The organism is Janthinobacterium salmonicoloratum, from assembly GCF_051380845.1.
Classification (GTDB): Bacteria; Pseudomonadota; Gammaproteobacteria; order Burkholderiales; family Burkholderiaceae_D; genus Janthinobacterium; species Janthinobacterium lividum_F.
The window spans coordinates 2441115-2496974 of record NZ_JBNYXV010000001.1 but is presented as its reverse complement, the minus strand read 5'-3'; the positions used below and the strand labels follow the sequence as shown (position 1 = coordinate 2496974).

At 62.5% G+C, this 55860-nt stretch carries 56 protein-coding genes (2 of these 56 running past the window's edge); 41 read left to right on the top strand and 15 right to left on the bottom strand.

Annotated elements, in window-relative coordinates; genetic code table 11:
- The 14 genes from ada to ACQ4WY_RS11485 all read left to right on the top strand — a co-directional run.
- Positions 1–1010: the 3' portion of a bifunctional DNA-binding transcriptional regulator/O6-methylguanine-DNA methyltransferase Ada gene (gene ada, locus ACQ4WY_RS11550; protein ID WP_436504099.1), read on the top strand. Its footprint begins 46 nt before the window's first position; the window shows 1010 of its 1056 coding nt (coding positions 47–1056); its start codon lies off the left edge, out of view; the stop codon is at positions 1008–1010.
- On the top strand, positions 1007–1696 hold the full coding sequence (locus tag ACQ4WY_RS11545; RefSeq protein ID WP_436504098.1) for a 2OG-Fe(II) oxygenase: 690 nt from the start codon (positions 1007–1009) through the stop codon (positions 1694–1696). The genes ada and ACQ4WY_RS11545 overlap by 4 nt, the downstream gene beginning before the upstream one ends.
- 75 nt (positions 1697–1771) lie before the next feature.
- A complete protein-coding gene (locus tag ACQ4WY_RS11540; protein WP_436504097.1) occupies positions 1772–3448 on the top strand; it encodes a mechanosensitive ion channel family protein in 1677 nt (558 codons plus the stop codon).
- A 292-nt stretch (positions 3449–3740) separates the two neighbouring features.
- Positions 3741–4127, top strand: a complete 387-nt coding sequence (locus tag ACQ4WY_RS11535; protein ID WP_436504096.1) for a hypothetical protein — start codon at positions 3741–3743, stop codon at positions 4125–4127.
- A 58-nt stretch (positions 4128–4185) separates the two neighbouring features.
- Positions 4186–4863: a DUF2971 domain-containing protein gene (locus ACQ4WY_RS11530; protein WP_436504095.1), complete on the top strand. Its 678-nt coding sequence runs from the start codon at positions 4186–4188 to the stop codon at positions 4861–4863.
- Positions 4864–5017: 154 nt separating this feature from the next.
- The gene (locus tag ACQ4WY_RS11525) at positions 5018–5422 is read left to right on the top strand and encodes a GNAT family N-acetyltransferase (RefSeq protein ID WP_436504094.1); all 405 of its coding nucleotides are present in this window, start codon (positions 5018–5020) and stop codon (positions 5420–5422) included.
- A 68-nt stretch (positions 5423–5490) separates the two neighbouring features.
- Positions 5491–7164 (top strand): amidohydrolase, encoded by a 1674-nt coding sequence (locus ACQ4WY_RS11520; protein ID WP_436504093.1) that lies wholly within the window; start codon positions 5491–5493, stop codon positions 7162–7164.
- Positions 7165–7270: 106 nt separating this feature from the next.
- Entirely contained in the window at positions 7271–8974 is a 1704-nt protein-coding gene (hutU, locus tag ACQ4WY_RS11515; protein WP_034780490.1) for a urocanate hydratase, read from the top strand.
- A 19-nt stretch (positions 8975–8993) separates the two neighbouring features.
- The gene (gene hutH / locus ACQ4WY_RS11510; protein ID WP_436504092.1) at positions 8994–10553 is read left to right on the top strand and encodes a histidine ammonia-lyase; all 1560 of its coding nucleotides are present in this window, start codon (positions 8994–8996) and stop codon (positions 10551–10553) included.
- 20 nt (positions 10554–10573) lie between these two features.
- A complete protein-coding gene (gene hutG / locus ACQ4WY_RS11505; RefSeq protein ID WP_436504091.1) occupies positions 10574–11362 on the top strand; it encodes an N-formylglutamate deformylase in 789 nt (262 codons plus the stop codon).
- Positions 11359–12735, top strand: coding sequence for a formimidoylglutamate deiminase (locus tag ACQ4WY_RS11500; protein WP_436504090.1), 1377 nt, complete (start codon positions 11359–11361; stop codon positions 12733–12735). Before hutG ends, ACQ4WY_RS11500 begins: the two co-directional genes overlap by 4 nt.
- The gene (locus tag ACQ4WY_RS11495) at positions 12735–13310 is read left to right on the top strand and encodes a HutD/Ves family protein (RefSeq protein WP_436504089.1); all 576 of its coding nucleotides are present in this window, start codon (positions 12735–12737) and stop codon (positions 13308–13310) included. The genes ACQ4WY_RS11500 and ACQ4WY_RS11495 overlap by 1 nt, the downstream gene beginning before the upstream one ends.
- A gap of 12 nt (positions 13311–13322) precedes the next feature.
- Complete coding sequence (gene hutI / locus ACQ4WY_RS11490) at positions 13323–14549, top strand: imidazolonepropionase (RefSeq protein ID WP_436504088.1); 1227 nt, start codon at positions 13323–13325, stop codon at positions 14547–14549.
- 93 nt (positions 14550–14642) lie between these two features.
- Entirely contained in the window at positions 14643–16088 is a 1446-nt protein-coding gene (locus tag ACQ4WY_RS11485; protein WP_436504438.1) for a glycine betaine ABC transporter substrate-binding protein, read from the top strand.
- 11 nt (positions 16089–16099) lie between these two features.
- On the opposite strand, the gene ACQ4WY_RS11480 is transcribed toward ACQ4WY_RS11485, so the two are convergent.
- Positions 16100–16279, bottom strand: coding sequence for a hypothetical protein (locus ACQ4WY_RS11480; protein ID WP_034746290.1), 180 nt, complete (start codon positions 16277–16279; stop codon positions 16100–16102).
- A gap of 220 nt (positions 16280–16499) precedes the next feature.
- Here ACQ4WY_RS11480 and ACQ4WY_RS11475 point away from each other — a divergent pair, with 220 nt between their 5' ends.
- On the top strand, positions 16500–16637 hold the full coding sequence (locus tag ACQ4WY_RS11475; RefSeq protein ID WP_353659895.1) for a hypothetical protein: 138 nt from the start codon (positions 16500–16502) through the stop codon (positions 16635–16637).
- A 295-nt stretch (positions 16638–16932) separates the two neighbouring features.
- Here the strand turns inward: ACQ4WY_RS11475 and ACQ4WY_RS11470 are convergent, their stop codons facing one another.
- From ACQ4WY_RS11470 to ACQ4WY_RS11455, 4 genes are all read right to left on the bottom strand, one after another.
- Positions 16933–17439 (bottom strand): GNAT family N-acetyltransferase, encoded by a 507-nt coding sequence (locus tag ACQ4WY_RS11470; RefSeq protein ID WP_436504087.1) that lies wholly within the window; start codon positions 17437–17439, stop codon positions 16933–16935.
- Positions 17436–18380: a DMT family transporter gene (locus tag ACQ4WY_RS11465; RefSeq protein ID WP_436504086.1), complete on the bottom strand. Its 945-nt coding sequence runs from the start codon at positions 18378–18380 to the stop codon at positions 17436–17438. The genes ACQ4WY_RS11470 and ACQ4WY_RS11465 overlap by 4 nt, the downstream gene beginning before the upstream one ends.
- A 324-nt stretch (positions 18381–18704) precedes the next feature.
- The gene (locus ACQ4WY_RS11460; RefSeq protein ID WP_353659898.1) at positions 18705–19154 is read right to left on the bottom strand and encodes an outer membrane lipoprotein; all 450 of its coding nucleotides are present in this window, start codon (positions 19152–19154) and stop codon (positions 18705–18707) included.
- Between the two features lie 137 nt (positions 19155–19291).
- Positions 19292–19720 carry an Mpo1 family 2-hydroxy fatty acid dioxygenase gene (locus ACQ4WY_RS11455; protein WP_353659899.1) on the bottom strand — a complete coding sequence of 143 codons (429 nt, stop codon included), beginning with the start codon at positions 19718–19720 and terminating at the stop codon, positions 19292–19294.
- A gap of 95 nt (positions 19721–19815) precedes the next feature.
- On the opposite strand from ACQ4WY_RS11455, the gene ACQ4WY_RS11450 reads away from it, so the two are divergent.
- Positions 19816–20340, top strand: a complete 525-nt coding sequence (locus ACQ4WY_RS11450) for a DNA-deoxyinosine glycosylase (RefSeq protein ID WP_436504085.1) — start codon at positions 19816–19818, stop codon at positions 20338–20340.
- A 17-nt stretch (positions 20341–20357) separates the two neighbouring features.
- Here ACQ4WY_RS11450 and ACQ4WY_RS11445 read toward each other — a convergent pair whose 3' ends face one another.
- A complete protein-coding gene (locus tag ACQ4WY_RS11445; protein WP_436504084.1) occupies positions 20358–21566 on the bottom strand; it encodes a hypothetical protein in 1209 nt (402 codons plus the stop codon).
- Between the two features lie 106 nt (positions 21567–21672).
- On the bottom strand, positions 21673–22539 hold the full coding sequence (locus tag ACQ4WY_RS11440) for an HDOD domain-containing protein (protein ID WP_152250838.1): 867 nt from the start codon (positions 22537–22539) through the stop codon (positions 21673–21675).
- Positions 22540–22829: 290 nt separating this feature from the next.
- On the opposite strand from ACQ4WY_RS11440, the gene ACQ4WY_RS11435 reads away from it, so the two are divergent.
- The gene (locus ACQ4WY_RS11435) at positions 22830–23408 is read left to right on the top strand and encodes a DNA-3-methyladenine glycosylase (RefSeq protein ID WP_436504083.1); all 579 of its coding nucleotides are present in this window, start codon (positions 22830–22832) and stop codon (positions 23406–23408) included.
- Here ACQ4WY_RS11435 and ACQ4WY_RS11430 read toward each other — a convergent pair.
- Together ACQ4WY_RS11430 and ACQ4WY_RS11425 are read right to left on the bottom strand one after the other, a co-directional pair.
- Positions 23405–25102 carry a methyl-accepting chemotaxis protein gene (locus tag ACQ4WY_RS11430; protein ID WP_436504082.1) on the bottom strand — a complete coding sequence of 566 codons (1698 nt, stop codon included), beginning with the start codon at positions 25100–25102 and terminating at the stop codon, positions 23405–23407. The genes ACQ4WY_RS11435 and ACQ4WY_RS11430 overlap by 4 nt on opposite strands.
- Before the next feature lie 66 nt (positions 25103–25168).
- Positions 25169–25627, bottom strand: coding sequence for a cache domain-containing protein (locus tag ACQ4WY_RS11425; RefSeq protein ID WP_100874540.1), 459 nt, complete (start codon positions 25625–25627; stop codon positions 25169–25171).
- Positions 25628–25908: 281 nt separating this feature from the next.
- Here ACQ4WY_RS11425 and ACQ4WY_RS11420 point away from each other — a divergent pair, with 281 nt between their 5' ends.
- The 5 genes from ACQ4WY_RS11420 to ACQ4WY_RS11400 all read left to right on the top strand — a co-directional run bounded on the left by ACQ4WY_RS11420 (position 25909) and on the right by ACQ4WY_RS11400 (position 31637).
- Positions 25909–27273: a KamA family radical SAM protein gene (locus tag ACQ4WY_RS11420; RefSeq protein ID WP_436504081.1), complete on the top strand. Its 1365-nt coding sequence runs from the start codon at positions 25909–25911 to the stop codon at positions 27271–27273.
- A gap of 2 nt (positions 27274–27275) precedes the next feature.
- Complete coding sequence (locus tag ACQ4WY_RS11415) at positions 27276–28622, top strand: MFS transporter (RefSeq protein WP_436504080.1); 1347 nt, start codon at positions 27276–27278, stop codon at positions 28620–28622.
- Positions 28567–29415, top strand: a complete 849-nt coding sequence (locus ACQ4WY_RS11410; RefSeq protein ID WP_289913062.1) for a fumarylacetoacetate hydrolase family protein — start codon at positions 28567–28569, stop codon at positions 29413–29415. The genes ACQ4WY_RS11415 and ACQ4WY_RS11410 overlap by 56 nt, the downstream gene beginning before the upstream one ends.
- The gene (locus ACQ4WY_RS11405) at positions 29415–29981 is read left to right on the top strand and encodes a carboxymuconolactone decarboxylase family protein (RefSeq protein WP_436504079.1); all 567 of its coding nucleotides are present in this window, start codon (positions 29415–29417) and stop codon (positions 29979–29981) included. Before ACQ4WY_RS11410 ends, ACQ4WY_RS11405 begins: the two co-directional genes overlap by 1 nt.
- A 96-nt stretch (positions 29982–30077) precedes the next feature.
- Positions 30078–31637 (top strand): S1C family serine protease, encoded by a 1560-nt coding sequence (locus ACQ4WY_RS11400; protein WP_436504078.1) that lies wholly within the window; start codon positions 30078–30080, stop codon positions 31635–31637.
- Positions 31638–31694: 57 nt separating this feature from the next.
- Here the strand turns inward: ACQ4WY_RS11400 and ACQ4WY_RS11395 are convergent, their stop codons facing one another.
- The 3 genes from ACQ4WY_RS11395 to yjgA form a co-directional block, all read right to left on the bottom strand.
- Entirely contained in the window at positions 31695–32363 is a 669-nt protein-coding gene (locus ACQ4WY_RS11395) for an alpha/beta hydrolase (RefSeq protein ID WP_436504077.1), read from the bottom strand.
- Entirely contained in the window at positions 32360–32992 is a 633-nt protein-coding gene (gene mog / locus ACQ4WY_RS11390) for a molybdopterin adenylyltransferase (RefSeq protein ID WP_353659910.1), read from the bottom strand. The genes ACQ4WY_RS11395 and mog overlap by 4 nt, the downstream gene beginning before the upstream one ends.
- Before the next feature lie 91 nt (positions 32993–33083).
- Positions 33084–33683 carry a ribosome biogenesis factor YjgA gene (gene yjgA, locus ACQ4WY_RS11385; protein ID WP_353659911.1) on the bottom strand — a complete coding sequence of 200 codons (600 nt, stop codon included), beginning with the start codon at positions 33681–33683 and terminating at the stop codon, positions 33084–33086.
- Between the two features lie 92 nt (positions 33684–33775).
- Between yjgA and pmbA the strand changes: the two genes are divergently transcribed.
- From pmbA to ACQ4WY_RS11370, 3 genes are all read left to right on the top strand, one after another.
- Positions 33776–35128, top strand: a complete 1353-nt coding sequence (gene pmbA / locus ACQ4WY_RS11380; RefSeq protein ID WP_436504076.1) for a metalloprotease PmbA — start codon at positions 33776–33778, stop codon at positions 35126–35128.
- Between the two features lie 245 nt (positions 35129–35373).
- Positions 35374–37785 carry a TonB-dependent receptor plug domain-containing protein gene (locus ACQ4WY_RS11375; RefSeq protein ID WP_436504075.1) on the top strand — a complete coding sequence of 804 codons (2412 nt, stop codon included), beginning with the start codon at positions 35374–35376 and terminating at the stop codon, positions 37783–37785.
- 12 nt (positions 37786–37797) lie between these two features.
- A complete protein-coding gene (locus ACQ4WY_RS11370; RefSeq protein ID WP_436504074.1) occupies positions 37798–39120 on the top strand; it encodes an aminotransferase class V-fold PLP-dependent enzyme in 1323 nt (440 codons plus the stop codon).
- A 163-nt stretch (positions 39121–39283) separates the two neighbouring features.
- Here ACQ4WY_RS11370 and ACQ4WY_RS11365 read toward each other — a convergent pair whose 3' ends face one another.
- Complete coding sequence (locus ACQ4WY_RS11365; RefSeq protein ID WP_436504073.1) at positions 39284–39706, bottom strand: cytochrome c peroxidase; 423 nt, start codon at positions 39704–39706, stop codon at positions 39284–39286.
- Between the two features lie 258 nt (positions 39707–39964).
- On the bottom strand, positions 39965–41095 hold the full coding sequence (locus ACQ4WY_RS11360) for a M14 family metallopeptidase (RefSeq protein WP_436504072.1): 1131 nt from the start codon (positions 41093–41095) through the stop codon (positions 39965–39967).
- A gap of 124 nt (positions 41096–41219) precedes the next feature.
- Between ACQ4WY_RS11360 and ACQ4WY_RS11355 the strand changes: the two genes are divergently transcribed.
- Positions 41220–41408 carry a hypothetical protein gene (locus ACQ4WY_RS11355; RefSeq protein WP_436504071.1) on the top strand — a complete coding sequence of 63 codons (189 nt, stop codon included), beginning with the start codon at positions 41220–41222 and terminating at the stop codon, positions 41406–41408.
- 32 nt (positions 41409–41440) lie between these two features.
- On the opposite strand, the gene paaX is transcribed toward ACQ4WY_RS11355, so the two are convergent.
- The gene (gene paaX / locus ACQ4WY_RS11350) at positions 41441–42370 is read right to left on the bottom strand and encodes a phenylacetic acid degradation operon negative regulatory protein PaaX (protein WP_436504070.1); all 930 of its coding nucleotides are present in this window, start codon (positions 42368–42370) and stop codon (positions 41441–41443) included.
- Positions 42371–42635: 265 nt separating this feature from the next.
- On the opposite strand from paaX, the gene paaA reads away from it, so the two are divergent.
- From paaA to ACQ4WY_RS11275, 15 genes are all read left to right on the top strand, one after another.
- The gene (gene paaA, locus ACQ4WY_RS11345) at positions 42636–43625 is read left to right on the top strand and encodes a 1,2-phenylacetyl-CoA epoxidase subunit PaaA (RefSeq protein WP_436504068.1); all 990 of its coding nucleotides are present in this window, start codon (positions 42636–42638) and stop codon (positions 43623–43625) included.
- A 30-nt stretch (positions 43626–43655) separates the two neighbouring features.
- Positions 43656–43940: a 1,2-phenylacetyl-CoA epoxidase subunit PaaB gene (gene paaB, locus ACQ4WY_RS11340; RefSeq protein WP_034746356.1), complete on the top strand. Its 285-nt coding sequence runs from the start codon at positions 43656–43658 to the stop codon at positions 43938–43940.
- Between the two features lie 14 nt (positions 43941–43954).
- Complete coding sequence (paaC, locus tag ACQ4WY_RS11335) at positions 43955–44707, top strand: 1,2-phenylacetyl-CoA epoxidase subunit PaaC (RefSeq protein WP_436504067.1); 753 nt, start codon at positions 43955–43957, stop codon at positions 44705–44707.
- On the top strand, positions 44707–45246 hold the full coding sequence (gene paaD / locus ACQ4WY_RS11330; RefSeq protein WP_436504066.1) for a 1,2-phenylacetyl-CoA epoxidase subunit PaaD: 540 nt from the start codon (positions 44707–44709) through the stop codon (positions 45244–45246). The genes paaC and paaD overlap by 1 nt, the downstream gene beginning before the upstream one ends.
- Before the next feature lie 40 nt (positions 45247–45286).
- Positions 45287–46366, top strand: coding sequence for a 1,2-phenylacetyl-CoA epoxidase subunit PaaE (gene paaE / locus ACQ4WY_RS11325; protein WP_436504065.1), 1080 nt, complete (start codon positions 45287–45289; stop codon positions 46364–46366).
- Between the two features lie 50 nt (positions 46367–46416).
- On the top strand, positions 46417–47208 hold the full coding sequence (paaG, locus tag ACQ4WY_RS11320) for a 2-(1,2-epoxy-1,2-dihydrophenyl)acetyl-CoA isomerase PaaG (RefSeq protein ID WP_436504064.1): 792 nt from the start codon (positions 46417–46419) through the stop codon (positions 47206–47208).
- A gap of 1 nt (position 47209) precedes the next feature.
- Complete coding sequence (gene paaH, locus ACQ4WY_RS11315; RefSeq protein ID WP_436504063.1) at positions 47210–48775, top strand: 3-hydroxyacyl-CoA dehydrogenase PaaH; 1566 nt, start codon at positions 47210–47212, stop codon at positions 48773–48775.
- Positions 48768–49214, top strand: coding sequence for a hydroxyphenylacetyl-CoA thioesterase PaaI (paaI, locus tag ACQ4WY_RS11310; protein ID WP_353659926.1), 447 nt, complete (start codon positions 48768–48770; stop codon positions 49212–49214). Before paaH ends, paaI begins: the two co-directional genes overlap by 8 nt.
- A 68-nt stretch (positions 49215–49282) precedes the next feature.
- A complete protein-coding gene (gene paaK, locus ACQ4WY_RS11305) occupies positions 49283–50611 on the top strand; it encodes a phenylacetate--CoA ligase PaaK (RefSeq protein ID WP_436504062.1) in 1329 nt (442 codons plus the stop codon).
- Positions 50612–50642: 31 nt separating this feature from the next.
- Positions 50643–51848, top strand: a complete 1206-nt coding sequence (gene pcaF / locus ACQ4WY_RS11300) for a 3-oxoadipyl-CoA thiolase (RefSeq protein WP_436504061.1) — start codon at positions 50643–50645, stop codon at positions 51846–51848.
- Between the two features lie 79 nt (positions 51849–51927).
- Positions 51928–53079, top strand: coding sequence for an ABC transporter substrate-binding protein (locus tag ACQ4WY_RS11295; RefSeq protein WP_436504060.1), 1152 nt, complete (start codon positions 51928–51930; stop codon positions 53077–53079).
- 72 nt (positions 53080–53151) lie between these two features.
- On the top strand, positions 53152–54030 hold the full coding sequence (locus ACQ4WY_RS11290; RefSeq protein ID WP_436504059.1) for a branched-chain amino acid ABC transporter permease: 879 nt from the start codon (positions 53152–53154) through the stop codon (positions 54028–54030).
- Entirely contained in the window at positions 54027–55010 is a 984-nt protein-coding gene (locus ACQ4WY_RS11285) for a branched-chain amino acid ABC transporter permease (protein WP_436504058.1), read from the top strand. Before ACQ4WY_RS11290 ends, ACQ4WY_RS11285 begins: the two co-directional genes overlap by 4 nt.
- A gap of 1 nt (position 55011) precedes the next feature.
- Positions 55012–55767, top strand: coding sequence for an ABC transporter ATP-binding protein (locus tag ACQ4WY_RS11280; RefSeq protein WP_436504057.1), 756 nt, complete (start codon positions 55012–55014; stop codon positions 55765–55767).
- On the top strand, positions 55764–55860 hold the start of the coding sequence (locus ACQ4WY_RS11275) for an ABC transporter ATP-binding protein (RefSeq protein ID WP_436504056.1). The gene runs 647 nt beyond the window's last position; only the first 97 of its 744 coding nucleotides appear in the window; the start codon lies at positions 55764–55766; its stop codon lies beyond the right edge, outside the window. The genes ACQ4WY_RS11280 and ACQ4WY_RS11275 overlap by 4 nt, the downstream gene beginning before the upstream one ends.

Below are 55860 nucleotides of genomic sequence, written 5' to 3'. Positions count from 1 at the left end.
AGCGGCGCGCACCCGATGCCGACGGCGTCTTTTATTATTCGGTGCGCACGACGGGCGTGTATTGCCGGCCTTCCTGCGCCGCGCGCCCCGCCTTGCGCCGCAATGTGGCTTTCCACGTCAGTTGCGAGCAGGCGGAGGCGGCCGGTTTTCGTCCCTGCCTGCGCTGCAAACCCAACTTGCCGCCGCTGGCCCAGCGTCAGGCGGCCATCGTGGCCGATATCTGCCGTCTGATCGACGCCAGCGACGAGTTGCCTGACCTGGACAGCCTGGCGCAAGCGGCCGGCATGAGCCGCTTTCACTTTCACCGCGTCTTCAAGGCGCACACGGGCATTACGCCCAAGGCGTATGCGGCGGCGCGGCGCGGCGAGCGCCTGAAGGCCGGCTTGCAGGGCGCCGCGAATGTCACCGAAACCTTATATGCGGCCGGCTTCAATTCCAGCGGCCGCCTGTATGCGGCCACGCCGGGCTTGCTGGGCATGACGCCGGGCGCGTTTCGCGCCGGCGGCAGCGGCGCCGTGATCCGCTTTGCCATCGGCGCCTGCTCGCTGGGCGCCATCCTCGTGGCCAGCACGGACAAGGGTATTTGCGCCATTTTGATCGACGACGACCCGGAAGTGCTGCTGCGCGACTTGCAGGACCGCTTTCCCCGCGCCGAGCTGCGCGGCGCCGAGCCCGAGTACGAACAAACGGTGGCGCAAGTTGTCGGCCTGGTCGAGGCGCCGGGCCTGGGACTGGATTTGCCGCTCGACGTGCGCGGCACGGTGTTCCAGCAGCGCGTGTGGCAAGCCTTGCGCGAGATTCCCGCCGGCAGCACCGTCAGTTATGCCGAACTGGCGCGGCGCATCGGCGCCCCGCAAGGCGCGCGCGCCGTGGCCGGCGCCTGCGCGGCCAATGCGCTGGCCGTCGCCATCCCCTGCCACAGGGTGGTGCGCAACGATGGCGCCTTGTCCGGCTACCGCTGGGGCGTGGAGCGCAAGCAGGCCTTGCTGGAACGCGAGGGCGAACGATGAGGGCGCTGGACTGGCGCCAGATCGAGGATGAGCTGAATCAATACGGTTGCGCCGTCGTGCCGGGCTTGCTGAATCCTGCGCAGTGCGCGGCGCTGGCGGCGCAGTATGACGACGCGTCGCGTTTTCGCAGCAAGGTGGTGATGCAGCGCCATGGTTTTGGACAGGGTGAGTACCAGTACTGGGCCTATCCGCTGCCGGAGCCGGTCGCCGAGCTGCGCGCTGCCTTGTATCCGCCGCTGGCGGCCATTGCCAACCGCTGGCATGCCAGCATGGGCATCGATAGCCGCTTTCCTGTGGCGCACGGGGACTTCCTCGCGCGTTGCCATGCGGCGGGGCAAACCCGGCCCACGCCCCTGCTGCTGCGCTACCGCTCAGGCGATTACAACTGCCTGCACCAGGACCTGTATGGCGAGCATGTGTTTCCGCTGCAACTGGCGGTATTGTTGTCGTGCCCGCACGAGGATTTCACGGGCGGCGAGTTCGTGCTGACGGAGCAGCGCCCGCGCATGCAGTCGCGCGCAGAGGTCGTGCCGCTGGCGCAGGGCGACGCCGTCCTCTTTCCCGTCGCGCAGCGCCCCGTGAATGGCACGCGCGGCAGTTACCGCGTGAACATGCGCCACGGCGTATCGCGCCTGCGTTCGGGCCTGCGTCACACCCTGGGCATCATTTTTCATGATGCGAGCTGAACATCAGGTGCGACGCTTGAGTTTCCAGGATTACATGGCATGATGGCTGCTCCTTGTCACTCTTTCATTTCCGCCATGTCCGCGTTGCTTCGCCTGTTGTGCCTGTTGACCATTTTCCTGCTGCCTGCAGCCCATGCGGACGATGGCGTGCCAGCGTTCGTTGCGGAGGCTGCGTCTGTCGTGGCGCCAGCGCAAGCTGCGGCCGCCAGGACGGCGCCGCTGATGTTTGCCAACCGCAAAGTATTCGTCTTCCGCGCCGCGCTGGCCGGCTATCCGCCCGATGAGCGCGCGATCGGCGCGCAGCGCCGCCTGGAAGGCGTGCTGGCGAAGAACGGCCCCTTGCAGACGAGCACGCGCATGATTCCCGAAGGCACGCAAGTGCTGCTCGATGGCGTGCAGCTGTTCGTCGTCGTGCCTGGCGACGTCAACCAACTGGCCGGCGACACGACGGAAAGCGTGGCGAAAATGGCGGCCGGCGAGTTGAGCAAGGCCGTGCTCGATTACCGCGAGCAGAACAGCTGGCGCTACCTGGCGATCGCCGCCGCCGTCTGCGCTGCCGCCACCCTCGTGTTCTGGCTGGTGTGGCTGGGCCTGACACGCTTTTATCACTGGGCCAAGCGCCGCAGCGGCATCCTGCTGGCCTCGCGCCTGCGCGATGTGCGCCTGAAAAACGTGCGCGTACTCGACGCCGAGCATTACATCGCCTTCGCGTATCAACTGCTCAGCGCCGTGCTGTGGGGCTTGCGCCTGATGGCCACATATCTGTGGGCCGCCTTCGTGCTGGGCCGCCTGCCTTACACGCGTTCCTGGGGCGAAAGCCTGAGCGGCTACCTGTTCGACGTGGCCGCCGACGTCTTTCACGCCATCATCGGCGCCTTGCCGGGGCTGGTGCTGGTGTGCGTGATCTTCGCCATCGCGCGCCTGATCGCCGCCACGGCCGCTTCGCTGTTCAAGCGCGTGGAAAGCGGCGAATTGCAAATCGGCTGGCTGGACAAGGACACGGCCCTGCCGACGCGCCGCATCGCCAGCGTGGTGATCTGGCTGTTCGCGCTGGCCATGGCGTATCCGTATCTGCCCGGCTCGCACACGGCCGCCTTCCAGGGCCTGTCCGTGCTGGTGGGCCTGATGGTGTCGATCGGCGCGTCGAGCATCGTCGGCCAGGGCGCCAGCGGCCTGATCCTGATGTACACGCGCGCCCTGCGCAAGGGAGAATATGTGCGCGTGGGCGATAGCGAAGGCACGGTGGTCGACGTGGGCATGTTCGAGACGCGCTTGCGCACGGGCTTGGGCGAGGAAGTCGCCTTGCCGAACGCGTGGGTGATGTCGCAAACGACAAAGAACTATTCGCGCGCCCAGCCCGGCGGCGGCTTCGTACTCGATTCCACCGTCACCATCGGCTATGCCACGCCGTGGCGGCAAGTACACGCCATGCTGGAACTGGCCGCGTCACGCACGACAGAACTGTCGACCACGCCGAAACCGTACGTGATGCAGCTTGCGCTGCAAGATTACTACGTGCAATACCGCCTGGTCGCCTACGCCAGCGCCGAAGTCCCCCGCCAGCGCGCCGAAGTGCTGAACCGCTTGCACCAGAACATCATCGACGTCTTCAACGAATTCGACGTGCAAATCACCTCGCCACATTACATTGATGACCCGAAAGAATCGCACGTGGTGCCGCCGGAGGAATGGTTCAGGGCGCCGGCGAAGCGGGGGGAGGAATCGGGTCAAGTGGTGCCGCCCAAGCCTTGAATGCCCGGAGCGGTCGGTGCGTGATGGGTACAATGGCACGCGCTATCTTGGTTTTTCCTCGGGAGCGCAGGTTTGCTTGCCATTTGTCAGTTGAACCACGTGAAATCCACGGGGGGCGCCGTGAGCAGGCAAAAATCTGATCTGGCATGCTGGTACGTATATTTTGAATGTCCCGGTTGCAATGTTCTCGACCCAGGCCTGGCGTTAAACAAACCCCTCGGCCTTTCAGTTTTTTAGGTTTTTCGCACGTGCGGCGGTGATAAACTTTGCACTCTGTCATTCCTGTAGTCAAATGAAGATCATGATGCGTCAACGACTTAAACGGCTGGCGATAGCAATCGCTTTAACATCACTTGTTGGCTTTGGCTTGTGGTCGGGATACAGTTACCGCCAATATCAACAGCTCGTAGGATACATTGCGTCCGAAGCGAGAAATTCGATTGAGATGGGCCGCCAGTGCCGCGACCCGAATGAACCCGATTTTCAAAAGCCAATCCTATGTGGAAGCATGAAAGAGTCACGCGAAACCATTGACCGACTAATTCCTATTCGGGCGAGCCGTTTGGAAGATGCGTACCTAGGCTTGTGGCTGGCACTCGGACTACCGTTTACATCGTTTTTCCTCTTCTACGTGGGTAACTGGGTAATGTACGAAAAGCTAAAAGGCAGCCTGAAGTAGTCTTGCCTAATACCCTCGCCAGTTGTTACTGCTATGGAGATTTATGCGCCTTTACCACATGACTACCCTCAAAAATGCCATTGACTACATTCTGCCAGAACGCCGTATGCGGTTTTCACGATTCGATAACCTCAACGATCCTTTTGAGTTGAAGAGCATAAAGTTTGAAGGGCGTGATGGGAGATACATTTTCAAAAAGGTGCTCGAACACTACATCAAGAACGTGGGCCTCTTGTGCATGGTCGAACACTGGAAAAGCCCGCTTATGTGGGCACACTATACCCAGAACCATCAGGGCGTATGTTTGGGATTCGATGTGACGGATGAGGATATGCCCACTCAGATCACATACACCGAAGAACGGATGACTCACATCTTAGCCCCAAACGACCCGCATGGCGGCGTCACGTTTGACATGATGAAGGGACTTTCGACTACTAAGGCAAAAGGATGGTCTTACGAAGAGGAGTGGCGACTCCTTGGAGAGTTGAAGGAACCAGACCCTATCAATGGAAGTTTTTATCTACCGTTCAGTGAAACGTTTGCTCTTAGGGAAATCATTGTGGGATCACGATGCGAAGCTACAGTTGAGTCATTCCGAAAATATGTCGGTAAAGTGGACAAGTCCGTCACGATCATCCAGTCCCGGCCAGCATTCAAGACGTTCACAATCGTGCAGAAAAATGACGTTCCAGCCGTAGTCGTGATGCCGGGGGACGATAAACAAGGCAGATAGCCCGGAAGTAGAATACCGTCTGTTGGGCCCCGAACTATCAGACATTCGTTCTGATTTAATAGCAGGACCTTCCTAAGCGTCGTATGTAAACCATCGGTACTTGGCACTATCGATGCGAAAGTGAGCAACAAGAACTTAGACGGAGATAAGCAGCATGCGAACAGCCTTTACACTTCGGCCTCACGACGAGCGCCAGGCCGCCTACGCGCAGCGCGAGGATGCCTTGCGCGCGCTGCTGGGAGAGCAGGGCTTCTCACATTTCACGGCCATCGTGGACAACATGGAGCACGTGCTGGCGCAACACGACTTGCAGGACGCCTGGTACCTGTCGATCGCCGGCTTCCACCCTGACGCGCAAGGGCAGGGACTGGGCGCGTCCGTGCTGGCACCGGGCCTGGCGGCCGTCGATGCGGCTGGCGCCGCGTGCTTCCTGGAGACGTACAACGAACGCAGCCTGCCGTTTTATAGCCGTCTTGGCTTCCTAGTGGCGGGGCATTATGCGGAAGCCGTCACTGGCTGCGATTACTGGCTGATGGCGCGGCAGCCCAACGCTGCCTGATTGACCATTTTGCCAATTTCTATACACTCGTCTTTTCACTCATTTACTTAAAAGACCTGGAGATGGAAATGCCGACCCCGCACTTGCGCCGCACCCTGCTTGTTCTCGCCTGCCTGGGCACCTTGGGCCAAGCCCATGCCGATACCGTCATCGACAATGCCAACGGCTACACGCTCAACGCGAACGGCAAGGTGGTGCGCTTCACGGCGCTGGCGTTTGACGACGCGGGCAAGCTGCTCGCCGTCGGCAGTGCCGCGCAGGTGAAACGCAAGGCGGCAAAGGGCGCCACGCATGTCGACGTGCAGGGAAAAACCGTGCTGCCGGGCCTGATCGACGCGCATGGCCACGTGTTCGGCCTTGGGACCATCGCCAGCGGCGTGATCCTGTATGGCTCTTCGTCGCTGTCGGCCGCCGTGCAGGCCGTGGGCGACTTCGCGCGTGCGCATCCGGAACGCAGCTGGGTCGTCGGCAATGGCTGGAACCAGGAAATCTGGAAGCTGGGGCGCTTTCCCACAGCCCTGGAACTCGATGCGGCCGAAAGCGCGCGGCCCGTGTGGTTGCGCCGCGTCGATGGCCACGCGGGCTGGGCCAACAGCCGCGCGCTGGCGCTGGCCGGCATCACGCGCGCCACGCCTGATCCGGCTGGCGGCAAGATCGAACGCGACGCGGACGGCAATGCCACCGGTGTGCTGGTCGATAACGCCATGGACTTGATGGACGCCGTGTTACCCAAGCCGGGCGATGTGGAAAACCGCGCGGCCCTCGATGGCGCGCTGGCGCAATTGTCGCAAGTGGGGCTGACCAGCGTGCATGATGCGGGCATCGGCCAGATGCAGGACCGATTGTTCCGCGATTATGCGGACCACGGCAAGCTGACGGTGCGCGTGTACGGCATGATCTTTGACACAACGGAAGACTTCGACGCGCTGTCGAAGAATGGCCCGTTGAACAGCTACGCGCGCGACATGTACGCCTTGCGCGCCGTCAAACTGCTGTCCGACGGCGCCCTGGGCAGCCGCGGCGCGGCCCTGCTGGCACCCTACAGCGACGATCCGACCACCAGCGGCCTGCTGTTCTACCAGGACGGCGCCATGCGCGCGAAGATGGAAAAAGCCATGCGCGCCGGCTACCAGGTGAATGTGCACGCCATCGGCGACGCGGGCAACCATCAAATCCTCGACGGCTATGAAGCCTTGACCGCGCAATACCGCAGCGTGGGCCTGCGCCATCGCATGGAACACGCGCAGGTGGTGCAGTTGTCCGACATCCCCCGTTTCAAAAGCCTGGGCATCATCCCGTCGATGCAGCCGACGCATGCCACCTCGGACCAGAACATGGCGGAGCAGCGCGTGGGCCACGAGCGCATCAAGGGCGCGTATGCGTGGCGCATCTTCCTCAAGCAGGGTTCGCGCATCGCCTGCGGTTCCGATTTCCCCATCGAGTCGCCGAATCCGTTCGAGGGCATCCACGCGGCCGTCACGCGGCAGAACAGCGAAGGATTTCCGGCCGGCGGCTGGTATTCGCAGCAGGCGATGACGGTGACGGAAGCGCTGCGCTGCTTCACGCTCGACGCGGCTTGGGCGGCGCACCAGGAAAAGGTCATCGGCACCTTGGAAGCGGGTAAATGGGCGGACTTCATCGTCGTCGACCAGGACCTGTTTACCGTCGCGCCGGCAGCCATCGGCAAGACGCAGGTGCTGCAGACGTGGGTGGCGGGCAAGCGCGTGTTCGAGAAAAAATAGACAGTTTACGCTTGCAAAAATCTGTTGACTTGGTTGTATAGACAACCTATGCTGGGAGCACCAGAGCGGACCACGCATGTCCGCTCGCACCCTACGAGGAGACAGCATGAACAGCACAATGGACACCGATCCACGCTTTGATGCCAGCCGTACCATCCGCGCCCCGCGCGGCACGGTCATGGCTTGCAAGAGTTGGCAGGCCGAGGCGGCCTACCGCATGTTGCAAAACAACCTGGACCCGGAAGTGGCGGAAAATCCGCAGCACCTGGTCGTCTACGGCGGCATCGGCCGCGCCGCCCGCAACTGGGCCTGTTTCGACCAGATCCTCGCCTCGCTGCGCGAACTGGAAGACGACCAGACCCTGCTGATCCAGTCCGGCAAGCCTGTGGGCGTGTTCCAGACCCACGCGGACGCGCCGCGCGTGCTGATCGCGAACTCCAACCTGGTGCCGAAATGGGCGAACTGGGAACACTTCAACGAACTCGATCGGCAAGGCCTGTTCATGTACGGCCAGATGACGGCCGGCAGCTGGATTTATATAGGCACGCAGGGCATCGTGCAGGGCACGTATGAAACCTTCGCCGAGGCGGGGCGCCAGCATTTCGGCGGCGACTGGGGCGGGCGCTGGATCTTGACGGCGGGCCTGGGCGGCATGGGCGGCGCGCAGCCGCTGGCCGCCACCATGGCGGGCGCCGTGTCGCTCAATATCGAATGCCAGCAAAGCAGCATCGATTTCCGTCTGCGCACGCGCTACCTGGACAAGCAGGCGGCCAGCCTGGACGAAGCCCTCGAACTGGTCAAGTACCACACCGAGCGCAAGGAAGCCATTTCCATCGGCCTCCTGGGCAACGCGGCCGAAGTGCTGCCGGAACTGGTGCGCCGCGCGAAAGCGGGCGGCCTGGTGCCCGATCTGGTGACGGACCAGACCTCCGCGCATGACCTGGTCAACGGCTATCTGCCGCGCGGCTGGAGTGTGTCTGACTGGAAGGCGGCGCAACAAGACCCGCAGCGCCACGCGCGCCTGACGGTGGCCGCCGCCGATTCCTGCGCCGCCCACGTACAAGCCATGCTCGATTTCCACGCCATGGGCGTGCATACGGTCGATTACGGTAACAACATCCGCCAGGTGGCGTTCGACCAGGGCGTGCAGAACGCCTTCGACTTCCCCGGTTTCGTGCCCGCCTACATCCGCCCGCAATTTTGCGAAGGACGGGGCCCGTTCCGCTGGGTGGCCCTGTCGGGTGATCCGGAAGACATTTACAAAACGGATGCGAAGATCAAGGAGCTGTTCCCGCATCACAAGCAGGTGCATCACTGGCTGGACATGGCGCGCGAGCGCATCGCCTTCCAGGGCCTGCCGGCGCGTATCTGCTGGCTGGGACTGGGTGAACGCCATATCGCCGGTCTGGCCTTCAACGAGATGGTGCGCACGGGCGAGCTGAAGGCGCCCATCGTCATCGGCCGCGACCACCTCGATACGGGTTCCGTCGCCAGCCCGAACCGCGAGACGGAAAGCATGAAGGACGGCACCGACGCCGTTTCCGACTGGCCACTGCTCAACGCCATGCTGAACACGGCCGGCGGCGCCACCTGGGTCTCGCTGCACCATGGCGGCGGCGTGGGAATGGGGTATTCTCAGCATGCGGGCATGGTCATCGTGGCCGACGGCAGCGAAGCGGCGGCGAAACGCCTGGCGCGCGTGCTGGTCAACGATAGCGGCTCGGGCGTGATGCGCCATGCCGATGCCGGCTATGAAACAGCGGCCGCCTGCGCCAAGCGCAACGGCCTGATTCTTCCAATGCTTCCTTGAGATATTGATTCGAATGACTATGACACAGCATGCCAAAAGTTGGACCCTGAAACCGGGCGCGATGACCCTGGCCGACCTGCGCGCCGTCTGGGCCGCACCCGCGAAACTGATCCTCGCCGCCGAAGCCTATCCCGTCATCGAAGCGTCGGCCGCCGCCGTGCAAGCCATCGTCGCCAAAGGCGATGCGGCGTACGGCATCAACACGGGCTTCGGCTTGCTCGCCAAGACGCGCATCCCCGATGAAAAACTCGAGCAATTGCAGCGCAACCTGATCCTGTCGCACTCCGTCGGCACGGGTGAGCTGCTGTCGGACGCCGTCGTGCGCCTGATCATGCTGATGAAGATCGGCAGCCTGGCGCGCGGCTTTTCCGGCGTGCGCCCGTTGATCGTCGACACCCTGATCGCCCTGTACAACGCGGGCATCATGCCGGCCATTCCCGCCAAGGGCTCCGTGGGCGCCTCGGGCGACCTGGCGCCGCTGTCGCACATGACCCTGGCCATGCTGGGCGTGGGCGACGTGCGCGTCAACGGCGAATTGATGCCGGCGCCGGACGCGCTGGCGCAGGCTGGCATCGCCCCCGTGGTGCTGGCGGCAAAAGAGGGACTGGCCCTGATCAACGGCACGCAAGTGTCGAACGCGCTGGCGTTGCATGGCCTGTTCATGGCCGAGCGCCTGCTCGAAGCGGCCATGGTCACGGGCGCGCTGTCGCTCGACGCGGCCAAGGGCAGCGACTCGCCGTTCGACGCGCGCGTGCACGCCGTGCGCGGACAGCCGGGGCAAATCCTGGCCGCGCAGATGTACCGCCAACTGGTGGCGCACAGCGCGATCCGTGCTTCGCACCTGGAAGGCGACGAGCGCGTGCAGGACCCCTACAGCCTGCGTTGCCAGCCGCAAGTCATGGGCGCTTGCCTCGATTTGATCGGCAATGTGGGCCGTACCCTGCTGATCGAGGCCAATGCCGTCACCGACAATCCGCTGATCTTCCAGGATGGGCCCAACGGGCAGGCGGAAATCGTCTCGGGCGGGAACTTCCACGCCGAACCTGTCGCCTTTGCGGCAGACACCCTGGCCCTGGCGATCGCTGAAATCGGCGCGCTGGCCGAGCGCCGCATCGCGCTGCTGATCGACGCCACGCTGTCCGGCTTGCCGCCCTTCCTCGTGCGCGACCCCGGCGTCAATTCCGGCTTCATGATCGCCCACGTGACGGCTGCCGCGCTGGCGTCGGAAAACAAGTCGCTCGCGCATCCGGCCAGCGTCGACAGCCTGCCCACGTCGGCCAACCAGGAAGACCATGTGAGCATGGCCACGTTCGCCGGGCGCCGCCTGGACGACATGGCGCACAACACGGCCGTCATCGTCGGTATCGAGCTGCTGGCCGCCGCGCAGGGCATCGATTTCCACCGCCCGCTGAAAACCTCGCCGCACCTCGAGCACGTGCATCACCAGCTGCGCCAGAAAGTGCCGTTCTTCGACGCCGACCGCTTCTTCGCGCCCGATATCGAGGCGGCCAAGCAGATGGTGCTGCAGGGTGAGTTGAGCAGCACGTGCAAGAATTTGTTCGCCCCGCTGTACGCCTGAGCGGGCGCAAGGAGACAAGCATGGATTTCCGCTTCAACGAAGGCAGCATCCCGCTGCTCGTGTCGATGCCCCACGTGGGCACCGACATACCCGACGATATCGCCGCGCGCATGACGCCGCAGGCCTTGCTCAAGGCCGATACGGACTGGCATCTGCGCGAGCTGTATGGATTTTTGCAGGAGATGGATGCGTCGGTGCTGTCGGCGCGCTGGTCGCGCTACACCATCGACTTGAACCGCCCGCAGGAAGACACGAATCTGTATCCGGGCCAGGATACGACGGGCTTGCTGCCCAACGATACCTTTCACCGCGAACCGCTGTACCTGGCCGGCCGCGAACCGGATGCGCAAGACGTGCGGCAGCGGCTGCAGCGCTACTGGGCGCCGTATCATGCGCAGCTGCGCGCGGAACTGGACCGCTTGCTGCACGTGCATGGCGCCGTGGTGCTGTGGGATGCCCATTCCATCGCCTCGCATGTGCCGCGCTTCTTTGACGGCAAGCTGCCCGACCTGAACTTCGGCACGGCCGATGGCGCCAGCTGCGATACGGGCCTGACGTCCGCCGTGGTGGATATCGCGCGGGCGCAGGATGCATTCACCGTGGCGCTGAATGGCCGCTTCAAGGGCGGGCATATCACGCGCCATTACGGCCAGCCGGAAAACCGCGTGCATGCGATCCAGCTGGAGATGTGCCAGTGCCTGTACATGGACGAAGCGGCGCCTTTCGGCTACCGGCCCGACCTGGCCGCGCAAGTGCAACCGCTGCTGCGCCAGATGATGGAAGCGGCTGTGGCGTGGGTGGCGCGTTGAAGACGAGTCTGTTTGCCCGCCATGCGTTGTTGCCGCAGGGCTGGCGCCGCGACGTGCTGCTGGAATGGGACAGGACTGGGGATTTGACGCACGTCCAGGAGGATGCAGCTTCGCCGCCTGGCGTGGATGTGGTGGAGTATGTCTTGCCCGGCATGGTCAACCTGCATTCGCATGCCTTCCAGCGGGCGCTGGGCGGCATGACGGAAGTCGCCGGGGATGAGCTTGATCATGCGCCGGACAGCTTCTGGACCTGGCGCGAGCTGATGTACCGCTTCGCGCGCCACATTACGCCGGAACAGATGGAGACCATCGCCGCGCAGCTGTTTGCCGAATGCCTGCGCCATGGCTACACGGCTGTCTGCGAATTCCACTACCTGCAGCGCGATATGGCCGGTGCGCTGTATGCGCGTCCCGCCGAAACTGCGGAAAGAGTGCTGGCCGCGGCGCGCCTCAGCGGTATCGGCGTGACCATGCTGCCCGTGCTGTACAGCCATGCGGGCTTTGGCGAACAGCCGTTGAAAGCGGAGCAGGCGCGTTTTCGCACCGGTGCGGACGATGTCTTGCGCATCGTCGAGGCGCTGGCGCCGCAGCGCGGCGGGCAGGTGGAGGTGGGCTTTGCGCCGCACTCGCTGCGCGCCGCCGGCGTGGCGCAGATCAGCGAAGTGACGCAAGCGTTGCCAGCTGGTCGCCCCATCCACATCCACATCGCCGAGCAGCAGGGCGAAGTGCGCCAGAGTCTCGATTACAGCGGCCGGCGCCCGGTGCAGTACTTGTACGACCACGTCGACATCGATGCGCGCTGGTGCCTCGTGCATGCCACGCATGTGCAGCCCGATGAAGTGGCGCTGATGGCCGCCAGCGGCGCCGTGGCGGGCCTGTGCCCGACGACGGAAGCGAACCTGGGCGATGGCCTGTTCCCGCTGGCCGAATTCATCGCCGCCGGCGGGCGTTTCGGCGTCGGCAGCGACAGCCACGTGTCGCAGTCGCCGGTGGAAGAATTGCGCTGGCTCGAATATGGCCAGCGCTTGCAGCGCCAGCAACGCAATGTGGCCGCCACGCCGGATGAACGCCATGTGGGCGACTATCTGTGGCAGGCGGCCTTGCAGGGTGGCGCGCAGGCGGCCGGGCGCAAGCTCGGTGCCCTGGCGCCGGGTTGCCGCGCCGACTTGCTGGTGCTCGACGACGCGCATGTGAACCTGTGCGGCGTGGCCATCACCGATGTGCTGGGCAGCGTACTCTTTTGCGGCAACGACAATCTGGTGCGCGATGTGCTGTGCGGCGGCCAGTGGCAGGTGCGCGGCGGGCGCCATGTGGCGCAGGACGCCATCACCAGTGCCTACAAGCGCACCTTGGCGCAACTGAGGGCGCTCTGATGGCGACCTTCATCCCACAGGAATGCCTGCGCGCCGCGCCGTGGAAAAATGGCGGCGGCAGCACGATGGAAATCGCCATTTCGCCACCGGGCGCCGGCCTGATGGAATTCGACTGGCGTATTAGCCTGGCGACGATCACGGCCAGCGGGCCGTTTTCCAGCTTTCCCGGCATCGACCGCAGCCTGATGCTGGTCGATGGCGACAGCGTGCAGCTGACGCTCGACGGCACGCGCAAGGTGACCTTGAGCGCGGCGCAACCGATGCTGTGGTTTCCCGGCGAGGCGGCCGTGGTGGCGCAAGTCAAGGGGACGACGACGGATTTTAATGTGATGACGCGGCGCGACCGTTGCCGTCACCAGCTGGAGAGAATCACGGCGCCGGGCAAGCTGGTGCGGCGCAGCGCGACGACCCTGCTGTTTGTCGCCGGCGAAGGCCACGTGCTGGCGCGCGGTGGCGACCAGCAGTTCGCGCTGGGCCGCCATGACGCGCTGCTGCTGGACGCCGACGATGCGCAGGAATGGCGGCTCGACGCCTTGCAGCGTTCGGCCGTATTGTGCGTCGACCTGTTTACCTAGGGGAGAAAAGCCATGCAAGACTGGGATCTGGTCATCCACAACGTTCACCTGGCCACGATGGAGCATGGCTATGGCGAGCTGCTGGACGCGGCCATCGCCGTCAAGGATGGCCGCATCGCCTGGTTCGGCCCTGGTGACGAGCTGCCGGCCAGCGGCGCGGTGCTGCTCGATGGCCAGGGCTGCTGGCTCACGCCCGGCCTGATCGACTGCCATACGCACATCGTCCACGCGGGCAACCGCAGCGACGAATTCGAGGCGCGCCTGAATGGCGCCAGCTATGAAGACATCAGCCGCGCCGGTGGCGGCATCATGTCTACCGTGCGCGCCACGCGCGCGGCCAGCGACGACGAATTGCTGCGGCAAAGTCTGCCCCGCGTGCTGGCGCTGCTGGCCGAGGGCGTGACCACGCTGGAGATCAAGTCCGGCTACGGCCTAGCCATGGATAGCGAAGCGAAGATGCTGCGCGTGGCGCGCAGGATAGGGGAGCAGCTGCCCGTGTCCGTGCGCACCACCTTCCTCGGCGCGCACGCGCTGCCGCCCGAATACGCGGGCCAGCCCGACGCGTATGTCAACCTGTTGTGCGCACAGATGCTGCCCCAGCTGGCCAGTGACGGCTTGGTCGACGCCGTCGACGCGTTTTGCGAGCGCATCGGCTTTACCTCGGCGCAAACGCAGCGCATGTTTGAGGCGGCGACGGCGCTGGGCCTGCCCGTCAAATTGCATGCGGAGCAGCTGTCGGATCAGGGCGGCGCGGCGCTGGTGGCGCGCTATGGCGGCCTGTCGGCCGACCACCTGGAATTCTTGTCGGCAGAGGGCATCGCCGCCATGGCGCAGCATGGCACGGTGGCCGTGCTGCTGCCGGGAGCATATTACTTTTTGCGCGAGACGCAGCCGCCGCCCGTGGCGGCCTTGCGCGCGGCCGGCGTGCCGATGGCCGTGTCCACCGATTGCAACCCGGGCACGTCGCCCATGACGTCCTTGCTGCTGGCGATGAACATGGCGTGCACCCTGTGGCGGCTGACACCGCAGGAAGCGCTGGCCGGTGCTACGTGCCACGCGGCGCGCGCCCTGGGTTTGCAGGATCAGACGGGCAGCCTGGTGGTGGGCAAGCGCGCCGATTTCGCCCTGTGGCGCATCGCGCGCCCGGCCGACCTGGCGTATGCGCTGGGCTTGAACCCGTGCGCGGGTGTGGTGCATGGCGGTGTCTGGCGCGCGCCGGTGGTAAGCTTGCCGGATTGATCATCCGTCCTGGAGCGCCGCGTGCGTGCTGCTTATTTGCTGTCTTATTTGCTGTTTTACCTGCTGTTCTTGCCTGTCTACGCCGCCGCGCCCATGTCCTCCCTTGCCCTGGACGGCGGCACCTTGAAGGTGGGCTCGAAGCGTTTCACGGAATCGTATATTCTCGGCGAAATCCTCCAGCAGAGCGCCGCGCCGCACGTCAAGGCGGAACACCGCCAGGGCCTGGGCAACACGGCCATCGTGCTCGCCGCGCTGCAGGCCGGCAGCATCGACGTGTATGCCGAATACATGGGCACCATAGCCAGCGAAATCCTCAAGCATGATCGCGCCATCGACCTGGCGCAGATGCGGCGCGAACTGGCGGCGCTGGGCCTGGGCGTGGCTGTGCCGCTGGGCTTTAACAATACCTATGCGCTGGCCATGCGCGGCGATGAAACGGGCATCGCCAGCCTGGCGCAGCTGGCCCAACATCCGGCCCTGAAATTCGGTCTGTCGCATGAATTCATCGGCCGGGTCGATGGCTGGCCGGGCCTGGCCGCGCGTTATGGCTTGCCGCAGCGCCCGCGCGGGCTCGATCACGGCATCGCCTATGAAGCGCTGGCGCAGCGCCAGGTGGACGTGATCGACATTTATTCGACGGACGCGAAGATACGCCAGTACGGCTTGCGCGTGCTGGCCGACACGCAGCAGTATTTTCCCCGCTACGACGCCATGCTCCTGTACCGACTCGACGTGCCGCAGCGCTTTCCCGCCGCCTGGCACGCGCTGCAAGGCTTGCAGGGGCGCATCAGCGAGAGCGACATGATCGCCATGAATGCGGCCGTGGAAATCGATGGCAAGACTTTTTCTGACGTGGCGCGGCAATGGCTGGCCTCCGGCACGCAGGCCGATAAACCAGCTGCCGCGCGCAGCAAGCTGCTCGATAAAATCATCGGCGACGATTTGTGGACCCTGACGCGCCAGCATCTGACCCTGGTGCTGCTGTCGGTCGCCCTGGCCTGCCTGATCGGCATTCCGCTGGGCGTGCTGGCGGCGTTTTCGGCGCCGCTGCGGCAAACGGTGCTGGCCTTCGTCGGCGTGCTGCAGACGGTGCCGTCGCTGGCCTTGCTGGCGATATTGATACCCGTGCTGGGCGTGATCGGCACCGTGCCGGCCCTGGTGGCCCTATTCGTGTACGCGCTGCTGCCCATCGTGCGCAACACCTGCACGGGCATCCTGCAGGTACCGCAAGGCTTGCGCATGGCGGCGCTGGCGCTGGGCATGCGCCGGCGTGACCGCTTGCTGCACGTCGACTTGCCGCTGGCCTTGCCTGTCATGCTGGCGGGCGTGAAAACGGCGGCCGTGATGAGCGTGGGCACGGCCACCATCGCCGCCTTCATCGGCGCGGGTGGTTATGGCGAACGCATCACCATCGGTCTGGCGCTGAATGACAACGACATGCTGCTGGCCGGCGCGATCCCCGCAGCCGTGCTGGCCCTGCTGACGCAAGGCTTGTTCGAGCTGGTGGAGCGCTGGGCCGTGGCCGGCCGGCAGCGCTGACGGCATCACGGTTACAGCGAGTGCAGTTTGGAGCGCACCGAAACGACAGCCTGGTGAAGGATGCGTTCGGCCTGGAAGTCGTTCTCGCGCTGTTCGGCGATGGCTTGCAAGTCGCGTGTATAGCGTTCCAGGCGGGAGCGCAGGTAGGCGCGGTAGATTTTCATGACGAGCGGTTTGGCAGAGACATTCATGATGTGGCTCCCAGGTGCGTAATGATGCGTTCATTTTGTGTGAGCGGAATGCCGCCACTTTGCGCCATATCAAACGCCATGATCCCGTCAAATTGACGCGTTTGACATCGCGCAATGCCCCCCAGGCCGAAGATGCCACACTGAATCTCCCCTGCCTGGCCAACATCAGCCGCAGGCTTTGATCCCCCTGATACCTTCAAGCATATTCAAGGAGCGTCGCATGGTCATTTTTGCCGTGGTTGCTGGCTGCATCGCCTGCTTCACAGTGTACCAAATCTATAAAAATGCGCAGCGTGGCAGTGGGCTTACGCAACAACATATCGGTTTGCACGGCACATTGATTGAGCCACGGAAATAAACTGTGGTCAAAGATGTACAGTTAGCTGACAGATTTAAGGAAAATGTAAGGCCCGGTAAGCAAATGTAAAGGTCGGCGCGGTGACAAGTCGTAGCGTTTATATTGATAACCGTTGATTGCATTCTCCCCCTCCCACTTGACAATGGGTTCACCCCGCGGTGCCGCTAGCCCGCGGGGATTTTTTTTGGAACTTACTGCGCGGCGCGCCTTGCGGCCTGCGATGCTCACTGTACCTCGCGTACAGTTCCGCTTCTCGGCCACAAATCGCATCCGCTCGCTACAGTTCCCTCTCCAATCAGGCTGGTTTCGGCGTGCCCGCCGACAATTGCGTCAAGGCATCGCCGGCGACCCTGCAGATGCGCCAGTCCGGCATCACGTCCGCGCCCATGCCCTTGTAGAAGTTGATCGCGTTTTCATTCCAGTCCAGCACCGACCATTCGAAGCGGCCGCAATCGCGTTCGACGGCCAGTTGCGCCAGCGCCACCAGCATCTGCTTGCCATAGCCCTTGCCGCGCACCGATTGCTTCACATACATGTCTTCCAGGTACAGACCCTTGCGGCACAGGAAGGTGGAAAAATTATGGAAAAATAGCGCGAACGTCACCACCTCGCCACTTTCCTCGCCGACCAGCGCTTCGCATGCAGGATGGGGGCCGAACAGGCTGTCGTGCAGCATGGATTCCTTGGCGATCATCATGTGTTCGAGTTTTTCAAACACGGCCAGTTCGTGGATCATGCCAAAGATGGCGGCCACATCGGATGCGGTCGCGGGACGAATGGCGAGGGAGGAAGAAGTGCTCATGTTGCCTTTGTTGATGGAGTGGGGGAAAGGGAAGCAATGGTATTCGTCTTGCGCGCGCCTGACGTCAGGGCCCAGGCCACGCTGGACAGGCACAGCACCATGCCCACCCATTCGATGGCGGCGGGCCGGTAGTGTTCGAATTGCACCGACAGCAGCACGGAAATGACGGGCGTGACGACGCCGATATACACGGTCTTTTGCGTGCCGATGCGCGCGATTAAAGTGAAATACGCACTGAAGGCGATCACCGAGCCGAAGATGGCCAGGTACAGCAATCCCATCCAGTAACTGGGGCGCGCGGGCAACTGCCAGGACTGGCCCGTGGCAACGGCCCAGGCGGCCACCATCATGGTGCCCCACAGCATGGTCCAGGCCATGGTCAGCATCACGTTGCCGGAATGCTCGCGCACTTTCATGACGAGGGCATTGCCCGCCGTGCTAGACACGGTAGCCACCAGGGCCAGCATGAAGCCGAGCAGGAAGTGGCCATTGCCGCCCCCCATAATATCGTGCAGCGCTGCGCCGATGGACTGGTAAAACAGCAGCACGATGCCGCAGATGGCGACAAACGCCGCGCAGCAGGTGCTCCAGGTGATGGGCGTGCCGAAGGCAATGCGGTTGAGCAAGGGCGTCCAGAACACCATCAGCGCGAACAGCACGCTGACGAGGGCCGAGACGAGGTATTGCTCCGAACTATACGTGCACACATAGCTGAGGGCGAACGAGGCCAATCCCTGCAGCAACATCCATTTTTGCGCGCGCCAGGGCAGGCGCAAGGTATCGCCGCGCAAGGCGCACCAGGCAAACAGGGTGGCGGACGCGAGGCCGAAGCGGTAGACCACGGAAACGGCGGGGGCGACATCGCCCAGCTGCAAGGTGATGGCCCAGAAGGTGGAGCCCCAGATCAGGCAGGCTATGATGAACAGGAGAGGAGAGGACATCGCGCAAGTATACGGGCATCGCGCAGGGATGGCGAGTCTTGGTCGAGCTTGCTCAATGAGCCGTCAGGAGACACCCAGGCATTGAGGCAGCGCAGTGCTTCTGGAAAATGTTGAATTTATGAAAATATTTACTTTATTATCAAGTAAATATTTTCTGAATTGCATCTTGAAGGGAGGACCGCCATGCCAGCCTCACTGCAGATCAAAGTATGGAGCGTGCTTGTGTATGTCGTCGTCGCAACCTTGATAGCCATCTGGTTGCACCCCTCGGCCTTGCTGATGGCTGCCGGCGCCTTCGGCTGAGCGCATGCGCCGGCAAGCAGATCAGTGGGTGACGCGGGTCTTGCGGCCATCCGACAGCAGGCGTACGCGCTCGCCCGGGCGGAACAGTTCATCCGCGTCTTGCACGATGGCGCGCATGTCGCCATTGTCCAGGCGCACGGTGATTTCCAGGCCGGGTTTGTTGGACGCGTTCGCTTCGATGCTCTTGCCCGCCATGCCGCCGGCGACGGCGCCGAGGATGCTGGCCGCGATGGCGCCCTTGCCGCCACCGACTGCCGAGCCGGCCACGCCGCCCAGCGCCGCGCCGGCCAGCACGCCCGTGCCCGTTTCACCCTTGTCGATGGTCACTTGGCGCACAGATTCAACCGTGCCCATGCGAACCGACTGTTCATTCTGCGCCTGGCGCGCGTTGTAGACATTCGCCGAGTTCGGTTGTACGGCGCAGCCGGCCAGGGCGGCGAGCAATGCCACTGCAATAATTGGTGCTTTCATATGGAGCTCCCTTGGACAAAAAGTTAGTTGCCGATTGCGTCGACCGGCAGATGATGACTTATCATAAGGACACTTACCTTAGATAACTAGTTGCGAATAGTAAAAATCTGTTACTGCCCTTGGATGCCGCCTGCCGCTCAATACGCCAGCCGCAGGCGCCGGTACAAAAATCCCAGCACGAACAGCGGCCCCACCAGTAAAAAGCGCAAATCGTCGAGGAACGACGGTTTCTTGCCTTCGATCTGGTGGCCGATGAACTGGCCTATCCAGGCGAGTACGAACAGCGCCAGCGACACGGGCAGGATGGTCAGCGGGGGCATGAGCAGCAGCAGGCCCAGCATGGCGGCCAGCATCGCCAGCATGCCCGCCGCAAACGGGCGCGACAGCTTGTAATAATAGTATAAGGCCAGAATACTGCCGAGCAGCGCCACGCTGGGATGCACGCTCCACAGCAGCCCCAGCAGGCTGAAAACGATCAGCGGCACGCACACGATATGCACCCATTCATTGACGTGGTTGCGGTGGCTTTCGCCATACTGGGCCAGCAGGGTGTCGATGGTGCGCATGGGCGGTCTCTTGTGTGGGGAAGGTTGTGCGGGAATTCTACACCGTCGCGTGGCCGGGTAAAATGGCCCTTCATTTTCCCTTCCGGACCTCTCATTTGAATAGCCCAGCCTTCTTGCCAGACACTGCCGCCGACCCGCGCAAGCGTTGTTTCGATCCCGTCGTCGACGCCAACACGCGCTTGCTGATACTGGGTAGCCTGCCCGGAGAAAAATCGCTGGCGCACAGCCAGTACTATGCGCATCCGCAAAACAAGTTCTGGAGGCTGCTGGGCGAAGTGCTGGGCTTGGACTTGACCAGCCAGCCCTATGAGGCGCGGTTAAACACTTTGCTGGCGCACGGCGTGGGCCTGTGGGACGTGGTGGCGCAGGCGCAGCGCACGGGCAGCCTCGACAGCAATATCCGCGCCCGCGACGATAACGACCTGGTGGCCCTGGCCGCCAGCCTTCCGCAATTGCACACGATCGCCTTCAACGGCGGCACGGCCGCCAAGCTGGGCATCAAGGTGCTGGGCGAGCACGCGCAGCGCTACCGCATCGTCAGCTTGCCGTCGAGCAGCCCGGCCTACACGCTCGCGTATGGCGCCAAGTTGCTGCAATGGAAAACATTGCAGCCGTTGTAATGCGGGGCGTCAGTTGCTTACGCCGGTGCGTACGGCTGCGCTTCCACCGGCTGTCCCTTGGCGTCGAATTTCAGCGCAACCGATAATTGCGTCACGCCGATGGTGGCCAGCGCGTCGCAAATGTCGTCGACTTCATCCTGCAGGTCGGCGGCCAGGTCCAGCGGCTTGTCGGCGCTGTGCAGCAACTGGCCGCCTGCCGTGCTGACGTTGACGCGCAGCAGCATTTCACCGTCTTCATCGGCCGGGCCGACGACGACCGAGACGTCGCCGGCGTCCACCTTGTTTTCCGCCAATGCATGGTTGATGCCGGACATCATCTGCAGCATCGCATACTCGCTCATGCCTTGTTCCTTGCCGCCGTGGAACAGATCCTGGTAGAGGAAGCTCACTTCCACGGTGTTGCCGGCCGGCGCCAGGCAGCGCTTGATGAGCTCGCCCACTTCCGTCGTCCATTGCTGATAGCGGGCCATGCGCGCATCGAACCAGGCGTCGAGCGCCGCTTCATCCTTCGGTTCCGCATAAAACGGGTCGTCCACGCGCTTGAGGGCAAAGCCCAGCAGGAAGCGCAGTTCGACGGCGGTGTCCAGCGGGCCGAATGCCGTCTCGCTCCAGCCGACGATGCTGCTTTCCAGGCCCGGCGTGGCGACGATTTTCTTGTCTGTCATCGACGCGTAGGCATCGCGCACCATCTCGTGCAAATGGCTATACGTGATGCGGTCGATTTCATCGAGGTCGTAGGCATGGCTCATCAAGACTACCTTGGCCTTGGCGCTTTCCAGCTGCGACTGTTGAAAACTCTTTACCAGCGCTTCGAAAGCGTCCTGGTCCTGGAAGCTGTCCGCTTCCCTCAGGCCGCCCGTGCTTTGCACTAGCAGGGGCACGACAAAGGCGTTGATTTCCATCGCCGGGGCATTCTCGCGGCGGATCACGGAAATGGATGCCGCTTCTTCGATGTGGCTGCGCAAATACTGGTAGGCGCCCACGTCTTCGTATTTGGCGCGCTCGATGGCGTCGTACAGGATTTCATCCTTCTTTTGATTCAAGGCCTTGCGGATCAGGCGGCCGAACTCGACGGCTTGCTCGGCCAGCACCGTGCCCTGCGATTCGCTGTCTTCCTGCTCCGCCAGGTTCAGGGCCATCGTGCACAGCATGCGCGTGACGGCTTCATCCTTGTCTTCGGGCGTGTTGGCGGATTTACGGGGAACAGGGCGCTTATTTTTGGGCATGGCGATCAACAGGTTAAGAAAGATGGGTCAGGCAAACGGAAACAGGCGCCAAGGCTTTGCCAGGCGCCGGGACAGATCATACAGGCGGACGTGGCCGCCTGATACCTCAATGGTCGGTATCGAACATCTCGTGCAATTCATCGAGCAGGTCGGCGGCTTCTTCCTGCGACAGGCCGAGATGCTGGCAAGCAAGTTCGCCGCCCTTGTCCCACTCCAGCGAGGTACTGTTGCCATGGTAGCGCTGAATGCCCTTTTCGGCCAGCAGCGACAGGGCGACGAGCGAGCGGATGGCGTCATCCGTGGACGGGTCGGCCAGCACCGTGTAGTCGTGGTGGTGCAAAATCGCCCAGGATACGTCGGAAGACAGGCCCCAGTTGCGCGCCAGCAAGCAGCCGATGGCCGCGTGGTTGGTCTGGTGGCGCGCGTCTTCCAGTGTCGTAAAACAATTGTGCGCATCGTTGGCCGCTGCCGCGTAGGTGTTGACGTAGTCGGGAAAGCGGTTCATCAGCAAGGGCACGCCGATATCGCAGAACAGGCCGAAGGTATGGGCGATGTCGGGCGGGGCGATGCGCAGCTTGCGCGAGGTAAATACCAGGGCGCGCGCGCGCTTGGCAGACACATCCCAGAAGTTGGTCAGTTCCACACCTTCCGCTTCCAGCGCCTGGCGTGCCAGCAAGCCCGTCATCATGGCGCTGCACTGGTTGATGCCGAGAAAGTTAATGCCTTGCTCGACGGACTTGGCCTTGCGCGCGGCGCCATAGAACGGCGAGTTAGCCAATTTCAGCAGGGCGCCCGACATGCCGACGTCGTCGGCGATGATGCGTGCGATGCGTCGCGGCGACGGGTCGTCTTCGGCCAGTTCGCGCTGCAGGTCGACCAGCAGGCTGGGACGCGGCGGGATACGGATGGAACGCATCAAGGCGTCAACCGGATCTTCCTGCACTACCTGCTTTTGCGCTGCCGCTCTCATCATCACGCTTTCATCATCATTTTTGTGTCCGGTGCTTATTCTGTCGTGCACTGCCGCTGCCCGCTTCATGAGCGTCTGGCGCAGTGCCCGACGATTATCGCTGTTTATGCATGGCAATAGTTCATCTCTGCAATATATTCTCGCAAAAATTCCCGTTTTGCCCTGGCCCAGCCGCCATTTTCGTCATTTTACGATGATGATCATCTTGGATTTTATGGTGAAAAGATTAAGTTTCATTTGTTTTCAAGGCGCGGCAAGGCGTGCGGCGGGATGCGCGGCAGTACAATTGCCGGATGAAAAAAATCCTCGCGGGTATCGATTTTGCGGACGATTCCAGCAGCGTGGCGCGCCAGCTGATCGGCGTGACCGTGCTGCTTGATGGCGTCGGCGGGCGCATTGTGGAAACGGAAGCGTATGACCGGCTCGATCCGGCCTCGCACACGTATGGGGGCATGACGCCGCGCAATGCGGCCATGTTCGGCCCGCCCGCGCACGCCTATGTCTACCGCTCGTACGGCATTCACTGGTGCCTGAACTTTGTGTGCCGCGAAGCGGGGCATGGCGCGGGCGTGCTGATCCGCGCCATCGAGCCGCTGGCAGGACTCGATGCCATGCGCGAACGGCGCGGCGTCGAAGATGTGCGGCTGCTGTGCTCGGGGCCGGGCAAGGTGTGCCAGGCGCTCGGTGTCTCGCATATGCATAACCGGCTGGCGCTCGATGCGCCGCCGTTCCTGCTGCTGGAGCGCGAGGACGAGGTGACGGTGCAGGCGGGGCCGCGCATCGGCATTTCAAAGGCGATGGACACGCCATGGCGCTTCGTGCTGGCCGATTCGCGCTACCTGAGCAAGCGGATGCGTACGCCTGTTATCTAGCTGCGCCGGTGCTGTGGCGCATCCATGGCGCCACGCTGGCCCGACTTTCCGCGTAGCGGGCTGTGCAGCGCGCGCCGTTCCGTTTTGACGGCGCCGGCTGGAAGCTGGAATGCCTCGTTCTCGGTGTGCCCGGCCAGCTTCGCGGGCTGCTCGTCCAAGGTGAACACGGCCACGGCCGCCGACAATTTGACGGCCTGGTCCTGCAAACTGGCTGCCGCCGCTGCCGCCTGCTCCACCAGGGCTGCATTTTGCTGGGTGACGTCATCCATTTGCGTGACGGCCTGATTCACTTCCGTGATGCCCGACGCCTGCTCGGCGCTGGCCTGTTTCACGCGCTGGATGATCTCATTGACTTGCTGCACCGATGCAACGATGGCGCCCATGCTGTCGCCCGCCTGCTGCACGGCCACGCTGCCGCCATCGATGGTGGTGACCGAGGTGGCGATCAGGGTCTTGATTTCCCTGGCCGCCTGCGCCGAGCGCTGCGCCAGGGTGCGCACTTCGGACGCCACCACGGCAAAGCCGCGGCCTTGCTCGCCCGCGCGCGCGGCTTCCACCGCCGCATTCAGCGCGAGGATATTGGTCTGGAAGGAAATGCCGTCAATCACGCCGATAATATCCACGATCTGGCGCGAATTGGCGCGTATGGTCGCCATCGTCGTCACCGCCTGTTGCATCGATACTCCCCCTTGCACTGCCAAGGTGGAGGCTTGCCCCGCCAGCTCGCAGGCCAGCTGGGCGTTGTCGGCGTTGTCATTGACGGCTCGCGTCAGCGCTTCCATGGCGCTCGACGTTTCCTCCAGCGAACTGGCTTGCATTTCCGTGCGTGCCGATAAATCCAGATTGCCGGTGGCAATTTCGTGCGAGGCCGCGTCGATCGATTGCACGGCCCCCATGATGGTGCGCAAGGTCTGGTTCAGGTGAGCGATGGTCTGGTCCAGCACGCGCGACGTGGCGGCGATCTCGTCATTGCCCGGTTTGGGCGCGCCAGCCATCAGCTTGCCCGCCGCCAAGTCTTGCACGGCGTCGGCAATGCCGCGAATTTCCGCCAGCATGGCGCGGCGTACCAGCATGGTCACCACGATGGAGACGAGGATCGATAGCAGCACCGTCAGCAGCAAGCTCCAGCCCAGGCTGCGAAACTCGGCGCTGGCTGTCGCATGGGCCTGGCTGCTGAGCGTCGTTTCCAGGGCCGATAGTTGCGCCAGCTGCGTATTGAACTGGACGAACTGGGTTTCCGCCTTGAGCATGGAATTGGTGGCGATCGACTGGTCCATCTGCGCCATTTCCATGGTTTCCAGCACGGCCTTGCGATAGCCGGCCAGTGCCGTGATGGCCGCATCGACCAGGGTGCGCTCGGCGCCCGTGGCCGTGGAACGCAGCGTGGCCAGCTGGGTGCCGATGGCCGCATGGCGCGCCTTGATCTGTTGCTCCAATGCATCGAGGCGGGCCTTGGCGAAGCTGCCATTTGTCCACGACAGCAACTGGTACATATTGCCGTGCACATGCCTGGCCTCGCCAAGTACGTCGGCCGCCGCCTTCAAATGCGTGATGCGCACCCGCACCATGTTTTCCAGCGAGGCATTTTGCCGCACCATGCCATACCAGGCGCCGCTCGAGCTGAGTATCAGCAGCAGCAAGACCAGGGCGGGTGCCAGCAATAATTTTGGTCCGATGCGTAGTGAATTGAGCATGCTTGACTCCTGGCTATGGCTGTTCCAACCGCCGGCAGCGCGTGGCGTGCGCGCGCCGCCCCGGCTTTATTTTTTGTAGATCCCCGCTTCCAGCACCACATCGTTGACGCGCAGGATGTACGTGGTCTTCGGCTCGATCTTGCCGCTGGTGGGATTCTTGTACTGGTAATCGACCCAGCCCTTGCCCTGTTTTTGCGCCAGCTCGATGATTTCACGGCGATATTTCTTGCCATTCGCATCGGGCACATCCGTCAAATCCTTGCCCACGATGGAAGGATTGATGGGGTGGGCCAGCACGATGCCCGTCTTGATGTCGCGCATGTCCACATACAGCGAACCCTGCACGAAGTCCGGGTCTTTCGCCGTGATTTTCTTCATCATTTCTTCCTTGCCATGTGCCTTCATGAAGGCGGCGCCCCGTTCGGCCATGGCGATGGCGTCTTTTTCCGTTGCTTCAACCGCGGCATTGACGCTGCCGCCGGCAAATGCCAGGCACAGCAGGCTGCCCGTGAATAAGCGTTTCATGAAAGCTCCTTGTGATATCGAGGGATATGTTGCCAAGTCGTAATTTACGTCGCCGACGCTTCCATCAAATTGCGATGGAACAAACTAAGGTGTTGCTTGTAGGCAGTATGCAACGTATCGAGCGCTTGTTGATATGTAGCAATTTGGTTCCGAATAGCAAGAACTATGATGACTTTCACAGCATGTCGAATGATGTGGCATGGGGGAGGAAGAGGCTGGAATTGGCTGATATAAGGCTGATTTCATGAAGGTTATCGCTATTTACTGGCAGGGAGACTATCGTGTCCGCACTCATTACCGAGCCGTTTTCACCCAAGTTCAAGCCGTATGCGCGGCACACCATTCAACAGGCGCGGCAGTGGGCATGGCTGCCGGAAGAGCAGCGCGAAGCCGTGCAAGTGGTGTCGCACGTCTTGCCATTTCGCACCAATGCCTATGTGCTCGATCAGTTGATCGACTGGCGCAACATCCCTGACGACCCCATCTATCGCCTTGTCTTCCCCCACCGCGACATGCTATCGCCCGAGCAGTATGCGCACTTGCGCGACCTGGTGCTGGTGCAACGGGACAAGGCTGCCATCGACGCCTATGTGCATGGCTTGCGCCTGGGCATGAATCCCCACCCGGCCGGCCAGATGACGCACAACGTGCCCCGGGTCAACGATGCGCCAGTGCGGGGCCTGCAGCATAAATATGCGCAGACGGTGCTGTTTTTCCCCAGCGCCGGCCAGACGTGCCACGCGTATTGCACCTTCTGCTTCCGCTGGCCCCAGTTCGTCGGCATGGACGACATGAAGTTTGATGCGCGCGAGTCGCATGAGCTGGCCGCCTACCTGAAACTGCATCCGGAAGTGACGGACGTGCTGATCACCGGCGGCGACCCGATGATCATGAATACGCGGCAACTGGCCGCCTACCTTGAGCCGCTGCTGGTGCCGGGCCTGGAACACATCCAGAACATCCGCATCGGTACCAAGGCGGTGGCGTATTGGCCGCAGCGCTTCGTTTCCGACCGCGATGCGGATGACCTGATGCGCCTGTTCGAGCGCATCGTCAAGGCGGGCAAGAACCTGGCCGTGATGGGCCATTACAGCCATGCCGTCGAGTTGCGCCAGGACATCGCCCAACAAGCCGTGAAACGCATCGTCTCCACGGGCGCCACCTTGCGCATGCAGGGGCCGCTGATCCGCCACATCAATGAAGACCCGGCAAGCTGGGCGGAACTATGGCAGACGGGTACGCGCCTGGGGGCGATTCCGTATTACATGTTTGTCGAACGCGATACGGGGCCGCGCGGCTATTTCGAGTTGCCCTTGGCGAAGGCGTACGAGATTTTCCAGGCCGCCTACCAGATGGTGTCGGGCCTGTCGCGCACGGTGCGCGGGCCCTCCATGAGTACTTTCCCTGGCAAGGTCGTCATCGATGGCATCGTTACCATCAATGGCGAAAAACTGTTTGCCCTGCAATTTTTGCAGGCGCGCAACCCGGACTGGGTGCGCCGGCCGTTTTATGCGAAATTCGATGCGGAAGCGACGTGGATGGACGATTTGAAGCCGGCCTTTGGCCACGACAAGTTTTTCTTTGAAACGGATGAGCCTATGCCGCAGCTGCCGCACAAAATCATCCGCCTGGCACGGGCCGCCTGAGCATGCACGGCGCCGGCGCCTCTTCCCGTTCCGGCGTGGCCGTGTTTTGTCTGGTGTTCCTGCCGTTCGCGCTCGGGCATTACCTGTCGTGCCTGCTACGCGGCGTCAATGCCGTACTGACGGCTGAACTGCTGGGCACCATCGCCCTGACCCCAGCCCAGCTGGGCCTGCTGACCAGCGCCTTTTTTCTCGCCTTTGCGCTGGTGCAATTGCCGATCGGCATGGCGCTCGACCGCTACGGTCCCCGCACGGTGCAACTGTGGCTGCTGGCACTGGCGGCCGTGGGCGTGTGGCTGTTCAGCCGGGGCCACAGTTTTGCCGAACTGATGTGGGCGCGCGCCTTGATGGGGGCAGGCCTGGGTGGCTGCTTCATGGCCGCAGTGAAAGCGATCTCGTGCGCCATTGCGCCATCTCGCCTGCCTTCCGTGCATGGCTACCTGATCGCCGTGGGCGGCCTGGGCGCGGCCACGGCCACCATGCCCGTCAAGTTGGCCCTGCATTACACGGACTGGCGCGGCGTCTTCTTGGGCCTGGCGCTGGCGGCGCTGGCCATCGGCTTGCTGATCCGCCTGCTGTCGCCAGCCATGCCCGTGCCTGCCGCCGCGCACGCGGTGAGCAAGGTCAGCGTGTGGAGCGTGTACCGCGATCCCGGTTTTCGCCGCACCATCGCGCTGATCCTGCTGCCGCACACGGTGTTCTTTGGCGTGCAGGGCTTGTGGGTGGGGCGCTGGCTGGCCGACGTGGGCGGCTTGTCCGATGACAGCGTGGCGTATCTGTTGTACCTGGGCATGGCGGCCGTCATCTTCGGCGCAATCGGCATGGGCATGTTAACGGAATGGGCTGGCCGGCGCGGCATTGAACCCATGCAAGTGGCGGCCGCCGGCATCGTCCTGTTTGTCGCCGTGCAAGTGGCGATGGCATGCAATGTGGTGCCTAGCCTGCCTTTGCTGTCCGTACTGTTTACCTTGCTGGGCACGGTGACTGGCCTCGAGTATGCGATCGTCGCGCAAAGCATGCCGGCCAGCTTGACGGGTAGGGCGGCCACCTGCTTGAATTTGCTCATTTTCACGGGCGCCTTCCTGGTGCAGGCGGGCTTTGGCTTGATCCTCGGCTGCTGGCCCTTGAACAGCCAGCAGCAGTATCCGCCGCAGGCGTACCAGGCGGCGTTTGGCGTGCTGGCGGCCTTGCAACTGCCGGGACTTGCGATGTTTTTCATCCACCGCTACAGGCGTGCCGGGCCATCCGGTAAAATGGCGGCCTGCACAGCGGCAATGATCAACTCCAAGGAAGACTATGAAACTCGTTCGTTATGGACGTCCAGGCAAGGAAAAACCGGGCCTGATCGATGAAGAAGGCAAACTGCGTGACCTGTCCGGCGTGATTGCCGATATTGACGGCGCACAACTGTCCGACAAGGCCCTGCGCAAGCTGGCCAAGCTCGACGAAAAGACCTTGCCCTTGGTGCGCGGCAATCCACGCTTCGGCGTGCCGCTGGCGAAAGTCGGCAAGTTCATCGGCATCGGCCTCAATTACGCGGATCACGCGGCCGAGTCCGGCATGCCGATTCCGGCCGAACCCATCGTCTTCATGAAGGCAATTACTTGCCTGAATGGCCCGGACGACAATGTCGTGTTGCCCAAAGGTTCCAAGAAGACAGACTGGGAAGTGGAGCTGGGCGTGATCATCGGCACGCGCGCGCAATACGTGAGCGAAGAGGATGCCCTGAAATACGTGGCCGGCTATTGCGTCGTCAACGACATTTCCGAGCGCTCGTTCCAGCTGGAGCGGGGCGGCCAGTGGGATAAAGGCAAAGGCTGCGACACCTTCGGCCCCGTCGGTCCGTGGCTGGTGACGCGCGATGAAGTCATCGACGAGCAGGACCTGGACCTGTATCTGGAAGTCAATGGCAAGCGCATGCAGACCGGAAATACGCAAACCATGATTTTCACGGTGGCGCAGATCGTCAGCTATTTGTCGCAATTCATGACCCTGGAACCGGGCGACGTCATCGCCACGGGCACGCCACCGGGCGTGGGCCAGGGCCGCAAGCCGCAGCGTTTCTTGAAAAAGGGTGACAGCATGCGCCTGGGCATCGCTGGCCTCGGCGAACAGCAGCAGGACGTGGTTGCCTGGACTGCCTGATGGCCGGTAGCGATATCGACCGTTTGCCGCCGCTGCCTTTGACGCAGCTGGACCCGCAGCAGCGCGCGGCCGCGCAAGCCATCATCGACGGTCCACGCGGGGCGCTTTACGGCCCCTTCGTGCCGCTGATCCGCAGCCCCGAGCTGATGGAAACGGCGCAGCGCATGGGCGAGTATCTGCGCTACCGCAGCGCCATTGGCACGCGGCTGTCGGAACTGGCGATCCTGGTCACGGCGCGCCAGTGGGACCAGCAAGTCGAGTGGGCCATCCACGCGCCGCTGGCCGTGCAGAACGGCATCGCGCAAGCGGCCGTGGACGCCATTGCCGCGCGGCGCGCACCGCTTGCCCTGAAAGAAGATGAGCAAGCCGTGCACGACTTTTGCATCGAGCTGCAGCAGAACAAGCGCGTCAGCGACGCCACGTATGCGCGCGCGCTGGCGCTGTTCGGTGAGCATGGCGTGGTCGACTTGATGGGCATCAATGGCTATTACACCTTCCTGGCCATGGTCATGAATGGCGCGCAGACGGCGGTCCCGGCCTTGGGCGTGCCGCCCTTGCCCGCCTGATTCGAGGACTTCTTCGGGAAAAGATGGACAAAGTGTAATGAAGTTGAAATTATTCAATATATAATTTTACTTCCCTTCCATTGCTAAAAAAGCTCAATGAAAACTCGTCCGTGCTCCACCCTGATGGGCCGCGCCTTCCTGGCGTTGGCCCTTTCTTTTTGTCCATTGATAATGGTGCGTGCGCTTGCCGCCGAGACTGCCGCCACCGCTAGCCCCAGCGCTTCCGCCCTGGAAAATTCCGTCGTCAAGGTGTTTTCCACCCTGCGGGGGCCAGACCCTTATAAACCCTGGAGCAAGGCTGCGCCGCAAGAGGTGACGGGCTCCGGCGTGGTCATCGAAGGCCGCCGCATCCTCACCAATGCCCACGTGGTCGGCTATGCCAGCCAGGTGCAGATCCAGGCGAATGGCGCTGGCGACAAGATACCGGCGACCGTGCTGGCCATCTCGCGCGGCATGGACCTGGCCTTGCTGAAAATCGACGACGACAGTTTTTTCGCCAGCCATAAAGCGGTGCCGCGCGCCAATGTCTTGCCGGACGTGCGCGATGCCGTGCTGGCGTATGGCTATCCGACGGGCGGCACCTCGTTGTCGATCACCAAGGGCATCGTCTCGCGCATCGAATTCGTGCGCTACAACTTCCCCGTGTCCGGCTTACGCATCCAGATCGATGCGGCCATTAATCCAGGCAATAGCGGCGGCCCCGTGATTGCTGGCGACAAGATGATCGGCCTGGCGTTTGCCGGCATGCTGAATGCGCAAAACATCGGCTACATCATCCCCAACGAGGAAATCGAGCTGTTCCTGCGCGACCAGGACAGTGGCGCGCCCCAGGGCAAGCCGGCCATGCGTGACGTGACGCAAACGCTGGAAAACCCCGCGCTGCGCACCTACCTGAAACTGGCCAGGGGCGTCGAGGGCGCTGTCGTGATGTCGCCGGCCAGCAAGGATGCCGCCTATCCGCTCAAGGAGTGGGATGTCATCACGCATATCGGCGATTTTCCCATCGACAACCAGGGCATGGTCAAGCTGAATGCCAACAGCCGCGTGCGCTTCCAGTACCGGGTGCAGCAACTGGCAAAAGACGGCCAGTTGCCGTTGACGGTGGTGCGCCAGGGCGCGCCCCTGAAAATCAAGGTGCCCGTCTCGGCGGCGCATCCGATGCTCATTAGCGGCCTGCAGGGCAATTACCCGTCCTATTTCATTTTTGGACCCATGGTATTTTCGCGCGCCAGCACGGAATTCATGGCGGCGCCGAATGGCAATCCAGCGATGCTGGGCGGCATGGCGTTTGCCGGCAATCCGCTGGCCACGCGGCGCGGCGATGCGCCTGATGGCGAGCGCGAAGAACTGGTGGTGATCGCCGCGCCGTTCTTCCCGCACAAGCTGATGAATGGCTACAGTACCCGTTTCTTCTCGGTCGTCGATTCCGTCAATGGCGTGCGCGTGCGCAGCCTGGCGCACCTGGTGGCCTTGCTGCGCGACCAGACGGATGAGTTGCTGACATTCCGTTTCCAGCAGCGCGATGCGGAAATGGTCGTCGTGCCCCGCAAGGACATGCTGGCAGCGACGGAATCGGTGCTGACGGACAACGGCATCCGCTCGGAAGCGTCGCCCGACATGCTGAAGATCTGGAATGCAAAAACGCCGGCGAACTGATCGTTCCCGGCGTTCCGTACAACAACAGGCGCGGCAGAAAGCTGCGCCTGTTTTATTTTATGCCAGCACTTTTTTCAGCCACGCGCCGATGGCGTCGATCTCTTCCTGGCACAGCGAATGCTGCATCATGTACTCGTGCCACTCCACCTTGTAACCCATGCCGGTGAGCAAGTCGCGCGACTGCTGTGCGCGGGCGATCGGCACTACCGGGTCGGCCGTGCCGTGCGCCATGAAGATGGGCGTTTGCAGGCTTGCCGGCGTGCGCTCAAGAGCCGTCTTGTCGGCCAGCGGCAGATAGCCGGACAGGCACATCAGGCCGGCCAGCGGTTCCGCATGGCGCAAGCCCGTTTGCAAGGTCATGGCGCAGCCTTGCGAGAAGCCGGCCAGGATGATGCGGCTGGCGGGAATGCCGCGTGCCTTTTCGCGTGCGATCAGCGCCTCGACCTGCGCCTGCGAGGCGCGTAAGCCGTTCTCGTCTTCGCGGCGCACGAGGTCGTTCACGAGGATGTCGTACCAGGCGCGCATCACATAACCGTTGTTGATGGTGACGGGCATGGTGCCGGCGCTGGGGAAAATGAAGCGGATGGCGGGGCAGCCGCGCAGGTCGAGTTCTTTCACCAGGGGCACGAAGTCGTTGCCGTCGGCGCCCAGGCCGTGCATCCAGATGATGGAGACGGTGGGGTTAGGTGCGCTGTCGAGTTCTATGGTTTCCAGCAAGGTGCTCATGTATTTTCCTCAGGTATGGGTTGCGCCGGACGCAGCGCCGATTTGGGACGGAAGGCCTTGCAGATGGCCGGATCGGTTTCCATGTAGGGACCACCGATGAGGTCGATGCAATACGGCACGGCGGCAAAGATGCCGTTGACCAGTTGCACGCCGTCGGCATCCTTCAAGCCTTCCAGGGTTTCCTTGATGGCTTTCGGTTGGCCCGGCAAGTTCATGATCAGGGCGGCGCGCTCGGGCGTCTCGCGGATCACGGCCACCTGGCGCGACAAGATCGCCGTCGGCACGAATTGCAGGCTGATCTGGCGCATCTGTTCGCCGAAACCGGGCATTTCCTTGGTCCCGACGCTGAGCGTGGCGTCCGGCGTCACATCGCGCCGCGCCGGGCCCGTGCCGCCCGTCGTCAGGATCAGATGGCAGTGGCTCAGGTCGACCATGTCGATCAGGGTGTTTTCAATTTGCGAGCGCTCGTCCGGGATCAAACGCTTTTCCAGGCGGAAAGGCGTGCGGATGGCGGCGGACAGCCAGCTTTCCAGGGCGGGGATGCCCAGGTCTTCATACACGCCGCCGCTGGCGCGGTCCGAGATCGACACGAGGCCGATAATCAATTCGTCTTCGAGAGTGGTGGACATCGGTCACCTATAAAAAGTCTGGAGTGTCTTAAAAACAATAAAACCGGGATTATCCCGGTTTTTTGTCCATCCTTGCGTTTCGGACGGTAAATTACTCGTCGTCTTCCGCTTCTGCGTCATCTTCGTCGGCATCTTTCTTGCCGCTGTTTTTCTTCTTGGCGATCTCTTTCAAGATCTGGAAGATTTCACGGTAGGCCTTTGGCGGCTTGTTCTCGGCCTGCTCCTTGCGGGCATTGCGGATCAGGGTGCGCAGGTGCTGCACGTCCAGTTCCGGGTTTTCCGACAGCAAGACGGTCAGGGCCTTGTCGTCCGTCAAGAGTTTGTCGCGGCGACGTTCCATCGCGTGCATATTGGCCGTGTCGGCTTTCGACAAGCCTTTCCAGCTATCGATGGTGCGTTGGATGGCGGCAACTTCTTCCTCATCCAGGGTGCGCATCTTCTTGCCCACGTATTGCAGCTGGCGGCGGCGGCCTTCGTGATCCTTGATTTGCTGGCATTCGAGAATGGCGTCGCGCACGTCTTCCGGCATCGGGACGCGCTTGACGCGGTCGCGTGCCTCATTGACGAGTTCTTCGCCCAGCTTTTGCAGGACGGTCATCTGGCGCTTGAGTTCCGACTTCGAAGGACGTTCATATTCCTGTTCGAATTCGGTGGATTGGAAGCCGCAAGCTCCCCGGTTTGGATTTGGCATGATAAGGCGGGATTGGCCGCGTAGGCCGCACCTGTAAACTGTAAACGACTGCTATGATAACCTTTTTAGCGGCTTTCCGAAGAAAACAGCGCATGAACGACTCCGTATTTACCCATAGTCAAGAGCAATTGCAGCAACTAGCCCGTGATGTGTTGTCTTTTGCACGGGAAGCGGGCGGCACCGACGCAGCCGTAGAAGTCAGTGTAGGCGGTGGCCTGTCCGTTTCTGTACGAAAAGGCAAGATCGAGACGATCGAGCAAAACAAGGACAAGGGCATGGGCGTGACCGTGTTTGTCGGCAAGAAGCGCGGCAATGCCAGCACCTCCGACTTTTCGCCATCCGCCCTGCGCGCCACGGTGGACGCCGCCTACAACATCGCCCGCTTCACGGCCGAGGACGATTGCGCGGGCCTGGCCGACGCCGACATGCTGGAAATGTCCCCCCGTGACTTGCAACTGTTCTATCCCTGGCTGATTTCCACCGAGGAAGCCGTCGTGCTGGCCCAGCGGGCCGAAGCGGCCGCGTTCGCCGTCGATCCGCGCATCACGAACAGCGAGGGGGCCAGCGTGCATGTGCAGCAATCGCACTTTGTGTCCGCCAATTCGCGCGGCTTCATCGGCGGCTACCCGTTTTCGCGCCACACCCTGTCCGTGGCGCCCATCGCCGGCAAGGGGGCGAAGATGCAGCGCGACGACTGGTATTCGTCCGTGCGCGACGCCGCCAAGATGTCGAGCCCGGAAGCCATCGGCCGCTATGCCGCCGAGCGCGCCCTGTCGCGCCTGAACGCGCGCAAACTGGGCACGCGCACCTGTCCCGTGCTGTTCGAAGCACCGCTGGCGGCCGGTTTGCTCGGTACCTATGTGCAAGCGACCTCGGGCGGCGCCCTGTACCGCAAATCCACTTTCCTGAACGATTCCCTGGGCACGCAAGTGCTGCCCTCGCACGTGCAGATCTTTGAAGACCCGCACGTGATCGGCGGCGTCGGTTCCGCGCCGTTCGACGAGGAGGGCGTGAAAACCGTCAGCCGCGACGTCGTCAAGGATGGCGTGGTGCAAGGCTATTTCCTGTCGACTTACACGGCCCGCAAGCTGGGCATGCAGACGACGGGCAACGCGGGCGGTTCGCACAATCTGTACCTGACCTCGAACCTGACGGCCGCCACTGACGATTTTAGTGCCATGCTGAAAAAGCTGGGCACGGGCTTGCTGGTGACCGAACTGATGGGGCAAGGAACCAATTACGTGACGGGCGACTATTCGCGCGGCGCCTCCGGTTTCTGGGTGGAAAATGGTGTGATCCAGTATCCGGTGGAAGAAATCACTATCGCTGGCAACATGAAGGACATGCTGCGCAACATCGTTGCCGTGGGCGCAGATACCTTGCGCCGTGGAACCAAAGAGACGGGTTCCATCCTCATCGAGAGCATGGTGGTGGCGGGCGGTTGAACGGAGACATTCCTCCCCTCAGAAGGCGCCGCTGGCGCCTTTTTTCTTGTCCCTGTGGTTTTTCGGGCAGCGATCTGATCGTCATACGGCGGAAATATTCGCTTCGTATGATGTGGCCACCTGACGTTATTTGCGTGATTTAGATGCTTTTAATGTAAGTAAGCCGAACTTCGTGATATTTCATGCAAGATGCGAATCTTGCAGTGACGCGTTGTTGTTGATCCAACCTGCATAGTGAACTCACCATGACCTACTCCCGTACCCGCATCGCCCGCGCGGTGGCCCTGTTGTGTGCCATGAACGCCCTGTTCTCCACCCAGGCGCAAGCCCATGGCGATGCGACCGCCGCACCAGCTGCCGCCAGCGATACCCTGGAAGCACCGCAAGCGGTGATCGTCACCGGCACGCGCGGCAGCAACCGCACGCAGTTCGACACCATGGCGCCCGTGGATGTGTTTAACCGCGAAGATATTGGCGCCGTCGAATCGTCGGACTTGAACGATGTGCTGGCGCAATTGGTTCCCTCGTATGTGGTGCAGCGCTTGCCGATGGCCGATGGGCAAGTCTTCGTGCGTCCAGCCACTTTGCGCGGCCTGTCGCCGGACCAGACCCTGGTGCTGATCAATGGCAAGCGCTTCCACCGTAGCGCCCTGCTGGGCGCGCGCGGCGCGCAAGCGCCGGACCTGGCGCAGATTCCCGTGTCCGCCATCAAGCGCATCGAAGTGCTGCGCGATGGCGCTTCGGCCCAGTACGGCTCCGATGCGATTGCCGGCGTGATCAACATCATCCTCGACGATACGCTGGGTACGGAGCTTTCCTTGCACCACTCGCAATATTCGGAAGGCGACGGCAAGGGCAACGAGCTCAACCTGAAGACGGGCTTTGTGTTTGGCGAAACGGGCAAGGCGACGATTTTCGGCGCGCTGGCCCAGTCCGACCCCACCTCGCGCACGCGCCAGCGGGCGGACGCCATCGCCTTCCAGAACGCCCATCCGGCGCTGAAGGTGCCGAATCCCGTGCAGCGCTGGGGCCAGCCTGAGCTCGACAGCAAGCGCATCGGTTTCAATGCCAGCATGGCCCTGTCCGACACTGTGGACCTGTACGGTTTCGGCCTGTTCAGCCGCAGCGACGGCACCTCGGACTTCAACTGGAGGAATCCCGACACCAGCACGGGCGCGTATAAAACCAGCAGCCTGTTCCCCGGCTGGGATTTGCGCAGCCTGTATCCGCTTGGTTTCAGCCCCAGTTATTCTAACGACCAGGATGATTTGCAACTGGTGGCCGGTGTGCGTGGTCGCTTCAACGAGCGCTTCGGTTGGGATGTGAGCGCTTCCTACGGCCGCAACCGCATCAACTATAACTTGGCCAATTCCATCAACGCCTCGATGGGGCCGACCAGCCCGACGTCGTTTTACCTGGGCCAGTTGTCGCAGGCGGAAAAGATTCTCAACGCCAATTTTAATTATGAATTGCCCGTGGCATCCTTGCCGCAACCGGTGAACATCGCGTTTGGCGCGGAAGCGCGCAATGAATCCTATGGCGTGAAGGCGGGCGATGCGGCCTCGTGGACGGTGGGGCCGGGCGCGGCCATCGGCCTCGATGCGAACGCGAACGGCGCACCGGGCTTCAGCGACCGCCAGGCGGGCAGTTGGGGCCAGGATAGTTATGCCGCCTACCTGGACGTGGAAGTGCCCGTCAGCAAGGCCCTGAGCCTGGGCGGCGCCGCCCGCTACGAGCATTTCTCGGAATTTGGCAGCACCGTCAACGGCAAGTTGTCGGCCCGTTACGCCTTAAGCGCCGACATGGCCCTGCGCGGCTCCTACTCGACGGGTTTCCGTGCGCCAACGCCCGGCCAGTCGAACACCAACAGCACGAATCAAGGCCTCGACACCAAGACCCTGCTGTTGTTTACCAGCGGCCGCCTGGCCAACAACGACCCGCTGGCCATCCTGCTCGGTGCGCAGGCGCTGAAGCCGGAAAAATCGAAAAACCTGTCGCTGGGCTTTACGTGGAAGACGCCCGGTGGTTTTTCCGGTTCCATCGACGTGTATGACATCAAGGTCAGCGACCGCTTCAGCACGTCCGCCGCGTTTGCCGTGCCCGCTGGCGTGGCCAACCCGTTGCGCTACACCTCCGTCAGCTATTTCACGAACGACTTCGACACCACCACGCGCGGCATCGATATCGTCGGCAGCCACCTGAGCCGTATTGGTGACGGCAAGCTGAACCTGACCCTGGCCTACAACTACAACACCACCAAGGTCGATGGCGGCAAGTCCAGCCTGGTGACCAATCCGGCCCAGCGCCAGGTGTTCGAAGAGCGCCTGCCGCGCCAGAAAGCCACCATCAGCGGCAACTATGACCTGGGCAACTGGAATACCCTGGCCCGCGTCCGCTATTACGGCGCTTGGACGGACAATTCCGGCAATGCGACGGGCGATATCTTCCAGCGCTTTGGCGCCATGCAATTTCTTGACCTGGCCGCCAGCTACAAGATCAGTGACAAGCAGTCCGTGCGCGTGGGCATCGACAACGTGCTGGACAAGTATCCTGATGAAGCAAGCTTCCAGGCCAGCCGCGGTCTGATCTATTCGCGCAATGCGCCGTACGACACGGACGGGCGCAACCTGTACGTCGAGTACAAAGTGAAATTTTAAGGGGAGATGATGATGAATCCACAACGCCGCGCCTTGTTGCGCGCGGGTTCGCTGGCGGCTGCGCTGCCCTTGACGGCGGGCGCAGTATCGGCGGCGGCGTCCGCCGCCGCCTTGGCTCCCCCCTTGCCACCGTTGCCACTGGTGCCCACCGGCACCACGCCGGAGATGCTTGCCAGCAACCAGGCTTACTGGCAGGCCGTGGCCGCGCAATACGACACTACCGATGCCATCGTGCAACTGGACAACGCCTTCTGGGGTTCGATGGCCAGGCCCGTGCTGCGTCATTACGAGCAGCAATTGAGCATGGTCAACCGCGACAACGCCTGGTATGCGCGCATGCGCTTTCCTGCCGATTTCGAGGCGGCGCGCGCGGCGGCGGCCAGGGCGCTGGGCGTGGCTACCGATGAAATCGTGCTGACGCGGGGCGCCACGGAAGCGCTGCAAGTCTTGATCGCCGGCTACAACCGCCTTCAGCCGGGCGATGCGGTGCTGTACGCGGATATCGATTACGACAATATGATCACCGTCACGCGTTGGTTGCAGCAGCGGCGCGGCGCCCAGGTGGTATCGATTGACATCCCGGAACCGTTTACGCATGACAATGTGCTTGCTGCCTATGTTGCCGCCATGGAGCGTTATCCGAAGCTGAAATTGATGCTGCTCACGCATGTCAATCACCGCAACGGCATGGTCTTGCCAGTGGCCGAGATCAGCCGCCTGGCGCGCGCGCGGGGCATCGATGTCATCGTCGATACGGCGCACGGCTTTGGCCAGCTGGACATGACGATACCCGACTTGCAGGCGGACTTTGCCGGCATCAACCTGCACAAATGGATAGGCGCGCCCGTGGGTGTGGGCGCTGCCTACATCAAGCGGGGCAGGGTGGCCGATATCGACCCTTATCTTGGAGAAAAGGCGGGCGACGACATCCGCACCCGCGTGCATACGGGCACGGTCAATTTCGCCGCCTACTTGAGCTTGCCGGCGGCGCTGGACTTGCACGCGCAAATCGGCGTGGCCAACAAGCAAGCGCGGCTTCGGCTGCTGCGCAACCGCTGGGTGGAAGCGGCACGCGGCATCGATGGCATCGAAGTGCTGGCGTCATCCGATCCGCGCCTGACGAGCGCCATCGCCTCGTTCCGCTTAAAGGGCAAGACCAGCGTGGCCGACAGTTATGCCCTGTCGAAAAAGCTGGTGCAGGAATACGGCATCTTTGCCGTGCCGCGTGACGGTCTCGCCAGCGGCGCGTGCGTGCGCGTCACGCCGGGCATCTTTACGCCCGCGTCGCATCTGGACCGCTTGGTCGATGCCCTGCGCAAGGTGGCGCGCGGGTAGTTGCCAAGGGTGGGGGCGTTCCGGCGCTGGAACGCCCCACGCTTTACTGCTGGATTTGATAGCCATCCGTCAGGGGGCAAAAACTTCACCATATCCTCGATCTCGCCCGCCGCCGGCGCCGGCGCCATGCCGCGCTTGCGGTCGAACGGTGCTTCCTTGACGTTCACGTTGGCGTGGTACCTGGCGGGCACGTCATTGAATTTCTGCACTTTTCCTCGCTTGTCGCATTGGCTATTTCATGCGCTGCCAGCAACGGTCGCTCCGCCTGTTCTGCCAGGCTGGCGGCGCGGCCGTCGCGGTTGATGCCGCCGTTGGGCGCGCCTTCCTCATCAAAGCGGAAGGGCGGATTGTGTTCCAGGTAGCGCAGCGATGGCGTGGCGCGGTAGCCGTGCGCCTGGCCATCGGCGCCGCCCAGTTGTATGGCCAGCTTGTTGCCGAGCGCATGAGCGCGAGCCGGGTCATGGCAACTGGCGCACGACTGCGTGCCCGAAGCGGACAGGCTGGCATCGTGGAAGGTGCGCCGCCCCAGCTGTGCTGGCAGGGCTGAGTTCGGCAGCCGTACCTGGCATGCCGTGCAAGCCAACAAGCAAGAATATGCATGCGTGTGCAAATCAGGCCGGTGAAAATCGCGTTTCAGCGCGTGGCTGGTCTTTGATGGTCATATGCGGTGTAGTTATCGGCAAGGGGAGGGACAAACAATGCTGCGCCCAGCATAGGCAGCTATGGCAGGCGTGGCAACGATGAGCGATGCTGCGTTGCACAAGAAGAAGGCGGGGGAACAACCGGCGGCAGAGGTGCCGCCGGCCTGGCCCGTCGTGCTTGACGGGCCGGTGTCATGCGTCAATCAGGCGCGCAGTGTGGACAGTATCGGTTGCAGCACGGCCGCGCCCAGGGCGGCGCTGCGGGCACCGCTCCAGCCCGTTTGCGGGTCGGGATCGTTGGCGTTGTCCTTGAACGGCAGTTCCAGGGTCAGCGACAGGCAGCCGAAGGCGTGCGTGATGTGGGGCGAACCCATGGTCAGGACTTCCGGCGTGAACGGGCCGTCTTCATAGCCGTGCTCATCCTGGAAGTCGGGGCTGGCCACCTTGAAGTCGGCGATGAAGCGGTCTTGCTCGGCCTTCTGTGCGGGCGTGAAATTTTCCAGCGCATCGCTGCCGGCCACGAAGACGTATGGCAAGCCTTCGTCGCCATGCACGTCGAGGAACAGGTCGCAGCCGATTTCATGCATTTTCTGTTTCACCAGGAACACTTCCGGGCTGCGCTCCATGGTCGGCGTCATCCATTCGCGGTTCAGGTTGGCGCCGGCCGCGTTGGTGCGCAGGTTGCCATGTACGGAACCGTCCGGGTTCATGTTCGGCACCACGTAGAAGACGGCGTCCTGCAGGCACTGGCGGGCAAACGGATTGGCCTGGTCCAGCAAGGCTTCGAGCATGCCTTCGACAAACCATTCAGCCATCGTTTCACCCGGATGCTGGCGTGCGATGACCCAGACTTTTTTCTCGGCATCGGCATCGGCGTCGCCGACCACCAGCAGATTCATGTCGCGGCCTTCCACGGTGCTGCCCAGGTCGATCAGGCGCACCAGCGGCGACGCTTGCGCGCTGTCGATCAGGGCCAGGTGGCGGTCCCATGGATACGGTTCGAAGTAGGCGTAGTACACGCTTTCTTCTTCCGGCGTATGTTCGATGGTCATCACGGCGCCGTCAAAGCTGGTGGGCACGCGGAACCAGGTTTCGCGGTCGTAGCTGGCCACGGCCTGGTAATCTTTCCAGCCGTCCGGGTAGGCCGACTTGCCTGCATTCATGAAGCGGATCGTGCACGCCTCGCCTTGCGCGCCTTGCAGGCGGAAGTAAAACCACTGCGTGATGTCGGCGTGGGAATCCTTGCGGATGTTCAGCTCGATGGATTGGGCATCGTCGGCGCGCAGCACCTCGATCGCGCCGGCGTCGAATTGCTGGCTGATTTTAATGGTCATGAGTGTTCCTGATAAAAACGTATGGGTTTTGCATCGTGTGCAATGGCGCGATGATACCTGTTTTGCGATGGCCTTTGTGCTGGCGCAAACGATAACGGAGGTGCTTTGCTAACGTGGAAGCTCCTTGGGCAAGGGCACGACCTTGCAGGAATTGCTGCGCATCATACGTTTCCCCGGCTATACGACGCCGGCCGAATTCACCTTCAGCGTCGCCATCCTCGACACCATGCTGGTGCAGGCCATTGCGCTGGAAAAGCTGGGGCAGGATTTGTTGGCTGGGGCGAAGCAAGTCGTAGCCGTGAACAGGCAGTGAGCGCAAGCAGTGACTTATTCCTGGACATTTTCTCAGGTGTTCAGCCCGCCAAAACGCTCGTAGAACCACGGCTCGACATCCGGGGCCTGCGCATCCTCGCGCCGCAAGGTGGCCAGGATATGTTCCTCGGCGGCCGCATACGTGAGGCGGTACAGGTCGCGCGCCAGCGCATAGGCTTGCGTGCCGGGCCACGGTTCGGGCAACAGCTCGACGGGCAGTTGCGGGTCGTGCAACTGCACGCGGCGGTAGGCGTGCGTCAGCAGCGAGCGGATGACGAACGCTTGCTCGGCATCGAACACGGGCGCTTCTTGCAGCAGAGTCAGCAGCGGCTGGAAGCTGGCGATGAATTTTTCGTAGCCCGCCATCACTTCCGACAAGTCCCAGCAGTCGCCCACCATGTCACGCAGGGGACGCGTGCTTACGCCCGGCAATTCCGTGGTGTGGCAGACATACAGCTTGCCCTGCACCTCGTTGCGCACGAGAATATCTTCCAGCGCCTCCGTATTGCTGGCCGGGTGGCCAAAGATGCCGGGAGAGATCAGGCCGTAGCCCGCCCACAATAATTCCTTGCGCAGCGCCCCCCGCTCAGCGGCGCCGATGCTGCCGGCCGGCCCGATCACCAGGGTCCAGCTGCCATCCCAGTGCACGACCAGCGGCGCATAGATGCGGCGATAGGCGCGTTCGAAGCGGGCCAGCGCCTCCGGGCGTATCGTATAGGCGCTGCGGCGGCCGTCGCGCTGCGAGCTGAGCCAGCCTTCCTGCGCCAGGCGGAACACGCTGGTGCGCAATAAACGGTCATTGACGCCGAAGGGCGCCAGCAGTTCGATCAGGCTGCCCAGCCAGATGGCGCCACCGCGCGGCACGATGGCGTCGCCAAAGATGGTCATCACCAGAGACTTCGAGCGTGGTGGGTCACTTTCCAGGAAATCGGCTATCCATGCCGTGCAGCGGGTGTTCTTCATGTGGTTCCGGTCTGGCCGTGTTGCGGTCGGTTCAATAAAAGCAGCAGTTTACTTGGCTGCGCGGGTAGCGCGGCAATAATTTTCCGGAAGCGCTGGTGGCCCTCCGTAGTGTTCTCATAAGCAATATCATACGCACAAAAAAGCTGCACAAGATACGAATTTTTAAAATGATTCATATCAAGTGTATGCAAATCGTTTTTTGTATCGTATTATCTGTTCATCGCACCGCGTTGCTGCGCAAAATCAAAGACATGGGAGACAGATCATGTACGCACAAATGGTTGAAACCGGCCTCAAGAACGTCCGCTCCATCGACGACATGGGCCAGGAAGAGCGCGCTTTCCAGGCGCGCATCGACGAAGGTATCAAGATCGAGGCCAAGGACTGGATGCCGGACGCCTACCGCAAGACCCTGATCCGCCAGATTTCGCAGCACGCGCACTCGGAAATCGTCGGCCAATTGCCGGAGGGCAATTGGGTCACGCGCGCGCCGACCCTGAAACGCAAGTCCATCCTGCTGGCGAAGATCCAGGACGAAGCGGGTCACGGCCTGTACCTGTATAGCGCTGCGGAAACCTTGGGCGTGTCGCGCGACGACTTGCTGGCTGCCTTGCACTCGGGCAAAGCCAAATATTCCAGCATCTTTAACTATCCCACCTTGTCGTGGGCCGACATGGGCGCCATCGGCTGGCTGGTCGACGGCTCCGCCATCATCAACCAGATTCCCCTGTGCCGCTGCTCGTATGGCCCGTATGCGCGCGCCATGATCCGCGTCTGCAAGGAAGAATCGTTCCATGCGCGCCAGGGCTACGACATCATGATGTCGCTGTGCAAGGGCACGCCAGAGCAGAAAGCCATGGCGCAGGATGCGCTGAACCGCTGGTGGTGGCCGTCCCTGATGATGTTCGGTCCGTCCGACGCCGCTTCCGTCAACAGCGCCCAATCGGCGCAATGGCGCATCAAGCTGTTCTCGAACGATGAATTGCGCCAGCGCATGGTCGACCAGACCGTGCCGCAAATCGAATACCTGGGCCTGACCGTGCCCGATCCCGACCTGAAGTTCAATGCAGAAACGGGCCATTATGAATTCGGCGAAATCGACTGGTCCGAGTTCAACAATGTCTTGAAGGGCAATGGCCCGTGCAACCGCGAACGTTTGCAAACACGCGTGAAAGCGTATGAAGACGGTGTATGGTTCCGCGATGCCTTGGTCGCCTACGCAGACAAGCAAGCCGCTAGCAAAGCGGCAGCCTGAATATCAATAAGACAGATAGGGGATAGCAACATGAGCAAAGAATGGCCATTGTGGGAAGTTTTCATCCGCAGCCAGCACGGTCTGGCGCACAAGCATGTGGGCAGCCTGCACGCTTCCGACGCCACCATGGCGGTCAATCATGCGCGCGACGTCTACACGCGCCGCAATGAAGGCGTGAGCATCTGGGTGGTGCGCGCGGCCGATATCGTCGCCAGCAGCCCGGGCGACAAGGGCGCCCTGTTCGAACCGTCGAACAGCAAGGTGTACCGCCATCCCACTTTCTTCCCGATGCCGGAAGAAGTCAAGAACCTGTGATGGGAGCGCCTGTAATGGATGACAAAGTCAATTACCTCCTGCGCCTGGGCGACAACGCTCTGATCCTCAGCCAGCAGCTGTCGCAGCTGTGCGGCAAGGGCCCGGCGCTGGAAGAAGACATGGCGCTGACCAATGTGGCGCTGGACTTGCTGGGCCAGACGCGCTTGTGGTTTAGCTATGCGGCCGAACTGGAAAACGCGGGCCGCGACGAGGACGACATCGCCTTTCTGCGCGACGCCCACGACTTCAAGAACTGCCTGCTGGTCGAACAGCCGAACGGCAATTACGCCGACACCATGATGCGCCAGTTCTTCTTCGACAGCTGGCACTACTTCCAGCTGCTGGAACTGAGCAAATCGGCTGACGCGCGCATCGTCGAAGTGGCGCAAAAGTCGGTCAAGGAAGTCACGTATCACCTGCGCCGCAGCGGCGACCTGATCGTGCGTCTCGGCGACGGCACGGCGGACAGCCACGCGAAAACGCAGGCCGCCGCCGACAAGCTGTGGATGTTCACGGGCGAGATGTTCAAGTACGACGCCGTCGACCAGGCCATGGTCGCCGCCGGCATCGCGCCGCCATCGGACGTTTTGCGCCGGGCTTTCCTCGAACACGTGGCCGAGATCTTCGCCGAAGCGACGCTTGTCATGCCGGCGCCCGACGCCTGGATGCAAAAGGGTGGCAAGCAGGGCACGCACACGGAACACCTGGGTTTTATTCTGGCCGAAATGCAGTTCCTGCAGCGCGCCTATCCCGGGGCGGAGTGGTAATGAACACGGCCGCGGCAGCGCTGGACGCCGCCCAAGTCTGGACCTGGCTGGGCGACGTGCCGGACCCGGAAATCCCCGTCATTTCGGTGGTGGACCTGGGCATCGTGCGCGCCGTCGATGTCGTTGGCAGCGACGAGTGCATCGTGACGATCACGCCCACGTATTCGGGCTGCCCGGCCATGCAGGTGATCGCCGACGCCGTCACGGAGGCCTTGCGCAGCCATGGCGTGGCCAAGGTGACCCTTGTGAACCAGCTGGCGCCCGCCTGGACCACGGACTGGATGAGCGAATCGGGCAAGGCCAAGCTGAAAGGCTATGGCATCGCCCCGCCGCAGCAGCAGGTGATCGACATCAGCGGCCTTCGTAGCGGAACAGCGGGTGGGGTCAAACGCCAGGCGATGCCAAAGCTGGACGTGATCTGCCCGAACTGCGGTTCCACGCATACGCAGCTGACCAGCCAGTTCGGCTCCACGCCGTGCAAGGCCCTGTACAAATGCCTGGCTTGCCGCGAACCGTTTGACTACTTCAAGTGCCACTAAAAAAATCAGGCACACGTTCCGAAGAAACTGGAGATGAAGCATGAGTAAATTTTATCCGCTGTGCGTATCGAACGTTCGCAACGAAACGCGCGACACCATCGCCGTCACGTTCGACGTGCCAGCGGAACTGCAGCAGCAGTTCCGCTTCCAGCAGGGCCAGCACCTGACCCTGCGCGCCAATATCAATGCAGAAGACGTGCGCCGCTCGTATTCCATCTGTTCGGCGGTGCAGGACGGCACCCTGCGCGTGGCCATCAAGCGCACGCCGGGCGGTGCCTTTTCCACCTGGGCGAATGACACTCTGAAAGCCGGCGCCACCATCGAGGTGATGCCGCCCATGGGCCACTTCAACGTGCCGCTCGACTGCGTCAACCGCAAGCACTACCTGGCGTTTGCGGCCGGCAGTGGCATCACGCCCATCCTCTCCATCATCAAGACGACCCTGCTGACGGAACCCCTGAGCCGTTTCACCCTGTTCTACGGCAACCGCGCCTCGTCGTCCGTCATCTTCAAGGAAGAATTGACGGACTTGAAGGACGTATACCTGGAGCGCCTGAACCTGGTCTACGTGATGAGCCGCGAGCAGCAGGATATCGAATTGTTCAACGGCCGCATCACGCAGGAAAAATGCGAGCAATTCCTGCAGCACTGGATCCGTGTCGAAGACTACGACAACGCCTTCATCTGCGGCCCGGAAGACATGATGCTGGGCGTCTCCGCCGCCTTGCAGGCGGCCGGCATGCCGAAGCAAAATATCAAGATCGAACTGTTCGCCGCCAGCATCCCGAAAAACGCCCACAAGCCGCGCGCGCAGCTCGATGCGGGCGCCGTGAAGGAAACGGAAGTGACCGTCATCATGGATGGCAACCACACCACCTTCACGATGGACAAGGACAAGGAATCCATCCTCGATGCGGGTCTGCGTCAGGGCATCGACATGCGCTACTCGTGCAAGGGTGGCGTATGCTCGACCTGCCGCTGCAAGATACTCGACGGCAAGGTCGAGATGGATGTCAACTACGCGCTGGAAGACTATGAAGTGGCGCGCGGCTTCGTCCTCAGCTGCCAGAGTTTCCCGCTCACCGACAAGGTCGTGGTCGACTTCGACCAGGCTGAATAAAGCCGGCGCAGGGCTGGTGCCCTGCCGTACCCATTAAAAAGCGAGACGCCATGAGCTACCAAAACATCCTCTTCACCATCGAGCAGGGCATCGCCACCCTGACCCTGAACCGCCCCGACAAGCTCAACAGTTTTACGCAAGCCATGCACGAGGAAGTGCGTGACGCGATAGCGAAAGTCAATGCCGACAGTGCCGTGCGCGTCTTCGTGCTGACTGGCGCGGGCCGCGGCTTTTGCGCGGGCCAGGATCTGTCCGACCGCGCCGTGGAACCCGGCTCGAAGGGCGTGGACCTGGGCGAGTCGGTGGAAAAGAACTATGCGCCGCTGGTGCTGGCCTTGAAGGCCTTGCCGATGCCCGTGATTTGCGCCGTCAACGGCGTGGCCGCCGGCGCGGGCGCCAACCTGGCGCTGGCGTGCGACATCGTCATCGCCGGCAAGTCGGCCAGTTTCGTGGAAGTGTTCTGCAAACTGGGCCTGATCCCGGACACGGGCGGCACCTTCTTCCTGCCACGCCTGATCGGTTCGGCGCGCGCCATGGGCCTGGCCATGCTCGGCGAAAAACTGACGGCGGAAAAAGCGGAAGACTGGGGCTTGATCTGGAAATGCGTGGACGACGCGCAGCTGGCGGAAGAAACGCGCAAGCTGGCCGTGCACTTTTCCACGGCGCCGACCAAGGGCCTGGCCTATACCAAGCAGGCGCTGGCCGCCAGCGGCGCGAATACCTTGCCGCAGCAGCTGGCGTTGGAAGCGCGCATGATGAGCGATCTCGGTAACAGCGACGATTACCGCGAAGGCGTGGCCGCCTTCATGGAAAAGCGTGTACCGCAATTCAAGGGACATTGATATGGCAGCTTTGGATAACAACAGTATTGTCGCCGTCATCGGCAGCGGCGCCATGGGCGCCGGCATCGCGCAGGTGGCCGCCGCCGCCGGTTACCGCGTAAAACTGTACGACACGCGCGCGGAAGCAGTCAGCAAGGCGCTGGCCGACATCGGCAAGATGTATGCGAAGCTGGCCGAGAAAGGCCGCATGACGGTCGATGATGCGGCGGCCGCCACGGCGCGCCTGCAGGCGGCTGGCAGCCTGGCCGATGTGAGTGACGCATCCCTGGTGGTGGAAGCCATCGTGGAAAACCTCGACGTCAAGCGCGGCCTGTTCGCCGAGCTCGAAGCGCTGGTCAGTGACGACTGCATCCTGGCGACGAACACCTCGTCGATTTCCGTCACGGCCATCGCCGCCAAGCTGCGCCGTCCGGAACGCCTGGTCGGCATGCATTTCTTTAATCCCGTGCCCCTGATGGCGTTGGTCGAAGTGATCAGTGGCCTGGCCACCAGCGAGCAAGTGGCCGCCACAGTGTATGACACGTCGATTGCCTGGGGCAAGAACCCCGTGCATGCAAAATCGACGCCCGGCTTCATCGTCAACCGTGTCGCGCGTCCGTTTTACGCGGAAGGCTGGCGCCTGTTGAACGAACAGGCGGGCGATGCCGCCACCATCGACGCCGTGCTGCGCGAAGCGGGCGGTTTCCGCATGGGGCCCTTCGAGCTGATGGACCTGATTGGCCACGATGTAAATTTCTCCGTCACGCAATCCGTGTTTGGCGCCTATTTCAACGACCCGCGCTTCACGCCGTCCGTGCTGCAGCAGGAAATGGTCAACGCCGGTTTCCTTGGCCGCAAATCGGGTCGTGGCTTTTATCTGTACGGCGAAGGCGCCGCTGCCCCCGTGGCGCAGGCGGAAGGTGCGCAGCCGAAACCGGAATTCGTCGCCCTGTCGGCCGCCATCGGCGGTGATGGCCGTGGCCACAGCGGCATCATTCGCAGCCTGGTACAACGCCTGGAGCAGGCCGGCATCACTGTCAGCCGCCGTGTGACGCAGGAAGGCCAGGCGCACGACGAGGCGCCCGCCCTGCATTGCCATGGCGCCGCGATTTATCTGACCGACGGCCGTAGCGCTACCCAGCGCGCGCACGACAACCAGCATCCGGACACGGTGCTGTTCGACCTGGCGCTCGATTACGCCGGAGCCAAGCGCATCGCCGTGGCCCGTGCCGACCAGTGCAGCGACGCTGCCTATGCAGCCGTCGTCGGCCTGTTCCAGGCGGCCGGTTTCATCGTCACGCGCCTGGACGACGTGCCTGGCCTGGCCGTCATGCGCACGGTCGCCATGCTGGCAAACGAGGCGGCCGACGCCGTCAACCAGGGTGTGTGCACGGTGGCCGCCGTCGATATCGCGATGCAGAAGGGCGTCAACTATCCGCGCGGACCGCTGGCTTGGGCCGATGCGGTAGGCGTTCAACACATCGTGACCGTGCTGCACCACCTGGCGCAAGGCTATGGCGAAGACCGCTACAGAGTCTCGCCGCTGCTGCGCCGCAAACTCGCCAATGGAGCACAGTTTCATGCATAAAGTTGAGCATATCCACGCCGCCCAGGCCCTGGCCGAAGCGGCCGCCGCCTCCATGCTGTCGCGCGACAACGCCACCGCCGCCATGGGCATCGCCCTGGCCGAAGTGGGCCCCGGTCATGCGCGCATGACGATGACGGTGCGAGCCGACATGCTCAATGGCCACCAGACCTGCCATGGCGGTTTCATCTTCGCCCTGGCCGACAGTGCCTTCGCGTTTGCCTGCAACAGCTACAACATGAACACGGTCGGCGCTGGCTGCACCATCGATTACCTGGCGCCGGGCCGCGAGGGCGACGTGCTGACGGCGCACGCCGTCGAACAGGCGCTGGCCGGCAAGAGCGGCGTCTACGACGTCAAGGTCAGCAACCAGGAAGGGCGCGCCATCGCGCTCTTCCGCGGCAAGTCGATCCGCGTGGCCGGTGAAGTTATTAGCGGGTGAAGTGACAAGAGCAGCTTTGAACTGCCGCAGCTGATTTGAAAAGTTAAAGAACCAATTAGGAGACAATGATGGTCCAACGCTATCCCGCCCCGAATGACCTGGAGCCGATCGAACGCGCCAGCAAGGATGAACTGCAGGCGCTGCAGCTCGAACGCATGAAATGGACGCTCAAGCACGCGTATGACAACGTGCCCCATTACCGTGCCGCTTTTGACGAAGCGGGCGTGCATCCGGACGACCTGAAGTCGCTGTCCGACTTGTCGAAATTCCCGTTCACCGATAAAAAAGTCTTGCGCGATAATTATCCGTTTGGCCTGTTTGCCGTGCCGCGCGAGCAAGTGGTGCGCATCCACGCGTCGAGCGGCACCACGGGCAAGGCCACGGTGGTCGGCTATACGCAGAACGATATCGATACCTGGGCCAATGTGGTGGCGCGTTCGATCCGCGCCGGCGGCGGCCGTGCGGGCGACATGGTGCATATCTCCTACGGTTACGGCCTGTTCACGGGCGGCCTGGGCGCGCATTACGGCGCCGAGCGCCTGGGCTGCACCGTCATTCCGATGTCCGGCGGGCAGACGGAAAAGCAGGTGCAACTGATCCAGGATTTCAAGCCGTCTATCATCATGGTCACGCCATCGTACATGCTCAACATCATCGAGGAATTCACGCGCCAGGGCCTCGACCCGGCCGAATCGTCGCTGAAGGTGGGCATCTTCGGCGCCGAGCCGTGGACGGACGCCATGCGTTCGGAAATCGAGGCGCGCGCCGGCATCGACGCCGTCGATATCTATGGCCTGTCCGAAGTGATGGGCCCTGGCGTGGCGTCTGAATGCATCGAAAGCAAGGACGGTCCTGTCATCTGGGAAGACCATTTTTACCCGGAAATCATCGATCCGGAAACGGGCGAAGTGCTGCCGGACGGCGCAGAGGGCGAGCTGGTGTTTACCTCGCTGTCGAAAGAAGCGCTGCCCATCATCCGCTACCGCACGCGCGACCTGACCCGCTTGCTGCCGCCGACCTCGCGCTCGATGCGCCGCATCGGCAAGATCACGGGCCGTTCGGACGACATGCTGATCATCCGCGGCGTAAACGTCTTCCCCACGCAGATCGAAGAGCTGATCCTCAAAATGCCGAAGCTGGCGCCGCAATACCAGCTGGTGGTCACGCGCGACGGCCACCTCGACAAGCTCGAAGTGATCGCCGAGCTGCGCCTCGACCTCACTACCACCATCTCGGCCAGTGAAACGGACGCCCTGGCGCGCGAGCTGGAACACCGCATCAAGACGCACGTGGGCGTGAGCACGCGCGTGCGCCTGGTGGCCGCTGCCGGCATCGAACGCACCCTGACGGGCAAGGCCCGCCGCGTGGTCGACCAGCGTCCGAAGATTTTCTCCTAATTTTCTCTACATCGATCAAGCAGGATAGACCATGAACGAAGCCTTTATCTGTGACGCTGTGCGCACTCCCTTTGGCCGCTATGGCGGCGCGCTGTCCAGCGTGCGCGCGGACGACCTGGGCGCGCTGCCGATTGCCGCGCTGATCGCCCGCAACCCGTCCGTCGACTGGTCCGCCATCGACGACGTGTTCTACGGCTGCGCCAACCAGGCGGGCGAAGACAACCGCAACGTGGGCCGCATGGCCGCGTTGCTGGCCGGCTTGCCGGCCGACGTGCCCGCCAATACCATCAACCGCCTGTGCGGCTCCAGCCTGGACGCCGTGGGTATGGCTGCCCGCTCCATCAAGGCGGGCGAGGCGGAACTGATCATCGCCGGCGGCGTGGAAAGCATGACGCGCGCGCCTTTCGTGATGGGCAAGGCCGACAGCGCCTTTTCACGCGCGGCGAAAATCGAAGATACGACCCTGGGCTGGCGCTTCGTCAACGGCAAGATGAAAACGCAGTACGGCATCGACACCATGCCGGAAACGGCGGAAAACGTAGCCGTGGAATTTGGCATCAGCCGCGCCGACCAGGATAGTCTGGCTCTGCGCAGCCAGCAGCGCTGGGCCGCCGCCCATGCGGCCGGCGTCTTCGATCGTGAAATCGTGCCTGTCGCCGTGCCGCAGAAAAAAGGCGAACCGAAGATGGTGACGATGGACGAACATCCACGTCCGGATACCTCGATCGAGATGCTGGCGAAACTCAAGGGCGTCGTGAAAGCGGACGGCAGCGTCACGGCCGGCAATGCCTCTGGCTTGAACGATGGCGCCTGCGCCATCCTGCTGGCGTCCGCCGCCGCTGTCGATAAATACAAATTGACGCCGCGCGCAAAAGTGCTGGGCATGGCCACGGCCGGCCTGGCGCCGCGCATCATGGGCTTTGGCCCGTCGCCCGCGTCGCGCAAGGTGCTGGCGCAGACAGGATTGACCATCGAGCAGATGGATGTGATCGAACTCAATGAAGCGTTTGCCGCGCAGGCCCTGGCCGTGACGCGCGACCTGGGCCTGGCGGACGATGCTGCCCACGTGAATCCGAATGGCGGGGCGATTGCCATCGGCCACCCGCTGGGCGCATCGGGCGCGCGCCTGGTGATGGCCGCATTGAACCAGCTGGAACGCACGGGTGGGCGCTATGCGCTGTGCACCATGTGCATCGGCGTGGGGCAGGGTATTGCTGTAGTAATTGAGCGCGTATAAAAAAGTAAAAAAAGGCGCAGGCTTGTAAAAAAAGCGCCAACCATACATTGACCGTAGTGCCAACCTGGTGGAGACCACAATGATTGCCAATATCTTCAAGAAAACCCTGATCGCCGGCGTGCTGGCCATGTCCGCCGCAGGCGCGTATGCGGCCGATAACATCAAGATCGGATCTGTGCTGTCCGTCACGGGACCTGCCGCCTTCCTGGGCGACCCTGAACTGAAAACCCTGCAGCTGTATATCGAGAAAATCAATGCGGCCGGCGGCGTCCTGGGGCGCAAGCTGGAACTCGTGCATTACGACGATGGCAGCGATGCGGCCAAGGCCAACGGTTTTACCAAGCGCCTGATCGAGTCGGACAAGGTCGACGTGCTGATTGGCGGCACCACCACCGGCGCGACGATGGCGATGGCGCCGCTGGTGGAGCGCGCCAGCATGCCGTTCATCTCGCTGGCGGGCGCCGTGGTGATCATCGATCCCGTGAAAAAATGGGTGTTCAAGACGCCGCATACGGACCGCATGGCGGCCGAGAAGGTGTTCGAGGACATGAAGAAGCGCGGCATCAGCAAGGTGGGCCTGCTGTCGGAAACGAGCGGCTTCGGCGCTTCGGGCCGCAAGGAATCGCAGATCGTCGCCTCGAAATATGGCATCACGCTGGTGGCCGATGAAACCTACGGCCCGAAAGACACGGACATCACGGCGCAACTCACGCGCATCAAGAACACCGCTGGCGTGCAAGCCGTCTTCGTCTTCGGCCTGGGCCAGGGCCCGGCGGTCGTGACCAAGAACTACGGCCAGTTGGGCATGGCCGCGTTGCCGCTGTACCAGTCGCATGGTGTGGCATCGGACGAGTACCTGAAGCTGTCGGGCAAGGCCGCCGAAGGCGTGCGCCTGCCAACGCCGGCCCTGCTGATCGGCGCCATGCTGCCTGACGCTGATGCGCAGAAAGCCATCGTGGTCGGCTACGATAAGACGTATAAGGAGCGCTACAAGATTGATCCGTCGACCTTCGGCGGTTATGCGCTCGACGCGCTGAACCTGTCGGTGGACGCTATCAAGCGCGCCGGCGGCACGGACCGCGAAAAAGTGCGCACTGCATTGGAACAGACCAAGGGTTTTGTGGGCACGACCGGCGTCTTCAACATGTCGGCGAAAGACCACATGGGCCTGGACCTGTCGGCTTTCCGCATGGTGGAAGTGAAGAACGGCGAATGGCAATTGTCGAAATGATGTAAGCCAGAAGTACCTGCGCGGACCGTCCTCGAAGGTGGTCCGCGCATAGCCGAACATAATGGAGACACCATGGAAGTCGCTCAATTTCTACAATTTCTGTATTCCGGGATGACGGTCGGTTCCGCCTATGCGCTGGCGGCGCTGGGCTTTACCATCATCTACAACACCAGCGGCGTGATCAACTTCGCCCAGGGCGAATTCATCATGCTGGGCGGGATGTTGGCTGCCGTGATGTCCGCCGCCGGCGTGCCGCTGCCGCTGGCCATCATTCTGGCCGTCATCGCCACCGGTATCGTTGGCCTGCTGATGGAAAAAACCGTGATCGAGCCGGCGCAGAACGCGCAGGTCATCACCCTCTTGATCATTACCATCGGCGCCTCGCTGGTGCTGCGCGGCCTCGTGCAAATCTGGCTGGGCAAGGATACGCACTCGCTGCCGGCCTTTTCCGGCGACGCGCCGATCGAATTTTTGGGCGCCAGCCTGCTGCCGCAAAGCCTGTGGGTGCTGGGCGTGACCGTCGTCATCGTGCTGGTCTTGGGCTGGTTCTTCGGTCGCACCCTGATGGGCAAGGCCATGCTGGCCACTTCGCACAACAAGCTGGCCGCGCAACTGGTGGGCATCAACACGCGCAAGGTACTGCTGTGCTCGTTCGGCCTGTCGGCCTTGCTGGGCGCGGCGGGCGGCATCCTTGTTGCGCCGATCACGTATACCTCGTATGACGCAGGCATCATGCTGGGCCTGAAGGGCTTTGTCGCTGCCGTATTGGGTGGCCTGGGCGGTGGCGCGGGCGCGATTGCCGGTGGCCTGATCCTGGGCATCGCCGAAGCCATGACGGCCGGCTACATCTCCTCGGCCTACAAGGACGCCGTGCCCTTCGTGCTGATTTTATTGATCTTGTTCTTCCTGCCGCAAGGCTTGTTTGGCGCTAAAAATTCGGAGCGTGTATGAAGAATTTCTTGACCCGCTCGCGCCACGGTGGCTTGCTGGTGCTGGCCCTGGTGCTGGCCATCCTGCCGCTGTTCCTCAGCAATGCGTTCTACTATGACGTGGCGATCCGCATTGCCCTGAACGCCATCGTCGTCATCGGCCTGAACCTCCTGATGGGCTATACGGGCCAGATCAGCCTGGGCCATGCGGGCTTTTATGGCCTGGGCGCGTATGCGTCGGCCGTGCTGACCACGCACTACAACTGGCCGCCGCTGGCGGCGCTTGCCGCCGGCGCCGTCGCTACTGGACTGCTGGCATTGCTGCTGGCCCGCCCTGTATTGAAACTCAAGGGCCATACCCTGGCCATGGCGACCCTGGGACTGGGCATCATCATTTCCATCGTCATCAACAACGAGACGCAGTGGACGGGCGGCCCGGACGGCATCGGCGTCTCCGCCTTCAGTGTCGCCGGCCTCGAAATCAGCGGTGAAAAATCGTGGTACCTGGTGTGCGCCGTGCTGCTGTTGCTGGTCACGTGGCTTGCCCTGAACCTGATCGATTCGCCCGTCGGGCGCGCGCTGCAGGCGATTCACGGCTCGGAAGTGGCGGCCCGCGTGGTCGGCGTCGATACGACCCGCTTCAAGGTGCGCGTGTTCGTGCTGTCGGCCGTCATTGCCAGTATCGCGGGCAGCATCAGCGCCCACTACATCGGTTTTATTACCCCCAACCTGGCCGGCTTTTTCCACTCGATCGAGCTGGTGACGATGGTCGTGGTGGGCGGCATGGCGTCGATCTTCGGCTCCATCATCGGTGCGGCCCTGCTGACGATCCTGCCGCAACTGCTATCCAGTTTCGAAGGCTGGGAAACGGTGGTCTTCGGCGTGATCCTGATGGCGACCATGATTTTCATGCCGAAAGGCCTGGTACCTAGCCTGGCCAGCCGTTCGCGCAAGCGGGCCGCCACGCCCAAGGCGCCCGTCAAATCCGCGCAGGAGGTGTGAGATGCTGACGATTAACAATCTGAGCAAGAGCTTTGGCGGCGTGCATGCGGTGCAGGACGTGAGCTTTACCGTCAAGGAGGGCAATATCCATTCCGTGATCGGACCGAATGGCGCCGGCAAGACGACGCTGTTCAACCTGATCACGGGTGTGTATACGCCGAGCAAGGGCGAGATTTTGCTCAATGGCGAGAACGTGGCCGCCATGTCGCCCGATGCGCTGGCGCGGCGCGGCATGAGCCGCACCTTCCAGAATCTGCAAGTGTGCATGAACATGACCGCCATAGCCAACGTGATGGTGGGCGCGCATTTGCGCCTGAACCAGAACCTGTTCGCCTCCATGCTGCGCCTGCCGTCCATGCGCCGTGCCGATGCCGCTTGCCGCGACGAGGCGGCGGGCCTGATGGAGTTTGTCGGCGTGGGCCGGCATATCGATGACGAGGCGGGGCAGATGTCGTATGGCGCCTTGAAGCGCCTGGAAATCGCCCGCGCGCTGGCGGCCAAGCCGAAAGTGCTGCTCCTCGATGAACCGGCGGCTGGCCTGAACCATACGGAGACGGGCGAGATCGAAGCCTTGATACGCAAGGTGGCGCAATCGGGCGTGACGGTGGTGCTGGTCGAGCATGACATGAAACTGGTGATGAATCTGTCGGACCATATCCTGGTGCTCGACTATGGCAAGAAGCTGGCCGAAGGAACTGCCGCCGAAGTGCGCGCGAACCCCGACGTGGTGGCGGCATATCTGGGAGTGGCTGCATGAAGTACGAAAAAAATCAGGAAAAACCTCAGACTCCGCTGGTGCTCGATATCGCCGGCTTGACCAGCCATTACGGCCGCATTCAGGCCCTGCATG

What these genes read in the sequence shown, in the direction of transcription:
- ACQ4WY_RS11405 (WP_436504079.1), top strand. Translation starts at nt 29,415, where the DNA reads ATGGCCGGTAGCGATATCGACCGTTTGCCGCCGCTGCCTTTGACGCAG.
- ACQ4WY_RS11415 (WP_436504080.1), top strand. Translation starts at nt 27,276, where the DNA reads ATGCACGGCGCCGGCGCCTCTTCCCGTTCCGGCGTGGCCGTGTTTTGT.
- pmbA (WP_436504076.1), top strand. Translation starts at nt 33,776, where the DNA reads ATGAACGACTCCGTATTTACCCATAGTCAAGAGCAATTGCAGCAACTA.
- mog (WP_353659910.1), bottom strand. Translation starts at nt 32,992, where the DNA reads ATGTCCACCACTCTCGAAGACGAATTGATTATCGGCCTCGTGTCGATC.
- ACQ4WY_RS11480 (WP_034746290.1), bottom strand. Translation starts at nt 16,279, where the DNA reads ATGAATGTCTCTGCCAAACCGCTCGTCATGAAAATCTACCGCGCCTAC.
- ACQ4WY_RS11445 (WP_436504084.1), bottom strand. Translation starts at nt 21,566, where the DNA reads ATGCCCAAAAATAAGCGCCCTGTTCCCCGTAAATCCGCCAACACGCCC.
- paaK (WP_436504062.1), top strand. Translation starts at nt 49,283, where the DNA reads ATGGTCCAACGCTATCCCGCCCCGAATGACCTGGAGCCGATCGAACGC.
- ACQ4WY_RS11370 (WP_436504074.1), top strand. Translation starts at nt 37,798, where the DNA reads ATGAATCCACAACGCCGCGCCTTGTTGCGCGCGGGTTCGCTGGCGGCT.
- ACQ4WY_RS11495 (WP_436504089.1), top strand. Translation starts at nt 12,735, where the DNA reads ATGGCGACCTTCATCCCACAGGAATGCCTGCGCGCCGCGCCGTGGAAA.
- ACQ4WY_RS11530 (WP_436504095.1), top strand. Translation starts at nt 4,186, where the DNA reads ATGACTACCCTCAAAAATGCCATTGACTACATTCTGCCAGAACGCCGT.
- ACQ4WY_RS11455 (WP_353659899.1), bottom strand. Translation starts at nt 19,720, where the DNA reads ATGCGCACCATCGACACCCTGCTGGCCCAGTATGGCGAAAGCCACCGC.
- ACQ4WY_RS11460 (WP_353659898.1), bottom strand. Translation starts at nt 19,154, where the DNA reads ATGAAAGCACCAATTATTGCAGTGGCATTGCTCGCCGCCCTGGCCGGC.
- paaI (WP_353659926.1), top strand. Translation starts at nt 48,768, where the DNA reads ATGCATAAAGTTGAGCATATCCACGCCGCCCAGGCCCTGGCCGAAGCG.
- ACQ4WY_RS11430 (WP_436504082.1), bottom strand. Translation starts at nt 25,102, where the DNA reads ATGCTCAATTCACTACGCATCGGACCAAAATTATTGCTGGCACCCGCC.
- paaB (WP_034746356.1), top strand. Translation starts at nt 43,656, where the DNA reads ATGAGCAAAGAATGGCCATTGTGGGAAGTTTTCATCCGCAGCCAGCAC.
- pcaF (WP_436504061.1), top strand. Translation starts at nt 50,643, where the DNA reads ATGAACGAAGCCTTTATCTGTGACGCTGTGCGCACTCCCTTTGGCCGC.
- paaE (WP_436504065.1), top strand. Translation starts at nt 45,287, where the DNA reads ATGAGTAAATTTTATCCGCTGTGCGTATCGAACGTTCGCAACGAAACG.
- paaX (WP_436504070.1), bottom strand. Translation starts at nt 42,370, where the DNA reads ATGAAGAACACCCGCTGCACGGCATGGATAGCCGATTTCCTGGAAAGT.
- ACQ4WY_RS11470 (WP_436504087.1), bottom strand. Translation starts at nt 17,439, where the DNA reads ATGAGCACTTCTTCCTCCCTCGCCATTCGTCCCGCGACCGCATCCGAT.
- paaC (WP_436504067.1), top strand. Translation starts at nt 43,955, where the DNA reads ATGGATGACAAAGTCAATTACCTCCTGCGCCTGGGCGACAACGCTCTG.
- ACQ4WY_RS11375 (WP_436504075.1), top strand. Translation starts at nt 35,374, where the DNA reads ATGACCTACTCCCGTACCCGCATCGCCCGCGCGGTGGCCCTGTTGTGT.
- ACQ4WY_RS11475 (WP_353659895.1), top strand. Translation starts at nt 16,500, where the DNA reads ATGGTCATTTTTGCCGTGGTTGCTGGCTGCATCGCCTGCTTCACAGTG.
- ACQ4WY_RS11425 (WP_100874540.1), bottom strand. Translation starts at nt 25,627, where the DNA reads ATGAAACGCTTATTCACGGGCAGCCTGCTGTGCCTGGCATTTGCCGGC.
- ACQ4WY_RS11485 (WP_436504438.1), top strand. Translation starts at nt 14,643, where the DNA reads ATGTCCTCCCTTGCCCTGGACGGCGGCACCTTGAAGGTGGGCTCGAAG.
- ACQ4WY_RS11360 (WP_436504072.1), bottom strand. Translation starts at nt 41,095, where the DNA reads ATGACCATTAAAATCAGCCAGCAATTCGACGCCGGCGCGATCGAGGTG.
- ACQ4WY_RS11465 (WP_436504086.1), bottom strand. Translation starts at nt 18,380, where the DNA reads ATGTCCTCTCCTCTCCTGTTCATCATAGCCTGCCTGATCTGGGGCTCC.
- ACQ4WY_RS11290 (WP_436504059.1), top strand. Translation starts at nt 53,152, where the DNA reads ATGGAAGTCGCTCAATTTCTACAATTTCTGTATTCCGGGATGACGGTC.
- ACQ4WY_RS11525 (WP_436504094.1), top strand. Translation starts at nt 5,018, where the DNA reads ATGCGAACAGCCTTTACACTTCGGCCTCACGACGAGCGCCAGGCCGCC.
- ACQ4WY_RS11400 (WP_436504078.1), top strand. Translation starts at nt 30,078, where the DNA reads ATGAAAACTCGTCCGTGCTCCACCCTGATGGGCCGCGCCTTCCTGGCG.
- paaA (WP_436504068.1), top strand. Translation starts at nt 42,636, where the DNA reads ATGTACGCACAAATGGTTGAAACCGGCCTCAAGAACGTCCGCTCCATC.
- ACQ4WY_RS11440 (WP_152250838.1), bottom strand. Translation starts at nt 22,539, where the DNA reads ATGATGAGAGCGGCAGCGCAAAAGCAGGTAGTGCAGGAAGATCCGGTT.
- hutU (WP_034780490.1), top strand. Translation starts at nt 7,271, where the DNA reads ATGAACAGCACAATGGACACCGATCCACGCTTTGATGCCAGCCGTACC.
- ACQ4WY_RS11280 (WP_436504057.1), top strand. Translation starts at nt 55,012, where the DNA reads ATGCTGACGATTAACAATCTGAGCAAGAGCTTTGGCGGCGTGCATGCG.
- paaG (WP_436504064.1), top strand. Translation starts at nt 46,417, where the DNA reads ATGAGCTACCAAAACATCCTCTTCACCATCGAGCAGGGCATCGCCACC.
- hutH (WP_436504092.1), top strand. Translation starts at nt 8,994, where the DNA reads ATGACACAGCATGCCAAAAGTTGGACCCTGAAACCGGGCGCGATGACC.
- ACQ4WY_RS11395 (WP_436504077.1), bottom strand. Translation starts at nt 32,363, where the DNA reads ATGAGCACCTTGCTGGAAACCATAGAACTCGACAGCGCACCTAACCCC.
- hutI (WP_436504088.1), top strand. Translation starts at nt 13,323, where the DNA reads ATGCAAGACTGGGATCTGGTCATCCACAACGTTCACCTGGCCACGATG.
- paaH (WP_436504063.1), top strand. Translation starts at nt 47,210, where the DNA reads ATGGCAGCTTTGGATAACAACAGTATTGTCGCCGTCATCGGCAGCGGC.
- ACQ4WY_RS11545 (WP_436504098.1), top strand. Translation starts at nt 1,007, where the DNA reads ATGAGGGCGCTGGACTGGCGCCAGATCGAGGATGAGCTGAATCAATAC.
- ACQ4WY_RS11295 (WP_436504060.1), top strand. Translation starts at nt 51,928, where the DNA reads ATGATTGCCAATATCTTCAAGAAAACCCTGATCGCCGGCGTGCTGGCC.
- paaD (WP_436504066.1), top strand. Translation starts at nt 44,707, where the DNA reads ATGAACACGGCCGCGGCAGCGCTGGACGCCGCCCAAGTCTGGACCTGG.
- yjgA (WP_353659911.1), bottom strand. Translation starts at nt 33,683, where the DNA reads ATGCCAAATCCAAACCGGGGAGCTTGCGGCTTCCAATCCACCGAATTC.
- hutG (WP_436504091.1), top strand. Translation starts at nt 10,574, where the DNA reads ATGGATTTCCGCTTCAACGAAGGCAGCATCCCGCTGCTCGTGTCGATG.
- ACQ4WY_RS11285 (WP_436504058.1), top strand. Translation starts at nt 54,027, where the DNA reads ATGAAGAATTTCTTGACCCGCTCGCGCCACGGTGGCTTGCTGGTGCTG.
- ACQ4WY_RS11520 (WP_436504093.1), top strand. Translation starts at nt 5,491, where the DNA reads ATGCCGACCCCGCACTTGCGCCGCACCCTGCTTGTTCTCGCCTGCCTG.
- ACQ4WY_RS11435 (WP_436504083.1), top strand. Translation starts at nt 22,830, where the DNA reads ATGAAAAAAATCCTCGCGGGTATCGATTTTGCGGACGATTCCAGCAGC.
- ACQ4WY_RS11540 (WP_436504097.1), top strand. Translation starts at nt 1,772, where the DNA reads ATGTCCGCGTTGCTTCGCCTGTTGTGCCTGTTGACCATTTTCCTGCTG.
- ACQ4WY_RS11410 (WP_289913062.1), top strand. Translation starts at nt 28,567, where the DNA reads ATGAAACTCGTTCGTTATGGACGTCCAGGCAAGGAAAAACCGGGCCTG.
- ACQ4WY_RS11535 (WP_436504096.1), top strand. Translation starts at nt 3,741, where the DNA reads ATGAAGATCATGATGCGTCAACGACTTAAACGGCTGGCGATAGCAATC.